Source organism: Nostoc sp. (genome assembly GCF_036917975.1).
Lineage (GTDB): Bacteria > Cyanobacteriota > Cyanobacteriia > Cyanobacteriales > Nostocaceae > Nostoc.
Map to the genome: position 1 here is coordinate 115,344 of NZ_JBALEJ010000073.1, position 54,370 is coordinate 169,713.

Here is a 54,370-nt window from a genome sequence, read left to right on the forward strand (position 1 = left end):
AATGAATTTGCTGCGGCTGGTGCGGATTTACTATCCTCAAGATTCTTGGCAAAAAGTCCTTAAACCTGAGCGCTTAGAAGTTGCTCAACGGCTATGGCGAGAGAGCCAAGAAAGAAACGAAGCCACCGATTTGTTAGATTATTTGCAATTTTGTGACAAGCGAGAATTGATTTTAAATCAACCAGAACTTCTCCAGCAACTAGGACTAAAATCAAAACGGTTTGGCGAACGCTTCCTCAAGTCTGCTGAACAGTTGCGAAACCGATTAGCTCACGCCCAAAATTTAGTTAGTGGCTCCTCTTGGACAGAGTTGATTTCTCTAGCAGAAGCGATGGAAACGCTGTTAATTCACTGTGAAGAAGTTGAGTAAATTCTTCAGCCTTACCGAAAAATTGGGTTTAGAGCTACGTGCTTCACGCAATACTTTAAAGTAATGAGTAATGAGTAGATGAAAAATGGGTATTTACTCATTACTTATTACTTATTACTCATTACTCCTTTTTCCTCGTGCGTTCACGGCGGTGAGGATGTCAAAAAACATTATTTAACTATTTTGTCAAGTCTGCTGCTGTGGAGAAATCTAACAGTGCTGCGCTATGATAAAATTCAGCTTTAATGCGGCTTGTTGAGTGAATCACTCACTTGAGTACCTGTATAATTGGGAACCCAAGCTTCGGCGATCGCAAAATAGCGTATCCCTTTGAAATTCAAAGATGCAGTTGGACTACACCAATGTTCAACGCCTGCGGGGATGTAGAGATAATCTTGTGCCTGAATTAAAAGCTGTACTTGGCTACCATCAGGTCGCACAAAGCCATAGATCATTTCTCCTGCCAACACGTAGAGAGGTTCAGCGGCAGGATGAGTATGGTAACGTCCGTAGGTTGCTATCAGGTGGTGAAGATTGAAAGAACCTGGATGCACATTTAGCAAGTCACACCAGATACCGCCATTTTCTTGCTGAATAAATTCAAAGACGCTGTTATGGAGTTCTACACAATAACGTTTCTCAGCCTCAGTTAAAACGTCCTGGTCTAGCAGATCGGGGAAGAGTAGCGATGTTCCTGGGTCGTAGTGTCTAAGTTCGATACCAAGAGACTCAAGCTCACGAGCTATTTCGCCTAAGTCGCTCTCAATCTTACCGTCGTCAAGTATTAGGTTAGCCATGACAAAAAGACTAATTAACTGTTAAAAAGAGTATACCCAATTTTTATTTAAAAAGCCACCATTTCCGACTGATAAACCGGGGATTGGGGATTGGGGACTAGGGACTGGGGGATAAGGGAGCAGGGGAGGCAGGGGAGGCAGGGGGAGAAATAAACAATGCCCAATCCCCAATACCCAATCCCCATTAAAAAATTTATCGACAGAATGATGCTCATTGGTACCACTAGCATCTAAGCTAGTACGGGTGAACTATATGCAGCATGGAATGTCTGACTTAATTCTGTTTTGGCATCGGCGCGATTTACGCATTTCTGACAATACGGGACTGGCTGCGGCAAAACGGCAGAGTCCGAAGGTGGTGGGCGTGTTTTGCCTCGATCCGAATATTCTGGAGCGGGATGATGTTGCTCCTGTGAGAGTAACTTATATGATTGGCTGTTTACAGAAACTCCAAGAGCGATATGCTCAAGCTGGTAGCCAGTTGTTAATACTCCACGGCGATCCTGTACAAGCGATACCAGCTTTAGCAGAGGCAATAAATGCCAAAGCTGTTTTTTGGAATTGGGATGTAGAACCTTATTCACAAGAACGCGATCGCACAATGATAAATGCCCTCAAAGAAAAAGGCATTGAGTTTCTTAACCAAAACTGGGATCAAATCCTCAACTCTCCAGATGAGATCCGCACGGGTGGTAACAGTCTTTACACAGTTTATACTCCCTTCTGGAAAAATTGGATTACTAAGCCAAAGGCTCAACCAGTAGAAACACTACAAAATGTTGAGGGATTAACGGAAGCTGAACAGAAAATTGCCAAACTTGCAGGAGCGATCGCATTACCTTCAGCGAAAGATTTAGGGTTTATTTGGGATGAACAATTGATTATTTCACCGGGAGAGGCGGCGGCGCAAGAACGATTAGAAGAATTTACTAATAAAGCGATTACTGAATACCAAGAACAGCGAAATTTCCCCGCAGTTGACGGTACATCACAATTAAGTGCAGCTTTGAAATTTGGGGTAATTGGCATTCGCACCATTTGGCAAGCCACCATAGAAGCACTAGAAAACAGCCGCAGTGAAGAAACAGCAGTTAATATCCGCACATGGCAACAAGAATTAGCTTGGCGGGAGTTTTTTCAACACGCAATGTATAACTTTCCCGAATTAGCTGATGGTGCTTTCCGCGACACCTTTAAAAATTTTCCCTGGGAAACTAACGAAGCACATTTCCAAGCTTGGTGCGAGGGGAGAACAGGCTACCCCATTGTGGATGCAGCAATGCGCCAGTTAAATGAAAGCGGCTGGATGCACAACCGTTGTCGGATGATTGTCGCCAGTTTTCTCACCAAAGACTTGCTCATTAATCCCCAATTGGGAGAAAAATATTTTATGCAGAAGTTGATTGATGGAGATTTATCTGCCAATAATGGCGGCTGGCAATGGAGTGCTTCTAGTGGTATGGATCCTAAACCTGTGCGAATTTTCAACCCAGCCAGTCAAACACAAAAATTTGATCCAGATGGCGAATATATTCGGCAATGGGTATCAGAATTGCGGTCTGTAGATACAGAATATTTAGTTACTGGTAAAATTCCACCTTTAGAACGTCATGCTGTTGGCTATCCCGATCCAATTGTGGATCATCAAATACAACAACAGCAGTTTAAACAGCGTTATCAACAGCAAAAAAACTTTCAATAGTGCTGAGTGAAACTGTTAGTTAATATTTAGTTAAGGTTGATAAGTATCCACCACAAGCTGCGATCATCGCGTTGCCATAGCAGTAGATGTACCAACAATTATGTTGTACGATTTATATCGTCTATGCAAATAGAGACGTATTAGGGAGAGCGATCGCCAACAACACCTTTTGCTAGTTTACTTAAGAGTAAGGATATGCAAATGGGAAGGGCGATGTCTCCGACGGGCTACGCCTACGCACCTAGATCGGAATTGTCTAGTTTTTTGTCTAATTTGCATTAACTGCGGATACATTACCGCAAATGCGCTGATATTTTAATTTCCCTTCTTCATAAATTCCGCAAAAACACCGTTACGCTATTCGTACTTATGATCAAAACTTAGAGCATCCAGTTTATTAGGGCGTGTTTATGACCAACCCTGTAAAGACGGTTATCCAAGTCAATCTGGAGATGGCTCTAGAAGTAGCTCAAGAATTGGAGCAAGCTCCATACACTCAACTCAGTACCTATTGTTTGGAGATTTTACGAGAGATCGGATGTCCTGGTACTGAACTCCCTGTTAACTTACAAACTCGCGATCAGCAACTAAACTTTATCACAGGCTTCGCATCTTATGCTTTTGGGGAGGTACAAAGTGTACAGAGCATTAATTGATGATATATTTTCTGATGCAGAAGGGGCAGAAGAAACTACTTTTCCAGCCACAGACGAAGATTTACTAATTTTAACAGAAAAATTTTTAGGGTTTGAAATTCCCTCGAAGGTTTTCTTACAAGCTATAGCCATTGCTGATTACGACTGTGCAGCCGCTTTTCGCTACGTTGATAATTATTTGACTACCCTCAAGCATAAAAATCAGCGCCAGAAGCGGAAGAAATTACTTGTGTTAAGGTGTTCGACTAGGTTTGACAATAATTGACGTGCTGATTCAAAAGCTAACTAAAAACCAATACGATTTAGATAAGATAATTTGCACTGTGGATTTAGAGACGTTGTAATGCAACGTCTCTACACATATTTTTCCCACACTGACAAGAAAGAACAATTAGAATTTATCTATTAGACATCTCCAGAAATTAAATATGCGTTATCCAAAACCCTTGTAGAGACGTAGCACTGCTACGTCTCTACATTCATTTTCGGAGATATCTATTGAGAAATAAGATCCCCGACTTCTCAAAGAAGTCGGGGATCTGTAGCTTTAAATTACGTTAGCGACGCGCAAAGCGAGTCCGCGTATCCTTACAGGGAAGTAAGCTACGCTTTTAGCGTCTCGTAGAGAGCGTCATTACGAATTACGATTACTTTTCCCAAGACAAACTTGTTCATAGCTTTTACCTGCAATATCCCAAGTGAATTCTGTTTCTACCAGTTGTCTGCCGTTGTGAGACAATTCTGAACGCAGATGTGGACGATCGAATAGTTGACTAATAGCGGTGACGTACTCTGCCGGTTTATTTGCTCGTAATGCCCTAAGTGGATGATTAGCACCATCTACAGCTAACCCTTCTAAGCCGCGATCGCTCGCTACTACAGGTATGCCAGCTGCCATTGCTTCTAAAGTTTTATTTTTAATACCAAACCCAGTCCGCATCGATACAACGCAGATAGTGGCTTGGTGTAAATATTCTGCCATCGAAGGTACACGCCCAAGTACATTAATTCCTGGTTTTTGAGCGAGTGCTAAAACTTCTGGAACTGGATGAGAACCAACAATATCGAAAGTTGTATTGGGATACAATTTTTGGATTTCTGGCAAAACTTCGTTGCTGAAAAAACAGACAGCATCAATATTTGCTAAATTATCCATTGCACCGATGAAAATTAAGCGATGTCCTCCGGGATCGGTGGTACGGTTGGGGAAAGAAACTAAATCTACGCCATTGGGAATAACTGTAATTTCACTATTGGGGTTAAATTCTTGTAGTTGAATTTTATCTTCTTCAGTTGTGGCCACAATTGCCGAAAATTTAGCGCAGTAGCTTTGCTCATAACGCCGCAAAAGTGGCAGATTAATTTTATCTCTCAAGGAATTTTCGGAAATGCCCGTTGCTAGCTGGTTCCGACAGGTAGCGTAAACAGAACTATGAACATTAACTATGGTTTTTAGCTGTTTCTGAAAATGCGATTGGATATAAATTTCATTGACGCTATGTTCGCAGGTAATTACATCACATTTTCCCGCTTCCACCCAGTTATCAACCCATGTTTGCATCTCAACTGAGTAGCGGTTAAGTACGCTTGGCGGTGTTCCCTGTTGCAAGAATCTTCCAAATCGCTGAATTTTCTTGAATATTCCGGTGCTTTGAGAATCTGGCGGGCGTTCAAAAATGGCTAAATGATCGACACAATCGCGTAATCCGGCGATTTCTGCCTCTGTAACATCACCCTCGCGTTGAGTTGCGAGGGTGACAGTATGGCGTTGACTGAGATACTTAAGTAAATTAAATGTCCTAACTTGGGTTCCCCCGCGTGTTGGTGGGTAGGGAAAGGTGGAAGATAGCATTAAAATGTTCATACAAATGAATCAAATTTGATACATACACCATGACCTGATTGGAGGCTGTATGTCATCATTTGATATTGAATAGACCTCTCTCCAAACCTCTCTCCTAAAAGGAGAGAGGCTTTGAGGCTACTCCCCTTCCCAATACTGTTCGGTTAAGACAAAAGACGCGATGAATCGCCGTCTCTACAATAATCAATATTTTGTAGAGACGGCGATTTATCGCGTCTTTATAATGATTTCTCGGATCTTTGCACTCTAAAATTTACATCAAAAAACCTTAACCGAACCGTATTGCTCCCCTTCCCTTGCAGGGAAGGGGCTGGGGGTTAGGTCTTTTTTTATAGTCTACTCAACTGAAAATCGCTGTATGCAATGAGGTATATTCCATCCAAGCGATAATCACAGCATAATCAAACCCAATCTGACACCTACAGCAACAGCCTCGGTGCGGCTGGAGACACTGAGCTTTTGAAAAATAGATGAGAGATGAAATTTGACGGTATATTCAGAAATATGTAGGCTTTTAGCGATCGCTTTATTTCCCAACCCAGACCCAAGCATCCCTAAAACCTCTATCTCTCGTGGTGTCAAGGTTTGTACGGGATTCGTTACCACTTTTTCTCGGATAGACAGTAATTCTACAGCATCCGGGTGCAACACTAGCAAACCAAAAGCGATCGCCTCTACAGCCGCGACAATTTCTGACTCTGTGCTGGTACTAGGCAATATTCCCCGGATACCAGAATGTAATGCCGTTTCTAAGTCGATGCTATCGAGTTCCTCAACAATGACGATCGTGCCTAATGGATATTGCTGTTCTTGAATAACCAGCAATTTTTCCCACACCGATTGTTGCAGATTACCACTCAAATCTACCAGTACCACATCTGGTTGTAATTGCTCAACTTCCCTTGTCAATACATCCAAATCGGATGCACTCCCCACAACCGTCAGCCGAGGATTGGTTGTCACCACAGCTGATAATCCTGCCCGGACTACAGGGGAAGTAGCAACAACCATCACCCGAATCATGTCGCCTCCACAGCAGTTTTCCCAGCTTGTACTGCAACATAAATCACGAATTGCTGGCTACCGCGTAGGAGTTGTAGCGGCACAGATCCTTTACTTTCATGGAGATATTTACTTAAATCATTCATGGTAGTAAATAATCGCCCCGAAACTCCAATTAGAACATCGCCGATTTGCACACCAGCAGTTTCCGCCGCACTATCAGGTAAAATTGACAACACCAATAAACCTAAGCTACGCCTACCTAAAAGCACAGGTTGCAGTGTGACTCCCAGGTGCGGACGACTATTTCCCTGTAAAAAACGCTCAACGGTGTTGCTAGGAACTGCCACAGCTAAACCATTAACAATCATGGTGTTAATTCCCACGACAAGGCCTTGACAATCGGCAAGTGGCCCCCCAGAATTACCAGGATACAGCTGCAAATCAGCCATAACAGCCCGTGGATTATTTGCATGGATAATTCCAGTTGTCACAGCACCACTTTCAGCAAAGGGATTACCCACCGCCAAAACTAATTCACCCACTCGTAGCGTCTCAGAATTACCAATGGTTGCAGCAGTTAAATTAGTGGCAACAATTTTTAGGGCTGCTAAATCCTGCTGTGGATCAAATTGGGTACGCACCGCATCAAATACCCTTCCATCTGCCAATTCCACAGTTGCGCGGCTGCTAGTTGCCACATGGGCATTAGTAATAATGAGTCCGTCGGGTTGCCAAATTACACCAGAACCGACTCCCAAAGAGCCACTTTTGACTTTGACAGTGCGATCGCGTAGTTTAGCAGCTACCTCTGTCAATTCAGCAGCGATGTTAGTTAATGCTGTGTTTGCCATGTTATACAATTTTTCCCCATGTCAAAGTAAAGTTAGTGAACTGACAATAGTTTTTAGTCGGGTTGGGATAATTGAGAATGCTGCAATATATTAGTCAACCCAACTTTGGAAAGTAAATTCTGAGAGTTTTAAGTTCAGAAGCGCAACGTTCAAGCAAAAAGGTGCAAGTTCCGAGTTCAGAGGCGCAACGTTCAAGCAAAAAGGTGCAAGTTCCGAGTTCAGAAGTGCAACGTTCGAGTAAAAAGGTGCAAGTTCCGAGTTCAGAAGTGCAACGTTTGAGCAAAAAGGTGCAAGTTCCGAGTTCAGAAGCTCAACGTTCGAGTAAAAAGGCGCAAGTTCCGAGTTCAGAAGCGCAACGTTCGAGTAAAAAGGTCGAATGAATCAAAAGATTTAGATAAATTTTGACAAAACTAGTAGTCTGTCAATAAATAATTGATGGATAAATTACCTGTAGAGACGGCGATTTATCGCGTCTCTCTAACTCATCCCCAATTGGCATTATTCCTCCTTAGTAGGTCGTTCGCCAACTGCGATCGCTAACTCAATTAACACTCCACCCCGGACAAGTTGCACGTTCACAGCTTTACCAATGCGATCGCTACTATTAAGCAACGCCAGGACATCACCTGTATCGCCGACAGTTACGCCATCGAATGTTACCAAAACATCGCCAAGCAGCACACCTGCATTATCAGCAGGCCCCGCAGCCTCAACATTGACAACAATTACCCCAGTTGCCGAACTTAAATTGAGAGCAGTTTTTAGATTCTTTGGTAAACGTACAGGCTGCATTCCCAGACCCAAGTAGCCCTTAGAAATGCGTCCTTTTGCCACTAATTGGTCAACCACGCGATCGATTGTAGCAGTGGGAATAGTCAGAGCAGTACCACGCCGCCCCGATGTATTCATGCCTACCACAAAACCCGCAGCATCTACCAGCGGCCCACCTGCAAAACCAGAGTAAAGGGTGATGTCTGGGCGGATGAATTGGTCAATATTCCCACCATTCATACTCCGCCAAGCACCGCTAACTACACTGACTGCACCCATCGCCGCCCTTAAATCACCTTCGCTACCTCTTGCCAGTCCTAGAATCAGATGACCAACTTTCAGCGTTTTGGCATCACCAACTTTTGCCACAGGTATTTCTGCATTTTCTAGTTTAAAAACAGCTATATCAGTGCTAGAGTCATGACCAACGAGTGTTACTGGTGCAGTGCTACCATTTGATAACGTAATGGTGATGTTGTCATAGCGCTGGAGAGATTCATCAGAGGTAACAATAATGCCATTACGCCAGTGAATACCACTTTGAGAAAGACGTGTACCCCCATTTACGGCAACTACAGCACTTCCAACTTCTTCTACGGTGTCAGCTAAACTGTTGGACAAAGCCAGTAATGAAGACATAAGATTTTTCCGCCAATGTTCTTAGATGTTCATATCGTGCCGTTTTCTCAACACAGATGGCATCGGAAAAATGGGGAGAATTCATCCTAGAAAAATGGCTAGGACAAGAAGCAATACCGTTCGGTTAAGGTTTTTTGATGAAAATTATAAATCTCAAAGACGCGATAAATCGGCGTCTCTACAAAAGACTGATTATTGTAGAGACGGCGATTCATCGCGTCTCTTGCCTTAACCGAACAGTATTGGGACAAGAAGGCAAAAGTAAAAAGGCAAAAGTAAAAAGAAAGAATGCTTATTTTAGACATCTCCGAAAAAGAACGTAGAGACGTAGCACTGCTACGTCTCTACAAGGGTTCTGGGTAACGCATATTTAATTTCTGGAGATGTCTTTTGTAAGCTTTCTGGCTAGGCTATTTTAAATGGGTGGTTTATTTACGCCGTGTTGTACTCCAGAATTCATGCTGAATTCTGAATCCTGACTCCTGAATTCTGTTTTGAGAAACAAATGGACACCCAATCAAGAGAAATCAACTTGTTGACTCCATCTAGCAAATTACCTCTAGATGGTAAGAGAATTTTAGTTACAGCACCAAGAAATTATGCTTATAGGTTATCTGAACAAATTATCAAACAAGGTGGTTTACCTATTTTCATGCCTACTATCGAAACCTGCTATTTATCAAACTACAATCAGTTAGATGCTGCTTTAAACCACATAGACGAATTTGATTGGATTGTCTTTACAAGTAGAAATGGCATCACTGCATTTTTTCACCGCATGAATGATTTGAATATTCCTATATCTGTAGTGCAAAAATGTCACTTATGTGCTTTAGGAAAAGATGCAGAAAGCTTATTAGCTTTTTGTGGCAAGGTAGATTTAATCCCAACAGAACCTAGTCCAGCCGGAATTGTGGCTGAACTCGCGAAACTTCCGCAAATTCAAAAGAAAAAAGTCCTAATACCTGCTCCAGAAGTTGTTGGTTTACCTGAGCCTGATGTCGTACCCAATTTAATTACAGATTTGCAGAAATTGGGTATAGAAATAACTCGCGTACCCACTTACATTACGCAGGGTTTAGACAAAAGTATCTATGGTGTGGAATTAAACCTGATACGTCAAGGAATTATCAATGTAATAGCCTTCAGTAGCACAGCAGAAGTAGAAAGCTTTTTGACAATGGTTAACTCGCAAAGCGATTATCAAAGCTGCATTATTGCATGTTTCGGCCCTTATACAACTGCTAATGCTCAAAAGTTGGGTATGAATGTTGCGATCGTGTCTAAAGACTATAGTTCATTTCAGGGATTTGCTGAAGCGATGTCTACGACGGGCTACGCCTACGCAGCATTTTTTACTCTTACTTTCAGTTCACACTAACTGCCTTAAGATATAGATTAATTAACGACATTTGACTCTAGACTAGCAGCACATAAACCCGTAGTATCGAAAATGGAGTTTATATTGAGTTAGGAATTTTTCATGGCAACTTATAAAGTTACACTACGTACCCCAGACGGCGAAAAAGTAATTGATGTCCCTGATGATGAGTACATCCTAGAGATCGCTAACGAAGAATATCATCTGGACTTGCCCTATTCCTGTAACGCTGGTTCTTGCTCTACCTGCACCGGGAAGCTGATTTCAGGTACAGTTAACCAAGACGATCAGAACTTCTTAGACAACGATCAAATTGACGAGGGATTTGTTCTTACCTGCGTTGCGTATGCCACTTCTGATTGCGTTATCGAAACCAATCAAGAAGAAGCGCTTAACGGTTAACTAAGAAATTGTGGATTTAAGATAACACGAAAGTCCCCACCCTCAACTCTTAGTAAGTAGGGTGGGGATGAAAAAGAATTCAGAAGTCAGAATGGGCTAAACGCCCCGCTACCACTAACAGGAGTCAGAATTCAAGAGCGGAGCTGATCGCATTTCTGCATTCCAATAGGAGTTGCCAAAATGACTACAAAATCCTATAGACATCTCCGAAAATGAATGTAGAGACGTAGCACTGCTACGTCTCTACAAGGGTTTTGGATAACGCATATTTAATTTCTGGAGATGTCTTATGTACGTATCGAGAATTATCAGCAGCTAGTAAGAATTGTCTGCTAAGACACATTTATTAATTGATATCTAGGCATTAAATCATCATTTATTTACATCATCCGGAGGATTACAACTTTATTTTGTAGTTATATATATTCCGATCGCATTAGGTCACGCTTACAAATGAATCGGGTTGTTCGCCGTTGTTTTTCTTACTTACTGTGTTTGGGATTAGTAGTTGCTTTAACAGTTTTCTTACCTTCTTCACTACCAGTTTATTCCCAAAAAACAAGTCCTTTAACTACAGAAATTCGCGGCGTTTGGCTCACTAATGTTGCTAGTGGTGTACTATTTGTCCCTTGGGGTATTAACCGTGCCATAAATCAATTATCGGCTCTCAACTTTAATACAATCTATCCTGTAGTTTGGAACCGAGGACATACTTTTTATAAAAGTGCTGTAGCCAAAATGACTACAGGCTCGGATACTCAACCTTTGCTAAATTTCTTACATGGTGGACAGGATGTTTTAGCAAAGATAGTAACACTTTCTAAAAATAAAGATATGAGAGTAATTCCCTGGTTTGAATATGGGTTTATGACTCCTCATTATTCGCAATTAGCAAGGCGTTATCCCGACTGGTTAACAATTGGTCAAAAAGGTATCAACTCTATTCAAGATGCCCCACCAGAAGAAATCGACAATGTTTTGGTGAGTAAACAGGCATGGTTGAATCCTTTACATCCACAAGTACAAGAGTTTATTCAATCACTAATATTAGAAGTAATCAGAGATTACAATGTGGATGGTATTCAGCTTGACGATCATTTTGGAATGCCTGTACAGTTTGGCTACGATCGCTTCACAATCAAACTCTACCAGCAAGAGCATCAAGGCAAAAATCCCCCTATCGACCCTTTCAACCCAGAATGGATGCGTTGGCGAGCCGATAAAATTACTGACTTCATGGCAGAAATCTATCAAGCTATCAAGGCAGTCAAACCCAAAGTCAAAATATCTTTGTCTCCTAATTATCAAGCTTTTGCCTACAAATACTATTTGCAAGATTGGGAAAATTGGGTAAAAAAAGGTTTAGTTAATGAGTTAGTTTTGCAGGTATATCGAAACGATAAAAACTCTTTTATCGCTCAACTAGAACAACCATCTGTGAAATTGGCTCAAAGTCTAATTCCCGTAGGTATTGGTATATCAACGGGAACTGTAGGTAATCCGGTGAAAATGGCACAAGTTAGAGAGCAAGTTCAAGCAGTGCGCGATCGCTATTTTGATGGTGTCTCTTTTTTCTACTGGGAGAGTCTTTGGGGTTACATTGTACCTGAATCACCCCAACAACGACGCAAAGCTTTTTTTGATATGTTTAATGCTAAAACTGTCAGACTATTGCAAACAAAGGCAGGAGGCAGAAGGCAGGAGAGAGGAGGTAGGAGGCAGGAGGCAGGAGGCAGGAGGCAGGAGGCAGAAGACAGGAGGCAGGAGGCAGGAGGCAGAAGACAGGAGGTAGGAGGAAAGAAATATTACGAGAAACTTTAGTTGTAGGTTATTGCCCAATAGTATCAAAAATATTAATAAGAATGGAATGTGCCGCGAAATACAAAGCGTCCATAGCCTAAGTACCACACTTTTAAGCGTGGGTTCCTCCTGCAAGAACTACCTTCCTCCTCCTGACAAACAAAGAAACTTTGATGCTATTTGCACCTGGAAATACCAAATTTGGCTTTACACTGCTGTGGATTTTAGCTACTTTTGGCGGTTTTTTATTGAGTTTACTCTTAATTGAAGTCGGTGAAAAACCCGATGTTGGGGTAGTAGAAGCAGCTATCGGGGGATTTGCGATCGCACTTTTTCAAGGCTGTCTTCTCAAACAACCTATATTTTGTATCAGGTGGATTTTGGCAAGTCTTTTGGGTTGGAGTATAATCACTGCGATCGGTATTGGTGCTGTGGGTTGGATTGTACCTAGCACTCAGATTCTTCCCCTGAGAATCTTGTCAGGTGCGGTTTATGGTGCCCTTGGCGGTTTGGGGATTGGATTAGCACAATGGTTAGCAATTTCCCAGCATCAGGCATGGCGATGGATATTTGTCTCTGCGGCAAGTTGGGCTGTTGCTATTCCTGTGGGTTCTGTTGTGGGGGCGATCTTGCGCCACTTAACGCAGTTATTCTTCGGCGAAGTCATAGGGTTAGCCATCACTTGGCTGCTGGTTGCTATCCTCACAGGGATCAATGCCCACAAATTGCGATTTTGACACTCCCCATTCTATTATTAAGAATAATAAATTTAATTGATATATACTTATGATTGCACTTAGATATGTGCAAAAATCTGGAAAAACTGTTAAAAACCAGTTTTCAGTAAGTTTGCCCTAACCTGCAAATGTATTTTCACCTTCAAAAAGCAGGATTTGTTAAGCTGACTCCTATTAGCTTTCCTAGATTTCTGGCAAGAAGTAGAGAAAGATCCAAATTTCAATGAGCAACGGCTGACAATACTTTGCTATAGGCGCTAAAGTGCATCTACTACTACAAGCTTAACGACAAGAGAGCGCCTAGAAGAGTCAGTAATACCAGACAGGGACTCTCGCATGAATATAAATCCAGCAGAATCAACTATGGAGTTGACAAAATTATCACCACCTCAAATTCTTTTCGGCACAGAAGTAGATGAAAAAAGCAGTAGCGAGCAGTTTTTATTGAGCATGTACGATTCTGTGCAGGCATCAATATTTGTAGTTGATGTTCTAGAGGATGGAGATTTTCGATATGTGGCCCTTAATCCCACTCATGAGCGGTGGATAGGCATTCGCTCAGACGATCTCCGGGGCAAAAAACCAGAGGATATTCTCTCCCCCGTTGATGCTGCTAGGGTGCGTCAACGTTATGCTGACTGTGTAAGTTTCGGCACAACTATATCTTACGAACAATGTTTGCAATTCCAGGGAATACCTACTTGGTGGAGTACGACTCTCACCCCACTCAAGGATGCTAACTCCAGAGTTTATCGACTGATTGGGACTAGCAGCAATATCACCCCTGTGAAGCAAGCAGAACAAGCCGTTGAACTCCAGGTTGAACGAGAGCAATTGCTAGAAGCGATCGCTGGACGGATTCATCAATCTGTAGACTTAGAGACAATTCTGCATCAGACAACAATTGAACTCCGGCAGTTTTTGAATTGCGATCGCGTGTTAATTTATCGCTTCGAGGCTGATGGTAGTGGAATCATCATTACCGAATCAACTGTAGCCGCCAGTAATCCTCTCTTGGGAAAAAACATCAGCGATCCCTGTTTGGCTAGCAAACATCCAGAACACTACGGACGAGGCTGCATTCAAGTTGTCGAAGATATTTATGCAGCTGGGCTGCATCCTTGCCATATAGATTTCCTGGCATCTTTGCAGATTAGAGCCAATCTAGTCGTGCCGATTTTCCAAGAGCAAGATATGTGGGGGCTATTAATTGCCCAGCATTGCCAAGAATCGCGTCAATGGCAGCAAACGGAAACTGACTTGCTCAAACAGTTGGCAACTCAAATCGGCATTGCCGTCCAACAGGCAGAACTTTATCAGCAATTCCAGGATCTCAAAGCCCAGATGGAGTTGCAAAAACAGAAACACCTCAATCAGTTGCAGCAGGTGCGAAACTTTGAAGCCTTGGTGCGACGGATGACAGAACAAATCCGTGACAGTATAGATGAAACTCAGGTGTTGCAGACAGTCACCCAAGAATTAGCACAATTACTGAACCTTGAGCGTTGCCAAATCGAACTCTATAGCACCTGCCAAACTCTAGTTACTATTACTTATGAATACACCATTAACTTACCCTCATGTCAAGGATTGAGTAGACAGATTGCAGACCGTCTGGAAGTTTATCAGCCGCTATTGCAAAAACAACCATTGCAATTTTTAGAAATTCTGCCGGGATGGCAACCAAAGTTGCTAGTTATGGCTCAGATGGCTTGTCCAATTTTCGATACTCAAGGTATTTTGGGAAATATTTGGTTGACAAGACCATCACAAGAGGCTTTTGATGAATTTGAAATTGAGTTAGTGCAGCAGGTAGCAAATAAATGTGCGATCGCCATTCGTCAAGCAAAGCTTTACAAACAAAACCAGGCACAGGTAAAAGAACTAGAAAAACGCGATCGGCTAAAAAACCAATTTCTCAGAACCCTCTCTCAAGAACTGCGGACACCAATAACAAGCATTAGCCTTGCAGTCCAGACTCTCGAAAGTGTCCTCACACCAGCAGAAATATCAGAGATAGAAATAGTTCCGCAATTATTGCAAATTCTGTATAACGAGTGTGGGCGAGAAAGCAAGTTAATTAATGACCTACTCACACTCACATATCTCGAAGCCGAACCCGATCCTCCAACTTTGATTGCCATTGACTTTCAAAGCTGGCTTCACCCAATTATCGAGTCCTTTCGAGACCTCACCAACTGCCAGCGACAACACTTAAACCTAACTGTTGATCGTGCCTTGCCGCCTTTGGAGACAGATATCACTGATTTGGAGCGCATTGTCACCGAACTGCTTAACCATGCCTGCAAATACACACCAGCCGGTGAATACATCACAGTCTTTGCTCACCTGACAGGGGATGCGATCGAGCTTAACATCACCAATTCGGGAATAGAGCTTACCAGCAATGAACTGTCACGGATTTTTGAGCCTTTCTATCACCTTTCCAAACACGATCCTTGGAAACATAGCGGCACTGGATTGGAATTGGCATTAGTGCAGAAAATGGTCAGACATTTAGGCGGCTCAATTTATGTAGAGAGTGCAGCCGGTCAAACCACCTTCATTGTTAAATTCCCCTTTTAATTTGTTTTTTGGGTGCGGCACTGGCTAAATTTCAGAAGTCGTGCTATGATTGCTAATCGTGTGGGTGACTAGCTCAACGGTAGAGCAGTAGACTCTTAATCTATTGGTTGCGGGTTCAAATCCCTCGTCACCCACTCTTTCCAGCCCCTGCCTTTTTATCCTTGACTAAATCTTGACTAAATCGAGCAAAGGCTATCCCCTGAAAGCCTTATCTATCAAGGATAATCAGCAGTGAATTTTTGACTAATTTGAATAAAAACGCCTACTGTCCAGTGGACTATCTAGTATGTCCACTGGACAGTTAAAATGTGACTATGAATTCAACCGCCGCTAGCGATTCTGTACGAAATCATCAGGCAATGTCCAATCGATTCTGTACAGAACATCCCCCAGGTATCTCCCGGTTTTTCATTGGCAGCAGCCCCAGCCTTGCTGCTAGTATTGTCAGCCATGATTACCCCGCAGCAGGGGTCATGATTAGCATAAATTCTCTTTGCGATCGCAAAAGCAATTTTGATGTGGGCGATTGGATTTTAGATAGTGGAGCATTCACTGAAGTCGCACGGCATGGTGGTTATCGGCATGGCGTTGAGCAGTATTTTCAGCAAATTAAACGATGGTCAGCTTGTGGCAACTTGCTAATTGCAGTCGCTCAAGATTGGATGTGCGAACCATCTGTTTTGAAACGAACCGGGTTAACCGTTATTGAGCATCAACGGTTAACCATTGAGCGTTACGATCAGCTAATGAGCCTGAACCCTCTAGTCGCAGTTATGCCGGTGTTGCAAGGGTATCGGGTGAGCGACTATCTCAAACATTTGACAGATTATGGTGCGAGGCTTTCTCCTGGCGCTTGGGTTGGAGTCGGGTCAGTCTGTCGGCGCAATGGAAACCCGGAAGAAATAGCAGATATTCTCAAAGCAATTAAGCTACTGCGATCTGATCTCCGTTTGCACGGTTTTGGCTTGAAAATCCTAGCTTTAGAGAGTGCTGAAGTCAGAGCGCTGCTCTACTCTACAGACTCAATGGCTTGGAGCTATCCGCGCCGATTTCAAGCCGTGCCACAAGAAGAAATACCAATGGCCCACAATTACCAGCAGAGAATAAATGCGGCGGTAAACGATTCTGTACAGAAACGAGTGCCTAAGACGGCAGGGGCGGGTAACGGACAAGGCCGCAAGCCAAAATGGAAATCATCGACTCAATCCGTTAGACTGCCTAAAAAATACATCCCACAAATTATTCAACTTGCTAAACAGTGGGAAGAAGAGGACAAGTGACGAAATGGAGATTATGTCTATTCGGTACTACAAATTAGAAGGACAAACACCCGTTGCTGTTGAGTCTTTCTTGGAGTGGAATTTCTGGATGGCTTTAGCCACCTTTGCTGAAACTACAGTTATGTACAACGACTTCAACGACTCTCTAGTTTCAACTAAATTTGTGGGCATAGATTTAAATCCTGGCAGTAGTAACGCTGACGCTCAACCAATGATTTTTGAAACGTCGGTCATGGGCGGCGTACTGGACGGGAAAAAACAAATTTACCCCACTTGGGACGAAGCGATACAAGGGCATCTTAAGATATGTAGTCAAATTTTGGCTCTAAGTTGACTGCAAGATAATGCCCGTGCCCCTAAATTACTAGAGCGAATCTCTAGATTACTAGAAGTCTAAGTTACACACGCTATATCAATACTTTCAAGGATTTACTGAGTATCACTACTCATTGAAACGCTGATAAGTGTCGTTGCCACATCGAAGATAAGCATTCCCGCTCCAAACCAGCAAACAAACATTAGTAGGAATGAGCCTAAAAGATTTAGCCTCCCCCAGGGGTAGCCATAGCTTTGATCATAGTATTTCAGAATCGTTGTAAGCATTGATAGCCAATCTTTTAAGAGGTTATTCATCGCCCTGCCCCTAAATTACTAGAGTGAATCCCCAGAGGATTATTCCCGGTTCTTGAAGTCGCTTGTTCGTACCAAGAAGCCTTGAAGATCCTTGATGCTTGCCTTAATCGCGTTGAATTCGCCTTCGGATCGCTGCCACTTATGGTTGATCCGCTCCTCTAGACCGTTATGGCTTAATAAATTTCCGTCTTTGTAATTAACGTAATCCTGCAAATGGATATCAAGGCGTTTATCTAAATCCTTGATTTTCTCGGCATTGCTAGCGTGCATCTTAAGATCTTCTTGGATTCCATCAACAGTAAACGAGATTTTATTTATCTTGCTAATAATATTAACTGCAACGCCAGAAAGCATTATTAGGCTAGCAATAATCCCTATAAACACTCCTGTGTCTTGCAGTGTGAATTCTGCTCTGGGACTAGTAGATGAAGTAACAGCTATTTCTGACTTTGTATTAATCATTTTAAATATAAAGTTAAGTGCGATTACATATCACGAGATGTAATCGCAGAAAGCAACTGAGTTGTGAAGATCCATTTGATTGTTCCATTGCAGAAATAAAATTGAAGTATTTCTGCAATTGTTCGTGTATTTATTGAACTGGAGTTTGGCTAGCGGTGGCTGGTGGCTCAGATGGTAAAGGCTGATTCGATTTACTAGCAGCTTGTTGAGCTTTAAGTGCTAAAACATCTTGAGCAATAGACGCTACAACTTGAACTGGTTGTTTTTTGGTAGCCTCAGCAATATCTTGCTGTTCTTTGAGCGCCTTCAATGCTACGTTGCTGGAATTGATGCCAGGGCTGATTTGTGGTACGCGTTGACGTGGAAACTGACTGTAACCGGGACTAATAGCCATTGTGTACTCCGTCTTCAATAAGTTGTGCTGGTGAGACTGCTGCTACATGTGGTACGGGTGAGGTGGGCTGAGGTTGATTGAGTGCTTGCAGTTCTTGCAAAATCAAGCCCGAAATACCACTTGCAATGTTGCTTGCTTGTGAACTGATTACACCGTTTTGGGCGAGTGCGGGTGCTGCTACTCCGATAAGTTCGAGCAGTAATGAGATCACAGTTTTGGTATTTTGACCGTTAGCCATTGTTAGCCTTTATGAGTTTGTTGATGGATGTCTGAAGTTTATTGACTGATGACTGAAGCTTGACAGTTTGTGCAACTTCTTGTTGACCCAATGCAGCAAGGCTATCCAAAGTTGCACCTTGGTTAGTGCCGATATATTGCCAAGCCTGAAAATGAATGTCTTTGATGTACCACCTTGGCGTGAATGACAGTAGGTACTTTGTTTCCCCAATGTCGGGGTACTTCGTGAACCTATATATCATGTACCGTCGTAGAATCACTCTGAACTCTTCACCCTCAGCAAAACCAGCGCTACCAAAAGGAACTGGGAAGCCTTGAAATATCGTGCCAGCAAGGAACCAATTGGGATCTGCGGTAACGCTTTCAACATATATACCGATGGTATTTTGGGTAAACTGTATATCGGGTTCTATGCTGCCGATTGCTTCGGTAATTTTACCGTTTGCATCAAGGGTAGCTTTTCTTGTGAGGTCGATAGTTTTCACCCAATCATTGCCACCGCTATACATATCAGCTACCTACTATACTTGTGCTGCTTCTGCTTGCGCGCCTGCTTGACCACTTTCAGCGATTAACGCTGTCAGGGCTGCTGATGCTGTTGCCACTGCCACTACTTCAGCCGCTTCAGCCGCCAACTTAGTTGCGATAGGATAACGCTTACCACCAGGACTGATAAAGTAGGGGTACAACTTGCCCTCAGCAATAGGATTGGCAATAGTACCGGGAGGCAACAGTAAGCCCAAAGCATTGCTGATAATCAGGTTTGTTGCCCAACCTGGGAACCTGAATGATACTTGGTGATATTTACCTTCCACTGTGGGATCGACTAGTCTTGTAGACTTTAATCTGACTGATTTACTGCCTTTCCCACCACTTGATTTAAGCACTTGAGACTGCTCATCCTCAATCTTTGCGGTGCTACCACCTGTGGTTTTGTCGGCTGTACTTGTGGTCAAGCTTCCACCATCGACAAGGCTTGTCGATCGCTTGCTAGCGGTGCGACGCAGGGAAATCACCGCGTTACCAGCACTTACCAATGCTGTCATCTCTAGATAACGTGTGACGGTTGATCGACAACTAAAATAACCGATATGCTTTACGCTAGCCTTGCCATTTACGATTTCCCCAGTCAATCGTAGTAATGCAAATGAGTCTCTTGATAAATCGACCGTAGCCATTATGTTTGTCTCCTGATTGGTAGAGGTTTTATCCCCTACCGATTAATGATTATACGTAGCTAGGAACAGAGGTATTTAAGGTTGTATCACTTACGATATTCAAGCCATAAGTAGAGGTATAGAACTGGATATTATTGGTTGTATCTGTCTGAACAGTTCCAGTTGTAGGCAATGGATACGCATTCAGCGCGTTTCCTGCGGTGGAAGCGTCAGAGTTAGCAGCATTCTTAGCGACCTGTGCAACAGCACAAGCTTGTAGGAAAACGGCCAAAAATTCAGATAAGCCGACACCAGTAGGCAGAGCGCTCATTGCTGAGATATATGTAGCAACAGAAGATACTGTGGTTTTAGCAGCGACTTCAGACAAAGTTAGATCGGCGGTAGCAGCCATGTTAATACCTTATATACGAGTGAAATGCTACTCTAGCTTCTCCTAAAATGCGCGTCAATGCCTCTAAAAAAGATTTTTACCTTAAATTGACAAAATAGTTTTAACTGCCTTAAGGTGTTTAAAACGGCGCTGTTCACGCAAACTAAAACTATGCTCCAAACATTCAGTACAGTACGTAAGGTTGCTGTACCACTTGATGCTAACTCTGGCACTAACATTACGCCGTTATTCGCTTACACACCTTTTACACTTTCGGGGTATCGCGTTATCAACGAAAACCTTTCACTGTCCAACTTACAAGCAATAGCCTATATCTACAGCTTGCCCGTGGTAGCATTCCCGGTGTTTGACCTTACTGAAAGTGATTCTCAGCAATTGCTGACGGCGATAAATCTTGAATGGCAGAATGCACGAATACAACTTGATACGCTTGTCAGAGTGGGATTAACGGGCACTTATCAACGGATTGCTAGTAACAGTCTCACAAATCCTAACCCTTACCCATACAAGCAATTCACGCTTGATAATCAGTTGTTGGGTAGTGGCGATATGTTGGCAGTTCAGGTACGCAACGTAGGATATGGACTACTTCAAAACAGTGCCGGAGGTAGTGATGTAGTAACAGTGAGTGCTGACCTCACCACTACGATCACAATAGAAGAAACTGTAGACAATGCTAGTGTAGTCGCCAACAATATCACTACCACTGCTGCTACTGTGGTGAATTCAAATGTTAATAGAAAGGGCATAACTTTCTTCAACAATAGTACTCAAACTGTCTACATCGATACCGTTTCAACTGTCAGCACAACATCGTACACTGTTGCCCTTGCGGTCGGTGATTATTATGAAGCACCAGCGCCAATTTACACGGGTGCATATTATGCGGTGGTAGCAAGTGGTAATACTGCAATAAATATTAGGGAGTATTCGTAATGGCGTATCTCTCAAATCCACCAAAAACATCATTAAACGATCAACTCAATAATCTTGCTTTAGATACGGCGGCGAGAATAACAAAAGCTATATTTCCCAAACAAGCACTTGACGCAATCAATCAACACATTATAAACAACCTAACGAACTTAAAGATAGTAAGACAATCAGTCGCCAATGTACCGCTATTGCTACAGCAAGGATTTGATATCAGTAGCGACCCGTGCAACTTTTTTATTACAACAGATTTTGGAGTAATTCACTATAGGAATCCTGCTTGCGGGACAGGTAAATCACCACAACCATCGGGCATCCCATACCCCGTGTCACCCGACAATACTTGCGCTCAAAATAACTGTAATGATGGGCGAGTAATAACAACTGTCCGGTTGAATGCGGCTTCAGTAGTACCAAATACTGACTTCCCAAATGGGTATGCAGATGCACAATTTTGCTGTAATTACGAATATCAAGCAGCCGCAAGTATGGCAAACGCTGCGTATAATACCGTGCCATCTTTTTGCAAAAACAAACAATTATCTGTTGCTAACCTCACACCACCTCAGCCGCAATTACAAAGCCTACCTCTGTTCAAGTTAGCAACAACAGTCAACGGCGTAACAACGGTTAGTGACGACACTTTCACAAATGACGGTAGTGGTCATTATCAAGGGAGTATTGGCTATATCCAAAAGTGCTTTTATTTAGAGTATGACTACCCCACTGGTTATGCTGAGGTCGGGAAACCCTACAACGGTACTTACTACCACGTAAAGCAGCAACAAGGTACATGGATAACAAGTTTCTTTGTGCATCCTGTATGTACAATTGCCAACGATCCACCACCTCCAAAAAAATATGAACCAAAAAAATGTGAATGTATGTGTAACGACAACCTTCTGAGACTCGTATTACAGCGTATTGGCAATCTACCCGCTACCGTGCCAACAAATATTGCTGACAGTACTAACAAGACTACCCAAACTTTGCAATCACTTGCTGAGATGATTTTCTGGCATGTGAAGCAGATGGATGCTATAAGCGGACAGTACCCCATTCCACTCACTATCAAGGCAGACCCTAGCGTAAGTGGTAGCAAGGATACTAATCTTGAACTACCAAATATTGCCGAAACATTAGCAGAAATACTTGGACTACTCATTGCAACAAAGCGTGATAGTCACGCTGGTTTAGTGGCTGGAATATCAGCACTTACCGAAGCAGGAATGATAAAGAATCTAGCTACTCAAACCTTTGATATTGCCCAAGCAAATGCTGAGTATTTGGGATACAAACTTGAACAACAAAAGCGCACTATTCCTAGTGCCTTTACCCCAAATGCGAAGTCGATCACTGAAACATTAAGACCAACAAGCGTTGACATTGTGAGCTACGTCAACAACGATAAAGTGGATTTGCAAGATGAGATAAAAAAACTCACCACTATGGCAGAACGCTGGAATGCACAGAACTGGCGATCGCTTGGGACGACAGCATTATCCGCGACAGCAGCACTGAAGAAGAATTTTATTGATTCTCCACAGGCTGTTACTAATGTCAATAATGCCGTAAAGGAAGAAACATTCCAGCAATTCTTGAATGAAGTGCAGCAAGGTTTTACCGCTACACCTGGTGTTACTGACAAAGTTGATCCTTGGGGTGGTAGTCCACTTGATGCACCAACTGTCAAGGAAGTGGGAATTATTGACCTTAACGCACCACCGCCATCGGGTGCAACAGAAGCCCAGGTGAAAGCAACTAATAATAATAAAACTGTTGCCAACATCGTTAATGTTCTCAGCAAGTTATAGGGGGATATTCACCACAAGTAACACTCTCACAAAGGGGGGTATATGGCAAATGGACTAGTTTTTATTGCTGAGGAATTATTCAGCAAGGTTGCACGATCAAAAGTGGCGGCAAGGGTGATTGAAGGTTATGAGATAACCACCTCTGGAACACAAAGCGGCGGGAATATAGTACAAGCAATCTTTAGTGGGTTTGGCTCTCTAGTAGGCTTTATATGCGGTGCGATAGGCGATTTTATTAGCTGGAGTCTTACCAGCATTTGGACTCTATGCGTTAGTGGCTCTCAATACATCTGGAATTTTAACTGGAACGCTACAGACAAAGAGCTTGACGAAGGGCTAAAAGGGCAGTTTCAAGCATTGATGGGTCAATTGGGTATTACCGTAGGACAAGCACTGGGATATGTAGCTGGAGGTTTTATTCCAGGTACAGTAATCTTTGCTTTTAATGAACCACTTGGGGCGCAAGTATTGACGAAAGTAACTGATAAGTTCGTAGAAGGGTTCTTGGGTAATCTCGGAGTTTTGATTCAGCAAGGTTTGCAGATTTGCACCCAAATATTGTTTATTGAAACGTATAAAACAGTGCGTAAAATCATCAAGGCAATCCCACAGCAATACTTAAAAACATTTTTTGGTAGTGGCGTTGCTAACGCTATCGCTGCATGGGGCAAGGAAGGTAGCAAGCCGTGGTCTTTTGCTTTAGCAACAGAACAATTCATTGATAATACATTTGGTAAAGATAGTGGTTTGTCGATGTTTATTCATCAAGCATTACAACAATTTGGACAGTCATTTATCGAGGCTGGCTATGTTGTCGCCAATTCAACCGATACCTATCTTGCACATCAAGCGTTAGCAAATCAACAAGTACCCGTGCTAGGGAGTGAGAAGTATGTAGAGATAACCTATGACAAAAGTGTACCAACTGAGAAGATTGTACTCGGTGGTCAAGAAGAAGTCTTAAAGGGAAATATTGTACAAACTATTGCAACACAGCGTCAATTCAATGGCAGGGATTTGGGAATAGTTTATGGTCAATTACAAGCTGAGATCCCAGAGCGTAGATACCGCCCTGAAGTAGTTTTGAAATTCTACAAAAAGCAAACAACTGACAAGACAACCAAGAAAGTATCGCCACCTTTATCGATGCAAATTAGCTTTAGGTTAATGGACAAGTCAGTAACGGATTTTGCTACAAACAAGTATGCTTTACAGCTTGCAGAACTGATATATGAAAAGTTTGCTGCAAGCCCTTTCAAAATCAATAAGGGAGTGAATACTTTCACTTATGGCGACTTTGTTAACGGTTTCCAATTTAAGCTTGACGTGGATAAAATTGGGACTGCTGAACGTGTTATAGAAGCAGTAATAAGCCTCACACCACATACTTTTAATCTCAAGTACCTTCGTAAAGGTAGTAGTTTTGTGGAACCCCAAGGTACGCAAGAAGTAGAGATATTGGGAGTAGAGGAAGTATTGCCAACAAATAACAAAGTGGGTACAGTGACATTTACACATGCTTACCTCAATGTTGGAACAAGTGTACCGCCGATTAACTTAGTAGATATTACAGGGAAAAAACGCAATGTTGTATACAAACCAGCTACAGCCGTCAAATGATGACAGTGAAGAAATACTTGTGAGAATAGGGCAAAAAGTGAAGTTTTGTGACTCACAAGGCAAGGTAAATTATGGCGTGATTATTGAGGCAGATCAAGTAGAAAATACCGTGAAAGTTGAGATTGGAAATATTTTCGTTTACGAAGAAACAGTACACGCTGATGACTTAATAGAAGGGTAAAATATGCCACTTTACAGAAAAGAAGATGCTTCAGGATTGGTGTTGCCAGTAGAGACTAGAACTACTGCAATTGATGATGATTATGTGTTTATGATTGACTCTACTACTAATATCCCTTACAGGATTACCAAGGCTGATTTATTGGCAGGATTAACAAGTGGCACCACAGGTGGCACAGGTGGCAGTGGTGGAACTGGCAACACTTGGAACGGTACAGTAGTATTCAAATCTTTATTCGATTCCACTCCACCCGTAGATATTGCTGCTAATAACACAATTTCCTTGATCGGAACTGCTGCAATCGATAGCAGCACAACGTTATTGTCAGGAAGCACACTTTTTACAGGTTCTAGTGGTTACGCTAGTATCCCTAATAAAAGCGAATATAACTTTGGAGGTAGCGATTTTACTATTGACTTTTTTGTTAAATTCAACTCTGTCAATGCAGGCACAATAGTCAACAAATATGGTGGCTCTCAAAGCAATAGCAGTTTTGTATTCCAGATAAACAGTGGAAACACTCTTGGGACTTATTTTTATTACAGTGGCTCTAACTATTTAGGGATTACAGATATTCCAGTTACTGTGAATACTTTGTACTATGTAGCAGTAAAACGAGTAGGCGACACTATTTCGCTATGGGTAAACGGTGTAATGAATGGCAGCGCAAATATTGGGACAAATACCATTAATGCCACTACTGCCAACATCTTGATAGGCAGTGAACCAGGAGGGAGCTATTACGGTAATTTCAGAATGGATAATTTTAGAATTACCATCGGCGGCGACAATGATTTATCAATAATTCCTACTGCATGATCACCAGAAATTAAGTGTATGTCTGCTGATGGTTAACTTCTGCTGAACCAACCACTGTTCTAAAAGCATATAAAATGAATTCTCTGACAGGAATTAACAATCCAAGGTCACAGCCAGCACTTGCCTTAACCCTCTAAGGCGAATACCTTGGGGTAGAAATATAAATTGCAACTGTGCGTAGGCGAAGCCCGTCGTAGACATCGCTTTCTGAGGTAGAAGGGCGATCGCGTTTTCATTGCTCAGTGAGTGCATTATTGGTATCAGCCATTGCAACTAGAGCTTGCTTAATTCCTTCAAAGTCTGTTCGCACTCGGAGTAGTCCATGTAAATGTTCCACTTTTATGTAAAACAAGCACATTCACCGAGGACACCAAAGCCTTACTGTGAATAGGATTGAGGCGAATATTTCTAATAGCCTTAATTAGGAATATTCCGGTTTAACCACTCTCAATGGTTAAACCGGAACAGGCAGAAGTTAAAAATAATATGAAAAATAATCGAAATGGACAAGCCGCAGTTTTGACCGATGCGGATTATTCCAAAATTCGCAAGCAGATCCGCAGTCAAAAATATAAACTACTTTTGGATCTAGCTTGGTACACCGGGGAAAGGTGGGGTGCCCTGGTGAAGCTGCAACTTCTTGATGTCTACAACCTTGACGGTACACCCAGTGAGTATATCAACTTTCGCGCCAGGACTCGCAAGGCTACCCCGAATGGAAAGCGACAAACTCGCCAGGTGCCGGTTCACGATACTTTAACTGAGTTGCTAGCAGCATATAAGCCACTCCCCGGTTCAGTTTGGTTGTTTCCATCTAGGGAGGCGGACAAGCCAATGGGGCTTAGGGCGGCTGACCAAATTTTACGCACATCTGTAGAGAGAGCCGGGTTAACAGCCAAAGGGATATCGACTCATTCTACCCGCCGGAGTTTTATCACGAGGCTGGCAAAGCGCGGGGTGAGTTTAGCAACCATTAAAAAAGCCACTGGACACACTGATTTAAAGGTGCTTTCACGTTATATCGAAGTTTCAGACGAAGACGTAAGAAGCGCGATCGCAACTTTATAACCCCTTAGTGACAAACGATACTGGAAGCAGGTAAGCTCAAACCAGCAATTAGTCACAGCGCGATCGCACTTCAACTACTGCGTTAGCGTAGCTGGCCGAAGGCATCGCATTTTTAAATTGGAGAGAATATGGATACTGCCATCAAAGAAATCACAGTTAGCGACCTAATCCAAGAATTACAAAATCTTCCTGGTGATGCACCAGTCACCCTCAAGGACAACTATGGCGAGACATTTTCGATCGTTGGCTTCGAGGCTGGGTCTGACGGCGTGAGTATTCATCATCGCTGATGAAACCGACCCAGACGATAGCGACGACGAACAAGTTTAGATTTGACAGATTTCACACCATGATTTATTTTTGCGAGCGCCAGTTCATAAGGCGATCGCATTTTTTATGCCTTCGAGCGCGATACTTGTCGATAGGACTGTGCCGGATTATAATGTCAAGCTTTTGCCAGTTGATGAGGGAAGTAGGCTCTTGCTAGCCGCTTTTTGCGATCGTCAGATTTTAGCCAAATACCATCGGCTCGAATGTCAGTAATTGTGGCGAAGGTTTCATTGAGCTTGCCCACGAGAATTACTACCCTGTCTCCCACACTGAAGTCGTGCCTGGGGGATTTGTCGCAACATTGTAAGTCGGTAAATTGCAAGCTCCACCTGCCCCGCCCTGGAACCTGGCAACTAGCCTCAGACATCTCATCAAAGATCAGGAACACTGTCACCTCTCGCTTAAACGATGAACTCCAGTAAATGCCTTTCTCTTCAATTAGAGGTAGTAGAGGTAATTCTGATTCTGTTGGTTGTAGTACGCAAACCTTGTCATCGAGGCGATCGCAGTCGTCTAGGATCACCTCGTGATCACCTTGCGATCGCCTTACCGGATCACCTTCTGGATTACTTGCTGAATCTACGTTTCCGGCAAAGGTGATCAGGTGATCTGTCTGAACATCGATTTTTTTTTCTGATTCGGGATTTGGTAAAACTGCGATTTCAGGCATACTTAGATGATCACCTTCGTTACAATTGGGTAAAACCTCTTGCTCTGTATCGCTTACAGAATTGTTAAGAAGGTGATCCGTCAAGGTGATCCTAAGGTGATCATCAGGTGATCCATCGTTTTTATACATCTCTGGTGACTCGCTGATTACCTCCGATTGACAAGCACTTGAGTCATTTTCAGAGGTGATCCGCTGAGGCAATGTTACTGTTGCGGTTTGTAAAGGATTTTTTGTGCTACAATCTTCGGATTCACGGGCTATGTAATACAGCTTTGCAGTACCGCTAAAGCTTCTCTCATCAAGGATTACTAGTCCGTCTCTTGCTAACTGCCCTAAACATCGCCTCGCGTTACCTGGTGTTGTCTTGATGTAATGGGCTACTTCTTCAGCTTGATATTTAACGTTGGCGTTTTCCTGGAGGAATTTAACTATCTGGCCTTTGGTGGACAGATCCGGGGAACCTAACTCTTGACCAACTTCCTCTAAGAGCGAGAAGCTAAAGTCTTCTTCGTTGAAAAACAGGCGATAGCTTGCGGGGAAGCGGCGCGATCGCGATTTCTCGATCGTGAGAATTTTCTCTTGGGGGTTGGCGCTGGGGTTGGAGTCTTTCTCCAATTTGATGACTTCTGAGACGGCGTTTCTAATGGCTGTTGTCCCCCTCGACCCTCCGTTTTTGTTGGTGTGGTGAATGATGACTACAGTTATCCCGGTTTCCGCCGCGAACTTGTTTAGCTCCAGGACGGGGCGGGAATATTCTGTTCTGTTTTCGTCGTAAACAGAGTAGCGGTTGGCGAAGGTTAGGGAGTCGATCATCACGATCGCGGGTTGAAATTCAGCAGCATCTTGGTACAAAATCGGCATTGCATCAGTGTTCCAGCCAAATCTAACCCCTGTCTTTTTACGAACTTCCGTACCTGGTTTAAACCCACGCTTATTTAGAGCCTGAAGCATATCGTGTTTTGATTCGTCACCCTGGTAGATCAGAACGCGGCGGCTATCGGCGGTGGCAGGAAAGCCATTCCAGTTTTTACCATCGGCTATGCAGTGCAGTAAGTCGTAAAGAAATTTGGTTTTACCAACACCACCATCGGCGATTACTAGCGCTGTGGTTGCCTGTGGAAGTATCCCGCCCAAAAGCCATTTTCTTCCTTGTGTGCCTACTTCCTCTTCAAGTTCATCTAAGCTCTTGCGTGGCTCAACTGTGGCGCACAGTGATTTCATGTAAAGGTCTTCGAGGTCTTTAACTCTTCTGCCAGGGCTGGCATTAGCTAATTCTTGAAGCTTGTATAGTTTCAGACCAGGATTAGACGTTTTGAGGTAGATGTTTTCCAGTTCACTGATTAGCTGGTTGTAGTGCCACAGTTGATTTTCTTCTTTTGTTGGCGCTACTGGTGCTGAGAAGATTGTCTTAATTTTATTTTCAAATGCTACAGAAACCTCTGCCCATTCTGTCTGGGTATCGTAAGCTAATTGCTCAAGTTCATTAGCTTTTCTGATTGCTTCTCTACGCCAAGCATTTTCAATAACTAAAAACGCTAAACTATCAATGTTAATTGCACTGACTGTTCTATCGAGAAGTGTGGCTAGTTTATTTCTGCCTCCAATCCTTATTAGGAATTCATTGTCTGATAACCAGCTAGTAACGTGTAGTAAGTCTGTTGGTTGTCCTTTCTTGCAAAGTCTTAGGCAGGCTTGGTAAATGTCCTTGTGTGCGCCAATGTAAAAGTGTTCTGGCTTTAATCTATCTTTGATTCGATAGATTGCACTTGGGTCAAGAAGTATTCCACCTAATATCCCTTCTTCTGCTTCAATGTTGCATGGTGGAAGCCTGTTATTATCAGGTTTAAAATTTGGTTCTTCAGTATATGTATAGGGGACTACTACCATTTTGCTGTCCCCCGATTAGCTAGTTTTGAATTATTTGATGTGGTAGAATACAGGAAAGTAACGGATATTTGACCGCTTAGTCTTATTAGGTATTTGTTCATTTTTTATTGATTCTTATTTGTTTTGATTCACCACTTCCTAAGTTGGTGAGTTTTTTTTTGCGTGTCACAAGTCACTTAGTTGCTGTTTAAAATCCTCCTTGATCTTGGGCTGGGGAATCGGTCAGTTGCAGGTAAAGGAGGAAGTTGTCTAGTTCATCTTCCGTCAACAGCAAGCGCGATCGCACCCCGTAATATTTCATCAAATGCTCTCGACCTTGAGATTTTGTCCAGCCCAATCGCTGCATTTCTGTATCTGTCTGGTTTATTAGGTTGTCGAAGTTTGGGTATGTTGGTTTTTCAGTCATTGGGCATTGGGCATTGGGTATTCGGCGAGGGAATCCTGGATGCATCATTTTTTGATCGCAATCACGCAGCAGTGAAGTCAACGTAATAGTCATTCCCAACTGAGAATTGAGCCGATGCCAGTGGGTTGCTGACTTGCAGTTCAATCCGCCCGGCTGGTGTCGCTTGCCAGAAAGTAAGGTTTTCTTCATTGAATGGGTTGATGGTTGCAGGCGTGAAGAGGATTGTTGCTGTCTGGTTTTTGTGATCAAGGGTGTTCTGTTGACAGGTGAATTTAGCTCTGATCATTGGTTTTATTCCTTGGTGGTCGGGGAAAGATTAGGGAAGGCGGATGAAGTTCGTAGCTTGATCCGCCATGTTCTATACCGAAAGAGAAAATCGAAATGAGTAGGAAATATAGACCGGGACTCAACGCCAACGCTGAGATTCAGAGAATCAGGGCTGAGGAGCAGAAGAAATATGAATTCGAGTTCAGAGGTGAAGACAGATTTAACTTGGATGATGAAGACGTTCTATCTAATTTTTCTTTCCCAGCTTTTGATATACCGCCCATGCTTAAGGTTCTCAACCTCGTAAAAGCTATTAGTTCCTGGACACATGGGAAGAATGATTATCCTACTCCTGAATCTCGATGGTTTTCGGAAGAGGGTTGTAAGTGTGAGGTTTTACTGGTTAAAGGCGGAGGATGGCAGAAGGGGCGATTCCGCTTTCGGCTAGAATTCATCCCTGACAACCCAGATGTCTTTTTGAAAGATTCCGCTCCTAAAGAGGAAAAACTACAGTCACCCTTGGACGATCTGCGATCGCAACTCAACCCCCAATAGTCACAGATGCGTCGCCTGCTACAGACAGTAGGCGACATATCCATGAATAAAGCGAATAAAGCCGTTCCACCAATTGGTAGGACGGCTTTATTGTGTATAAACTATATCTGCCAAGCTTTCAGGAATCTGCTTTAGGTTTTCAAGTCTACCCTGTATGTTCTTGATTTGTTGCTGGTGGTAGTAACACTGCTCTTGGTGGTAAGCCAGCTGCTTTTCATTTTCGTCAATTAGCTGGCCAAGGATTTTCCCAGAGATTCCACGATCTGTCCATTGTCCTCTGACATTGGCATCTGGTTCGTCGCTATCCTTTCGACTAGTTCCGATCTTGTAGTCCCCAAATTCTCCGCCAAAAGCCGGAATAATTCCCATGCCTCTGGGTTCACTTTTAAGGTGACTAATTTCGTTACTCCCCTTTTGTTGGGGCGACCTCTGCTTGCCATCGTTTATTTTTTCCATGCTCGACACCCTATTATTGCATATCCATAAATACGATATTGACTAGTATATACGAATATACTATTGTTGTAAGCATAATGTATATTCGTAAATACGTTATTCATCTATCCCAAACCAGGCAGAGATAGCAGCCTGCCAGCACTGAGCAAACGTCAAAGACCTGCTAGGGGAAACAGACAACCGATAACCCAGGAGATAACCAACATGGCAATTACAGTTCAAGAACTAGTTCAAAAGCTGAATGAATTCCCGGCAGATGCGGAAATTGCGATCGAGAACCTTGACGACGATCAGGAATTTTTCATCGTCAGCTTTAACCCTGGAGATAACAGGCTGACTATCGTCATCACCGATGAACTGGGGGAAGAAGAGGAAGAGACAGAGGAGGAATAAAGCTTGTTGCAACTGCCTTTACCCGTAAGTCGTAGCTCGCGCGGGGTTAAGTTCCAAGTAAAAAGGCGATCACCAGACCTTAAGAAAGAGCGATCGCCAAAGACTTATATCTAAATAAGGAGATTGTACTATGCCTAAGCCACTTGGTTATTATGCGAACTTCTCGCCCGGTGATGAGTCAGCATTAGACGAACTGCGCGATATGTTCGGCGAGTATCTGGAGAAACTGACCACCAAAGAGAAATTCTTCATGATTGCGGCTATCGCCGCCCAGCAGTCCCATGACTTAAAAGGAATGATTTCACCCACAGTTCATGCTGCCAGTGGTGGGATTCTCTGCGACAAGGACAAGACCGACTTAACGGGATTACTAGCAGCCTTAATTGACTATGCAAAACCTGTACACCACCCCTGAAGCCGCCAAAGCAACAGGTATCCCAGAAAGCACCATCCGTTCATGGATGCGCCGGCATCCCCAAGTATTCCAGTTCAATGTTCATGTTGTCGCCGACGAGCATGGGGTCAAACTGTGGACACAAGCGGGAATTGAACTATTAGAAAGCAGACGTGCAACGAAAGACGCAACTGAGTCCGATGCAGAAAATGATTCAGAATCCGACGCACCCGACTTACTTGAATCACTCCTGGAAGAGGATGCACAGCGACTAGCTACCGAATATTGGCGGTTGCTACCCGGTCGAACATTGCAACGCATCAAACAAATGCGGGACAATCCCACACCTGAACAGCGCCAAATAGTGCAAACATCAGTCCGCGCCGCAATCAACGCCGGGACAGAGCATCTACTCTTACCCACATATCAGCCGATGTTGCTAGAGGGAGGAGATGAAACAGACTAAACAGCAGCGCACCAGTAAAGTTGTCCCATTCACCGGGGAATTTTACCCAAATGTACCAGAACCCGCACCAGCAGGGAGTAACCTAGCTGCATTTTTAGTCATCATTGCAGCTGCACTGGTTGCCGGCTTAAGCATGGGTGCAATCTCAACTTATCAAAGTGCGGATCAGATACAGTTACGCGAGATGAAAGCTCAAAGCCAACAGCTTGAGAAAGTCAAAAACCAAGTTTGTAATAGATAGGAGTAAACAATGGGAATCCTTGCACGAATTACCAGCGCTGCAAAGTCCAGCAACAAAAGCAATGAATCCTCACTTTCGGGTGGGGGACACGGGATTGATAAAAATCAGGTGTTAGCCCCCACAGATCCGACTGTCATCAACCCGATGAACGCGGGAACTTGGCAGACAGTCAGAACTGCACCGATTAGTGAGACACCCAGGTATTTTAACAAAGCCGAGGCTGATGCACTCAAAGCTGTTGCAAGACAGAAGAGAGAAGAAGCGCGTCAGGCTAAACGAGCTTATAAGGCTCTCCAAAATCTGGAGCAATCTGATGCACAGGTTCACGCGGATCATCGCAAGTACATCAAGGGAGTTGCTGACAGCGAACTCACTAAAAAACGGTCTGACGCGAACACCGCAAGACATCTACACACGCTTAGACCCGAATATGCAAAGCTCGGTTTTGGTCTAGACCGCGCCGAAAACAAAGCACAGCAACGCATTGAAGAACTGAAAGCCAAAATCAAGGAAAAATACTAATGGCAAAGGCGGTACACCTGGGGGCTTGGTTCCTTCTAGGCTGTATCGCCTCTAGCTTTGTGGCTTGGCTAGGGGCGTTACATCCAGCTTTGTTTCGGGTGATGTGGGTGATCTACATTATGTCTTGTGCTGCGCTATGCCTTGCACTGCTTACAGACGATGCGGTGAGACAGTTTCTCAAACTATCTGAAGCAGATTACTATGCCTTGCTGATTGCGATCGCAGTTTCGATTGTCTTGGGAGGAATGCTGTCATGGCTAATAGGTGGCTAAAGAGCAATTGTTTGCTAGCTAGCACGGTGGCTTTTTGGCTGGCCGCACTTTCTCCATTACCCCAAATTGGCAAGGGAATCAGCTACAGCTTGGCACTTGTTGCATCAGTGCAACTAGTCAACGAGTCCCGCCAACTCATTGCACAGGATGCCCGACGTGCAGCGCTTTTTGCAATGAATCAAGAACTGGAACAGGTAGAAATTGGGCTGCACACCCAACAGCAAGAAGAAGCGCTCTATGAAATTTATGGCGCTGCACCAACTTACCCGCCGGAAGTCGATCGGGAATTAAAAACTAGCCTGGAACACTTATATAAAGAGCCGAGCGCGGATCGTAGCGGTGAAACTTCCGCTTCCACTTCCGTAGATAAAGCCTTTTATTTAGCAGTTAAAGGCCTGTTGGAAGTTAAAGGGGAGACTTATGTAATTGAGCAAGTTTTAAAAATGGGTGGTCGTCGCTGGGAAGAGGGTAAGCAGCGATTGCAGCAGATATTGCAGCAAGGTAGGCAGGAGGAGTGGGACTAATTCAAAAGCGATCGCGTTTCAAAAGTTCGCGATCGCGATTAATTGATCGATTCAAACACTTCAAGTGAACAAGTAAGAAATATCACAAATTTGATATGGCAGCTATTGACCGAGGAAAGGAAATTATCAAGGAGGCGATTCGAGCGACTCAATCAGGTTTCGTGGCTCGAATCCCGGTTGAAGATCAAGCCAACTTAGCTGTATTTCAACGAGCGTTAAGGTCGGCAGATATTCAGCGAATGCTTGTACAGAAAAATCTGTCAGTTGAGTTCTACATTCCAGAATCGCCAATTGAACAAGCTAAAAAATTGATGCTGAAATTTATTAATGAAGCTCCAGCAGATATCCGTGAAATTGTTTTACCGTACCGTTCGCGTGACTGTGCTGATGCACAAGCCGCCTTGGAATTGCCTGAAGTGCAAGCAGCCTTAATTCGTCGTGGCATAACAGCCTCAATACAGCGAATTGATGACCAGCCATCAATTATTGTCGCCAGTATCGACCAAGTGACAAGCGGTGAACTTGACAGATATTTGAGGGAACGGGAATGAGCGACTTGAAAGCACCCAATTGCATTAATTGTGGCTCCAACCAAGTTAGGTATGACTCTGCTTTTGGTTTTTATAAATGCGAGACTTGCTCAACTGTTTGGGCAAAAGATGAAGACGATCCAGATTATGACGAATCTGTAAGTTGCCCTGATTGTTGGGGCACAGGATTAATTTACGCTTACGTCAACGACAGTCAACCCAGCAAATGCACAACTTGTAAGGGTACTGGATATATGTAGCCCAATTGTCGTGATGGGTACTTGACGCGGTAGCCATCATTTCAATCAGCATTTTGAGTTCAACTAAGTAGTTTTATCCCAAGAAGAAGTAGATAAAAATCTGCTTCATTTTGGGATGAATTTTTAATGGAAATTTAAACATGAAAAATATTGAACACCGAATCAAGGAGGCGAACGGACGACTCCGTAATTACAGCATAAATATAGAGCAAATCGGTAGCCGGCTTTATTTACGGGCAACGCTTCCACCAAAGCCACAATCAACAAAAAATAACTGGCATCAGCAAAGAATAAATATTGCTGTAGCAGATTTAGACGGCGTAAAACTCGCTGAAAAATCAGCCAAAACTTTAATCCTTCAACTAGATACTAAAACATTCGATTGGTCTGATTACATGGAGTTGCAGTCTAAAACAATTGGACAAGTTGTTGACGACTTTGAAAAAGACTATTTTCATCGCCGTGCCAAAAACTTTAAGTCAAAATCAACATGGAGAGTTGAATATGCCACAGTCTTTAAAACCTTAAATCCCAATATTCCGCTAACTAGCGAAATTCTAAAAACTGCAATTTTAGCAACTCAACCAGATACAAGAACAAGAAAACGATTTTGTTCAACTTTAGGAGCATTGGCTAAATTTGCGGAGATAAACTTTAACCCCAGCAAGTACTCAGGTAACTACAGTCCAGCAAGGAGAAAGCCTAGAGATTTGCCTACGGATAATTTGATTGTTGAATGGTATAGCGAAATTCAAGATTGTAAATGGCAATGGGTCTATGGAATGTTAGCTACCTATGGTTTGAGAAATCATGAGGTGTTCTTCCTCGATCTTCAAGAGTTGAGGTCTGGCAACAAAATTATTTCTGTACTTCAGGGTAAGACTGGCTACAGAAGAATATGGCCTTATCACCCCGAATGGTTCGACCAATTCGGACTGCAAAATGTAAAAATACCCGATATCGATTGCGATCGCGATAATTCATCCATTGGCAGAACAGTTACCCAACGGTTTAGACGTAATGATGGGTTGCCATTTAAGGTTTATGATTTGCGCCATTGCTGGGCAATCAGAACACTTGAGTATGGGATTGATAATTCCTTAGCAGCGCAACAGATGGGGCATAGCCCACAAGTTCATTCCAACCTCTACCATACTTGGACATCTGAGCTACATCATCAGAGAGCTTTCGACTTGGCGATGAATAAAAGCGATCGCCCCATGCCACCAGAATGATGAATTTATAATTTTTAGTTCTGAATTTACCAGCAGCTAGCTTGCTGGATTTTTGCATTGCATTAGCTGAGTTGTGTAGACTCTTAATCTATTGGTTGCGGGTTCAAATCCCTCGTCACCCACTCTTTCCAGCCCTTCACAATTTACCCTTGCCTAAATCGAGCAAGTGCCACGCTCGTAAAGCCCCTATTTTCGGGGATTAATAGCTTTAGAGTTTTGAAGAATTTAAATAAAAATCCCCTCTTGCCTTTGTGATGATTTTTATTAAAAAGAATATCAATTAGTAACAAGAAAAAATCTTAAATTTTTTAATTTTTATAACTGTTAAATCTATGATTTTATGATACTAAATAATCCAGTATTCATTAGCGTAATAATAGGTTTTATTAGTGTTCTGATTAATGGCTGGGTTACTATATCTATTAATACTTTTCAAAGTAGTAGAGAAAAAATCAAAGAACTTCAAGACATATATGCTGGTTGCATTACGAGTCTTGCAACAGTATCAACTCTTTCAGGCGCTACAGAAAGTAACATGGATACTATAGAGCTATCTTTAGTTGAAGCTAAAAAATGGTTAGCTCTTTTATTAATACGTAGTAATAATAGCAATGAAATTAAACTAATTAAGGAAGAAGTCTATTTATTCCCTATAGGACAAGTATACAGAGCTATTGAAAAAAGCCAGCATACATCCTCTTAAACCTATAAACCAATCTTCGGGAAAATATGCATACCTGTACAACCAGCCTTTACAAGAACTTCTTAGTGCAGCAGATACGATGCTTCAACTAATTATTAAGGTTGGATCTAAAGATAAGAGATTATTGTTATAGTCCCTTTCATACTTGCGCTATAGCTCAATATAGTTTCCTGAGATTACTTGTAAGAATTTAAATTGTATTCCTGGCTGATGAAATCTAAATGCTATTCAAATGCTGCTAAAATTAAGCCACAGCTATTTGTTTTTTATCGATTTGGCTTGATATTAATTTTCAATTGCTGACTTGTAAAAATTTAGTTACAAGGGTTTGAGATAATTAGTGAGAGTTGAGAGGCATAAAAATAAACACATTACTTTTTTCTTAAGTTGTCACCAATAGCCTCTGCCTGGGAATCCCTAAAACGAAAGCTGCTGCCTCTTGAATTTGCGGCAGCAGTCCAATAAACAAAGTTTGCGGGGGGAATCTGGAAAAGAGATTAGAAATCAATGCTTATCTGTGGTTTTATTTTCCCTATCCGTGCATTTCGTCGTATTCGTGGGCTTCAACTCGTCTTGCTTCCATCCGAGAAGCAGGCAGAAACTCAGCACGACGGACTGGAACCAAGGGCGGTGTAGCTCCTTGATAGGGGTGAATCACTTGGACAGTACGGGCTGAACGCTGCCGTGGTGAGAATAAAGCCAATACTCCAGCGACGACAACACCACCACCAATAGTCAGAGCTGCGCCTCCCACAGCCCAAAGCATAGGTGAAGACCACCAAGTAGTTTGCGGCTGGAGTGCTGTTGTTTTTGGTTGATTATTCTGTTGGGCTAATTGCCACTGCTGCTGAGTATTGAAATTTTGGACTTGGCCCTGGAGTTGTTGATTTTGCAACTTCAGCTGTTCATTATCGTTTTTTAAACGCTCCAACTGCATCTGCGTGTTCAGCTTCTCCATCTCTAGGCGCTGGTCAGTGCTGGTAGCAGTTGGTGGCTGAACCTGATTAGGATACATTGGTTGCCCATAAGGCGCGTAAGGATACATTTGTGGCTGCATTCCTTGGGGCGCTACGACACCTGGCATTTGCGAAGCAACAGCGAAGTTAGGTTGTAGGGGGGTATTTGTTCCTTTGAGCAATACGAGAGCCGCCAGCCCAGCTACGGCGACCCCGCCGATAAACGCCATACTCTCACTCATCGCCTTTGCTCCTTGATTGCGACATAACTATAACCATTTCTGACTGACTCACTCTCACACTCATAAATTATGCCTACTTGATTTCACATAATACTCAAACTATAAGCTACTGTATCAGCTAGTTTTTTTACACCATAATATCTGATGTTAATATTCAAGACCATAATGGTCAAATTGTCTACTAAACAAGGATTAAAAAACTACACTGTTATACTTTTTTAATCTACTTTCCCCGTCTAATCAAGAGGAGTCTTTGTGCTGGTGTTGGTGGTTTTGATGGCTGCCTTGAGACTTTGGGAAAATTGGGCGATCGCATTTAGTCCCTGTTCTGGTGTCCCTTGGGCTAACCGTTTGACAAAAGCACTGCCCACAATTACTGCATCTGCGCCCCATTCCCTTACCTGAAGGGCTTGTGCAGCTTCGGAAATCCCAAAGCCGACACCGATAGGTTTATCAGTAACACCACGAATTTGTTTGAGTAAATTGGACACGCGGTTTTCTACTTGCGATCGCATTCCTGTTACCCCGGTGACAGTGATTAAATAAATAAATCCTTGAGAAGAACGAGCGATCGCTTCTATCCGTTCATCTGAACTCGTGGGAGCTACGAACAACGTCAGATCAATGCCGATGGCGCTAGCTGGTTGGAGCAAGCTTGCGGCTTCCTCTAAGGGTAAGTCTGGTACTACCAATCCCGCCACTCCCGCCGCCGCAATTTCTTGAAGAAATTTGTCAATTCCTCGGTGCAAAATTGGGTTGTAATAAGTAAACAGAACAATAGGCGATCGCAATTTTGGAGTAACCTCTTGCAACATTTCCAGCACTTGCTCTAATTTCGTACCCCTTTGCAAGGCGCGGGTAGAAGAAGCTTGAATTACTGGCCCATCCGCCAGAGGATCGGAATAGGGTATACCTAGTTCAATAATGTCGGCTCCATTTTGATCTAGAACCTGCAACGCTTTTGCCGTTGTTTCTAAATCTGGGTCGCCAGCAGTAATAAACGGAATCAGAGCGCACTCACCATTGTGCCCAAGGGTTTCAAAGCAATCAGAAATCGCAGTCATTTATAGTGTCAAGAGTCATTAGTCATTGGTCATTGGTCATTGGTCGTTGGTAATTCGTAACTAACAAAGGACAAACGACAACTGACTAATGATAACTTTACACCTGAGATTGCTCTTCTTGTTCTATTTCAGCTTGAATTCGTGCTAGTTCTTCGGGAGTAAGCTCATCTAGCCGCTTTTGCAGGAAGTCTTGCTCATACTGTTCCCTCTGTTGATGGTAGGTCATTTTTTGTCCCACCGCACGGAAAAAATAGGTGGCTAACCAGCCAACTAACCCACTGACTAGTAAGACTTGGCTCCATATACCAGCTTTCTGATTATCCAAACCGACTAGCTGTAATCCTACATAAGCCAAGCCGCCGGCAATAAAAACACCCAAGCCAATTCCAATAGCGTCAATCCGTCGCATGAGAGTTATGACCTACCAATCTCGTTAAACTTGAACTTGTCGCCGTTGGGGTCGGAAATTTACAAACGGCGATAGAACCAACAAACCTGGAAAGAAGAAAAACACCAAAAAGTACATTAAGACACGCTCGATGGAGCTAGCGACATACCAACGCTGCTTCAGGTACAGCAAAACAGCAATTGGGATTACCAGAAGGTAAGCTCCAGCCAAAATTAGATACAGCAGGGCGACAATCATAACTTTCAAGTCTTAAGCATCTGTTTTCCATCATAGGCTGAAGAGACAGACAAGAGAGAAGTATAGTCATAATGCTTTTAACAAGTCGCGCTGGGACTGGGGATTGGGAAATGGGGACTGGGGATTGGGGACTTAAAAATTCTTTGGCGGGCTGGAGTCCTTTTACTGTAGGCAATTTAACGGATATCATCACAAAAGCTAATATCATGCTATTATCGAAAACGCACTAGCAAATAAATGCTTTGGTTAGACAAGATCGAAAACTAATCCAGATTGATTACGAAAAACAAAAAACTTCCAAATTTGGGAAGCGATCGCACAATCTAGAAAAAATATTTTCAATCTAGTTGGACAAAAGACACAATTGATGGTGGAATAGATGAGGGGGTATTTGCTACCTCTACAAAATAACTAGTTACACTAGTTATAAAACACCTGCGGGGGTGTGGCGGAATGGTAGACGCTACGGACTTAAATAATTGAGCCTTGAAGGAGAAATCCCTCAAGTGGAAGCTCTCAAACTCAGGGAAACCTAAATCTGGTGACAGACATGGCAATCCTGAGCCAAGCCGAAAAAAGTCCTGAGTCATGAGTGCTGAGTGAATTTAAAACTCCTAACTCCTAACTCATAACTGTTCGGAAGGTGCAGAGACCCGACGGGAGCTACCCTAACGTTAAGTCGAGGGTAAAGGGAGAGTCCAATTCTCAAAATCTGAGCAAGCTATTGTCATCAGGTAGCAGTGAAAACTGCGGGAGAATGAAAATCCGTTGACCGTAAAAGGTCGTGTGGGTTCAAGTCCCTCCACCCCCACTAAAAACCTAAAATACCGAAAAGCTTCAAGTGAAGTCATGGGCGGGTTGTATTTAATCATAGATCAGTCCGCCCATATAGTTATGTATGTATAGTCTTGGATTGTTAGCAAGATAGTTAAGGAAGCAAAGAGAGCAAGGGTTTTAGCCCAAAACACTTGTAGAGACGGCGATTTATCAACCCAAAATTTTTGCCAGTAGCCCTTAACCCAAGCGTATTGGGTTTTAGCCAGCCTCCAAATCTCTAATTTGGTGTAGTGTAGTACTGTTCGCGCACATTTGTGTCAACTTAAGCTATAAATAGCTTATCTGTTGGCTTCCATGCCCGCCCGGAAATAAATAAATGAGTAATGAGTAATAACTAATAAGTAATAAGTAATACCCATTACTCATTAGACATCTCCGAAAAAGAATTGTTTTGACGTAGCATTGCTACGTCTCTACAAGGATTCTGGGTAACGCATCTTTAATTTCTGGAGATGTCTATTATTTATTACTTATTACTTATTACTTCAAAAATAAATTTCCGGACTTTTAGCTTAAGTCTACTTCAGTAGACTGGAGATTTTTGGCGATATTTAGTCATCTTCAGATGACTTTAGCTATTATACGGGAATTTTAATTCCCGGCGGACAAGCGGTTTCGCGTTAAGTTGACACCTATGCACAAAGCCTCCACCCAACAAAGCAATTTTTTTGTAACATTTTAGCCTTGATACGCGACTACGTATCTTTTCAAAATCAAATAATAGTCCTATAGAACTTCAGCTATTCGTGAAAGGTAATTTTTTAAATATAAAGGAATTTAAAGAAGAATTCAGAAGTCAGAATGGGCTAAACGCCCCGCTACCGCTAACAGGAGTCAGAATCAATAAGTGGGGGATTCAGACCCGCCACTCAATTGTTGCACCACTAGATATCCGATTTAGTGGGGGACTTAAACCCATTTATTCACCCGCCAATCATGCAGAATTCAATTCTGAATTCTGGCTCCTGACTTCTGAATTCTGTTTTGTTAAACACTAACATAATTTTATCTACTCAATAATTACAAATACCAATGAATAATTAATCATCAATTGGATGGTGACTAGACAAATTGAGTTATTGTCTAGGAAAATAGGCGCGATCGCAGTAAAATTACCAAAGGTATGGTGACATAAAAAATAATAAGCAGATTATTAGAAATAAGTTTCATTAAATCAACGTTTATGGAGATGTTATGGAACCTGCTCTTCCCCTTGCTGGCTTAAACATCCTCGTAGTTGATGATGATGATGATAGCCGTTTTTACATTACTACCGTGTTGGAAGCTGATGGAGCCGCAATTACGGCGGTTGCATCAGCTGCGGTAGCATTGAAAGTACTACCTGAGTTGCAACCAGATGTCTTGATTTGTGATATCGCGATGCCTGGTGAAGATGGCTACACCCTTATCCGCAAGATTCGGGCGCTGAAGCCTGATATTTATGAAAAACTACCTGCGATCGCCTTAACTGCTTATGGTGATAGCGAGTATCGTAGCCGCGCTTTGGAAGCAGGCTTTCAAACTCATGTGCCTAAACCGGTTGATCCAGGAGAACTAGTTGCGATCGTTGCTAATTTGGTTGCATCTTATAAAACTTGATACAAAGATACAGGAATAGGGCATTGGGCATTAAAAAGAGGCAGAGGGGCAGGGTGCTGCTCTTGCTGAGGGGAAAACTTTTCTCCCTTGCGTCTTCCCCAATCCCCAATCCCCAGTCCCCAATCCCTCACTCCTCATCCCTTCGTTTCAAAACTAATTTGCTCAGATTTATATGCTGGTGGCTCGACGTGAATTAAAATCCTTACTGGACGGAACCGTTCTTCTAATCGGCTTTCTACTTCTTCGGTGATGTGGTGGGCGGTTTCTACGTCTGGTGCATTTACTATTAAATGCATTTCAATGAACACTTGACGACCAAGAACACCGCGAGAAGCAATATCATGACAGTTAATTACACCTGGGACAGAAGTAGCGATCGCGTGTATTGCCTCTGGTGCGATCGCCATTTGATCTACAAGCCCAGGCAAATTCTCTTTTAAAACTGACCAGCCACTCCAAAATACCAACAAGGCCACAGGAAAAGCTAACACCAAATCCATCCATTGATAACCTAGCCAAACTCCTATCAAGCCCGCAATTACAGAGATTGTCACCCAAATATCGCTCATGGTATGTGTAGCATCAGCGATGAGAATTGAGCTACCTACCCGTTTACCTACAGCACGTTCATAAAACGCTACAAAAATATTCACACCCAGCACAATTAGTAATAACCACAACTCAGGTGGCGAGATTCTCACAGGTTCACCACCGCCTTTGAGAATGCGCTCGATTGCTCCTTGCAGAATTTCAAAACAGGCTATTCCTAAAAATGAGGCAATTCCTAGAGCGCCTACTGCTTCAAATTTGTGGTGTCCGTAGGGATGCTCGCGATCGGGTTGTGGAGAAGAAAATTTACTGGCAACTAATCCTAAAACATTGTTAGCGCTATCTGTCACACTATGCAAGGCATCAGCTAGCAAACTTAAAGAACCTGTCCAGTAGCCCACAAGTGCTTTTAATCCCAGTACAAACAGGTTGAGCAGTAGGGTAATAATTAAAACTTTTCGTACTTCGGCGCGGTTATCGTAAGTCATAGATAATTTATCACATCAAGTTCTATGACTTCTAATCTAGACCTCAAAATACAAATAAACACAAATAAAGTGTATCAAAGTCTTACGCAGTAAGAATTAAGTATTTCTATAGGCTCTATTTTTTAGAGCAATTTATTGAGATTATTTTTAATTAACAGCAGCTACAAACTGGATAGTCATTAGTAATAGCTTTGACAGATAAGCGCGTATTTTTAGCATTAATTTCAAGAATATTTTAATTAATTTTGTTATTCATACATCCACTGAAATTGCATCGAATTGTATTCAAAGATATGATGACAACCATCAGTGGTCTGTATTTACTCCGAATAACTGATAATCTGAATAAGTTTTATTTACTACCTTATAAGGATAAGAAAGCTGACGGTTTATTCAGAAATTGGTCAATAATTTGTCATTGTGAGGGGAATGTAGTGAAGCAAAGCGATCGCAACATCTGTAGTTTGCGATCGCTTCATCCTGTTTCTAGCTTTCCTCTCCTTTATCTGACTTTTCACGTCATGTGGAAAAGCTAACGATTCACCTAACCCCCTAGCCCCTTCCCGAAACGGGAAGGGGGAAAATTCAAAGCCTCTCTCCTTCTAGGAGTCAGAATATTAAGTTGCACATTGCGTTACCTGACAAATTCGCCAAAAACATAAAAATAGGAAAGACAAATAGCATTGCTATATCTCTTCCCTATTTTTAAAATGTATTCAACTGTTCTCTCAGTTGCAGAAAATTTTGTAAGTACTTAAGAGACAAAAATTCAATCTATTCTAAACCGCCTAAACCATTAGCACCAGCACCAGCCCGAATGATAGCTGCTTGTGCGCCAATATCACTATTTGAAACAGCTGCATCTAATGCTGCTGCTGCTGAAGCTACAAAAGGATTGCTGCTAGTAGAGAGGTTTGTAACGTTAGGTGTGCCTGGGTCTATTAGTAGAGAAGTTACAACTTCATCGTCTGCGGCTGGTGTACCAGTAATGGTAGGTGTAATGGTTAGAGTCTGATCGTAGTATGCGTTATTGGGCAAAGTTAATTCACCACTAACACTGATAGAAGCGCCTGAAGCTCTAACAATAGTTACAGCACCACGGGCTGCTGCTTGCCCTGCACTTGCTGGTGCAGCCAGGATATTACCAACACCAACCAAACCTAATAGACAAATGCTTCCTTTGAGAATTGCAGAAATTTTCATGATTAACAAACTCCTCGTGTTGTTTTTCTTTGCGTTTTCAATATAACCATCGCTTTCCAGAAAACTTCTCAGTAACAATACTGGAATTTTTCAAAATCTCAGTGGTTATAAATTAAAAAAACTAATAGATGAAATTGTTGGCGAAAATCTCAGAAACATCAGCACAATAACAATAAAACCAATATCTAGTAAGGCTTTGATTTACTTAATGTATGTATAGGAATTGTGGTAATACTTACAAAAATCATTATGTTAGAAAGCCAAATTCCAAAAGCATTCTAGGTAAGGATTTAGACCGCTTTAAACACGATAACTCTCTGTAAACTATGCTTAATGATGAGTCATACATATTCAGAAATGCCCATGTCATATCTTGACTAAATCTTAAGTGCATCTTCATGGGTAATATGCTATGGACAACGATTTGACTCCCTAGACTTATTACAGTTCTTATTTGAATGCAATATTTTGTCAGGGCACACAACTGTATGCAAGTACCATATTCCACACAGTTGAAAACACCTATAAAATATAGTTATAGGTTGGGTAGAGTGATTCTCTGAAAAAAACGCTACACGATAGTGCAAAGTAAGCCTCAGAGGCGATATCGACGACTTACTTATGCCTACGCAAAACTACAAAAATTTTAGACCCCTTGTTCCAAAGAAAGTCACTGTGTTGCGGCGGAAAATTAGCATTGCCAAAAATGGCCTTAGCGTTATGCTCAAGCACCATTTAACTTACTATGTTTATTGTCCCCCAGTTCAATGGGCTACATTTGCTGCCTTTAGGTCATTATGGCAAAATCTAAGAAAAGCGCTACCCCCATCAATCTCAGCGATCCACAATATTATCTTAACCGAGAGTTAAGCTGGCTAGAATTTAATGGCAGGGTGTTACATGAAGCCTGTGACGATCGCACGCCTCTTTTGGAACGCCTCAAGTTTTTGGGAATATTTAACTCTAATTTGGATGAGTTTTTCATGGTGCGGGTTGCTGGTTTAAAGCAACAAGTAGAGGCGAAAGTTAGTCTGTTAACCCCCGATGGTCGGACACCACAACAACAGTTAGACGATATTAGGTCTACCCTCACTCCCCACGTCAAGAAACAGCACCAACATTTTGAGCAAGTACTTCGACCCTTATTAGCAAATCATGGCATCCATATTCTGGATTACATAGATTTAAATCAAAAACAGCGGACTCATATCAACAGTTATTTTGAGGAACAAGTCTTTCCCGTTTTAACTCCTTTGGCTGTTGATCCTAGTCATCCCTTTCCTTTTATTTCTAATCTCAGTCTGAATTTGGCTGTTGTGGTCAAAAATCCAGACACCGAAGAAGAATTATTTGCCAGAGTTAAAGTTCCTAGCGTTTTACCACGATTTTTACCCATACCGCCAGAATTGGGAGATCAGAACGGCGACAAACCCACCAACTGGACTGGAGTACCTTTAGAACAGGTGATCGCTCATAACTTGGAATCTCTATTTCCAGGGATGAACATCCAAGAATATCATCCATTCCGCATTACCCGTGACGCTGATTTGGTCTTAGAAGAAGATGAAGCAGACGATTTGCTGTTAGCCATCGAACAGGAATTGCGAAAACGGCGGTTGGGTGGGAGTCCAGTCCGGCTAGAAATTCAATCCCAGACTCCTGAAATAGTGCGATCGCGATTATTGCAAGATTTAGAATTAACAGAAAGCGATCTCTATGAAGTAGACGGTCTTTTGGGACTGCGGGATTTGATGTATTTCATGGCCTTGCCATTACCAGAACTCAAAGATCCACCACGCCAATCTGTTGTCCCATCACGCCTGCAAAGGCTGAGAGAACCGAGTTTAGATCCAGATGTCTTGGAGACGGACGAAGGAAAAGACTTTTTTGCTGTGATTCGAGAAAAGGATTTACTAGTACACCATCCTTATCAATCCTTTTCGGAAACAGTGGTGCGCTTTATTACCAATGCCGCTTATGACCCGAATGTGTTAGCCATCAAGATGACCCTTTACCGGACTTCTGGTGACTCGCCCATCGTCAATGCTTTAATTGCTGCTGCCGAAAATGACAAGCAGGTATCCGTACTGGTGGAATTAAAGGCGCGATTTGATGAGGAGAATAATATTTACTGGGCAAAACGACTAGAAAGAGTTGGAGTTCATGTTGTCTATGGTTTAGTAGGGCTGAAAACCCATAGTAAAACCGTTATGGTGGTACGGCGCGAAAAAGACCGGATACGTCGCTACGTACATATTGGCACTGGTAACTATAACCCCAAAACTGCACGTCTGTATACAGATTTAGGATTATTCAGTTGCCGTGAAGAATTGGGTGCTGACATCACAGATTTATTTAATTTCTTGACAGGCTACTCCCTGCAAAAGTCTTATCGAGAGTTGCTGGTTGCACCTGTGAATATGCGCGATCGCTTTTTGGCACTAATTCACCGCGAAATCGAAAATGTTCAAAATGGATTTTCTGGACGCATTGTTGCCAAAATGAATTCCCTAGTCGATCCAGAAATTATCGCCACTCTATATGAAGCTTCCCGCGCCGGAGTGCAAATCGACTTAATTATCAGGGGCGTTTGTTGTTTGCGTCCAGGAATCAAAGACATTAGTGAAAACATTCGCATTATCAGCATTATCGGTCGCTTTTTAGAACACTCTCGGATTTATTATTTTCATAACAATACCCAAGAGGAAATCTATATTGGCAGTGCCGACTGGATGCGCCGCAACCTAGATCGCCGAGTCGAAGTAATTACCCCAGTCAAAGACCCAGATATTGCTAAAGATTTGCAAGAAATTATGGGAATTATGCTCGCAGACAATCGCCAAGCTTGGGAATTACAAGCCGATGGCAGTTATATTCAACGTCGTCCTTATGATGATTCTCCAGAAGCTAATTCACAAAAAATTATTATGAACATGGCATTACGTTCAACTGGTGTAGCCTCAAACCTGATTGAGTGAAGCAATCCCACCTGCTTCGCAGAGGTTGCAGACTTCCGCGAAGCGTTAAAAAATAAGTTACTTATACCTTGACAACTAGCTCAACTTAGTTATTTTTGGAACACCTGAATTTTTTGAGCAGTTGTCTAGGTTTTTTGTCATGGGTTCACACAAGTTATTCAACCATAGGATAGAGTCAGTGCTGGTACTTGTTCCCATAAACTGGAGGGGTTACTCTGAATAAATTTGTCTTTCCCCTCAATGTTAATGTTATCCTGTGAGCTTTCTACCTTGCGTGTTCTAGTAGTTGATGACCACGAACTGACTCGTTTAACCTTACAATTGGTTTTTTCTTGCCAGGAAAATATTCAAGTAGTGGGTTTAGCCAGTAATGGTGAAGAAGCTATAGAAATGGTTAAACGTTGCCATCCTGACGTAATTGTTCTAGATTTACAAATGCCTGTCATGGATGGCTGGAGTGCGTCTAGTCACATTAAAGCTATATCTCCCAATACCCAAATCCTTGCTTACTCCTCAGTAGAAGACGTAAATTTCCAGGGTACAAAAGAAATGTCTAGCTTTGATGACGTTTGTAAGAAAGATGTACCTACAAGTGAACTTATTGCCTTAGTTAGACAATTAGGTAAGCGTGCAGGAAATGATTCAGCAGCAGGATAAACCGATTCAGCTATGTTGCTTCGCCAACTCAGGTTTAGTTTAATTCTGGGGATTTGAGGACATAATAGTAATGAAAAGCGTCGGTATAGCCTGAAGTTGAGGGTTAAACCGACGCAATTTTTGATATTTTCTACTCTACAGGAATGGTGCGTCTAAATTCATCAATTAATTCATCTAGTTCTTCTAAAGCTTGATTTACGTCAACTCTCAAAGTTCCCAGGTTTGGTTGTTCCAGTAGGCTTAACAGGTACTCCCGTTTACTTTGAACTGCGACAATTCGTTCTTTTATAGTCTGTAAATCCATTATTTTTTCCTATCTTTAACTACCTTTAAATTTAAAGTTAACTCAAAATCTAATATTTTGGCCACTGTACGCCCTTAGTAACCCAAGTTGCTAGTTACGCGGGAGTGCGATCGCACGTGACCAGTTAAGCAATAAAATGCCCTCCAGTCAGAAAATTCGGAGGGGCATATGTTAAATGAAACAATTGCGATCTATGCTATCATCGACGACAAAAGAGAAAGCTATTGGACACCGTGAAGATATTCGTCGAGAGATGAGTGATGCAGAAATAATCACTACGGCACTGGTTGCGGCGATGTTTTTCAATGGTAATCACAGTAAGGCTTGTGACCATATGAGAGATCATAAACTGACGCGAAGAATGTTAGAAAAGTCACGATTGTAAATTAAAGCCCCGCTAGAAGTACGGGGTCTAAGACCCAATTTTCTGATAAAACTAAGGTATTCTGACTTTATACTAATTTAAGCTCATGCTAGGCCAAATCTCTTTGGGAACACTCGGTTTAACTATCGGCGGTATATTAACCGTCATTGGCTTCATCGCCTATGCTGATAATAATGCCACACTCAATCTTGTCGGATTTTTTTACGGGATTCCTCTATTGTTGGGAGGGCTGGCGCTGAAAGCTAATGAACTTAAGCCAGTACCTTTTAGCCAAACGACATCACCATCAGCATTGATACTACGCCAGCAGCAAGCAACTGAAACTCAAAATAAAATTCGCAAAGACATCACCCGATATTGCTATGGTCAAGACGCTCATCTAGATACAACACTTTCTTTTCTAGGTTTGAGTCCCACAGACCAGGAACGACCAACGGTAACAGGGTTGCGAGAAACAGAAATGAATGGTAGCTATGCCCTAATTCTAGAATTTGATTCACCGCTAATACCATTTGATGTGTGGCAAAAAAAGCAGGAAAAAATGACCAATTATTTTGGTCCTGGATTGGAGATTCAAATAACACAGCCCTCTGAAAATACAATTGAGCTAGCGCTGATTAATACTCAAAAAGAGTCCTTAGTCAGTAGTCAATAACGAAAAATATTGTTACTCTAACTCCATGCCTTTACCTACGATTTAGATAGCCGACTTCTTGAAAAAGTAGGGGCAATTCATAAACATTGGTGTCAACTTAACGCGAAACCGCTTGTCCGCCGGGAATTTATTTTTGAAGTAATAAGTAATAAATAATGAGTAATGAGTAATGAGTAATGAGTATTACTCATTACTCATTTATTTATTCCCTGGCGGGCATGGAAGCCAACAGATAAGCTATTTCCAGCTTAAGTTGATACTAATGGGCTTTGCCAAAGCCAACATCCTGATATATGTTGGGTTCCACCCAACCTACGTTTAATGCACAATTTTTTTGCTTGCCACACCAGTACGACACGGCGTGAAAATCTAAAGAATCAGATCCCCGACTTCTCAAAGAAGTCGGGGATCTAATTGTTCACGAAAGATTCATATCAAAACTTGATTACTCCCATTCAATGGTTCCAGGCGGCTTAGATGTGATGTCATAAACCACCCGATTCACCCCTTTCACTTCATTCACAATCCGCGTGGAAATCACTTCTAGGACATCATAAGGTACTCTCGCCCAATCAGCAGTCATACCATCTTCACTGGTAACAATCCGCAAAACAATGGGGTAAGCGTAAGTACGTTGATCTCCCATAACGCCAACACTACGAATTGGCAACAATACAGCAAATGCTTGCCAAAAATCATGATACATGCCGCGTTGGTTAATTTCTTGCCGGACAATCAAATCTGCATCGCGCAAAATGTTTAATCGCTCAGATGTGACTTCCCCCAAGATGCGAATTGCCAAACCAGGCCCAGGAAAAGGTTGTCGTTGGACAATTTCTTCTGGTAAACCAATGGAACGCCCAACTTTGCGGACTTCATCTTTAAATAGTTTCCGCAGTGGTTCCACCAATTTAAATCTGAGGTCTTTGGGCAAACCACCAACATTGTGATGACTCTTAATTTTCACGGCTACCCGTTCACCACTTTGGGGATCAACATTGGTGTCCGCAGATTCGATCACATCTGGATAAAGAGTCCCTTGAGCCAGATAGTCAAACTGACCGAGGCGCTTGGATGTTTCTTCAAATACACTGATAAATTCGTGTCCGATGCGGCGGCGTTTTTCTTCTGGATCTGTGACATCAGCGATCGCAGCTAAAAAGCGATCGCGAGCATTAACATACTCTACAGGAATGTGAAATTGCTCTTGAAACAGCTTTACCAATCGCTCCGGCTCATACTTTCGCATAAAGCCTTGATCGATAAACACGCAAGTCAGTTGCTCACCAATAGCTTTGTACAGCAAAAAGGCCAAGGTAGAAGAATCCACTCCACCAGACAGCGCCAACAACACCCGCTTTTCGCCAACCCTGGCGCGAATTTCTCGAACTGCATCTTCGACAAAAGCCGCAGTTGTCCAAGTGGGTTCGCAATCGCAGATATGGTAGACAAAATTACGGATTAATGCTATGCCGCCAATAGAATGCACCACCTCTGGATGGAACTGAACGCCGTAAAGTTTCCTTTCGTGGTCGGCGATCGCAGCACAGGGAGTATTTTCGGTATGTGCCAGCAATTCAAACCCTGATGGCATTTGGGTAACTGAGTCTCCATGACTCATCCACATGGTAGTACCATCTTCGACATTAGTGAGCAAATCTGTAGGATCGTCAATATATAATGAGGCTTTGCCGTATTCACCTCGCTCGGCCTTTGCCACTTCCCCACCGAGTTGGTTTACCATCAGCTGCATCCCATAGCAAACACCCAAAACGGGTATTCCCAAATTCCAGATTTCTGGATCGCAATGGGGAGCCTTTTCACCATAAACCGAACTTGGCCCACCAGAGAGGATGATTCCCTTAGGATTGAGTTGGCGCAGATGTTCAGAAGTAGTGCGATAAGACAAAACTTCGGAGTATACTTGAGTTTCGCGGATGCGACGGGCAATTAGCTCAGAATATTGAGAGCCAAAATCCAGAATTACAATCAATTGACGATCAAGCCGCCCAAAATTTTCCAATGTTTGGGGCGCTTCTTGAGTTGGTAGAGTCACCGCTGTATTCATGACGGGAGAGTTATATCTGTTAAGGATAAGTAGATGCTTTGTGGTCTATGGAGATGCTATTATTCAGCCTGGACAGGCTGATAATGGTATAGAAAGCCTTGACAAACGCAAGTTTATGTGCGTTTGTCAAGTACCGGAGTCGGAGATGGTATTAGAACGATAAATCTACCCTAGAGTGGTTACTTAAAGGATTATTTATTTGGATTGTTTACGATTATTCATAATAAATTAACATAATTTTCCCCTCAACAGACCAGCAGTTTTACTCTTCACGATAATTTTGCGATCGCGATCAAACAGAAGAGAGCCGCAGATAGTTACTTTTGTGCCGCTTTCGCTATGACTTTGGATGTATTCTTGGGCACGAACATCGATAGTTTCTGCGATCGCACTGTAAACTTGATTTACCCAATTACTACCAGTTGCAGCATCTAGGGATTTTAGATGTGTTAGTGCGGCTTCAGCAGTTGCACTATTAAACACAGCTTGGATATCTGGTAATTTTAAACCTGCGATCGCACAGTGCGCTGCTAAAATTTCTCGCCGTCCATCAGCTAAGTAGTGATGAGTATGAAAAATCCCGCCGGCTAGTTTCATCAGCTTACCGTGATAGCCAAATAATAAGATTTCTTTCACACCCAGCACATCAGCTTCTACTAACATTGGGCCCAGCCAGTTAGCAGTTTTAACCAATTGTTCAGGATTAATCCCTAGTTTACGCGCCAAATCTAGGCCATTCTCCCCGATACAAAATACTAAAGTTTCAAAACGACTGGCTTTATTTTGTAATTCCGCCCGAAAAACAGCAAGCTGATCTGGTGTACTTAAGGGTTGAGAAATACCGGTTGTGCCTAAAAGCGAAAGTCCTTCAACCACACCAAAAGCAGAGTTTGAAGTTCTAACAGCTAGCGATCGCCCTTCAGGTAAAATAATCGTCACCGTGATTTTTTCCCCAGGTGCTAGCATTCGTTGCAAATTCTCTTGCAACAGCCTTTGAGCGTAAGCATAAATAGCTGGCTTGTCATCAGCGTTTAATTGCCTACCAATCCCTTCGCCACCTTTAATAATTACTGCTTCATCACCCTGTTCTCGCCATTCCACCAATGCCCAAATCGGTGTATCTTTAGTCAGGTCAAGATTATCACCGGGATCGCTGCGAGCGATCGCTAAAGCCATATTCTCAGATAATCCTGCTACCTGTTCAATGGGGATTTCGGCAATTTGAGCGGGTTCAATCAAATCTATAGATGCTAAAGTTAGGGGTTTGCGATCGCGTAACCAGTGTAAAGCGGCAACAGCAGCAGCGCACGCAAATACCGGGAGTGTGTATCCAGAACGGGACATTTTTTAAATTCAAAAGTCAAAATAATTCTTTAAAAATAATCTACTTATGTTTAATCGCCCAACCTAAGAATAACTATAACTGCCCAATTCGGCATGATATCCAGAATAATAATGCTCCTGGTGCGATCGCTTATTCAAAATTGAAGACAGTTTCAGATAGCTTGCTTTCTTCAGGATAACGGCTAAGATGATCGGCAGTAGATATTCTTTGCATCTACGCCAACGGCTTGTGGCTACCCCCTTCATCGCTTTGTTAGACCGCTTTACCAGGGTAGATACTGAACTTGACCTTCTAGTTCTCCCTCCTGGCTACACTCTACAAGTACAAGAATATCTTCAATGACCCGCCCGACCGATGTATCTAGGCTGACTTCGATAACTCCTGGCATGGTCTGATCTTGCCTAACTCGATCGTATGCATAGCGAGTAATTGTAGAAACGTCATGGGTAAGCAGGATACGTCCTTCTTGGGCTGCCCAATCCAGGATAGTTGGATCATCTTTGCCTGATAACCCAACATCTTGTACACGAACGATGTCAATTTCCGGGCTACGGCGGAACAATCCTCTAATAACCGTATTATCAAAGTTTTCATCAGCAGGGAATTTTAACATGCTTCCTGTGTTGCTTTGCGGGCAAGCAAGCGATCGCGTAAGCCTTGTGGGTCAAAATTCGCTTGATTTATTGCCCGAATCTCTTGTGATTGCTGCCGTCGCTGTTGCAAGTAGGCTTCTACTTCCGGTTGATGATTGAGGTAGAAGGCGATCGTAGCGTAAACGTCAGCCAAATTGAGCGACGTGCATTGGCATAAGCTTGGCGGAATGCCTGTTTTGCCTCGCTGCTCAGGTTGCTACGTTGTAGTAAGGTTCGTACAATTTCCCAACGTTGTTCTCGATTCAATTGTTTTGGCGTGTTCGCATCCTGTGACTGTTGCATCTGGGCCCATCCAATAATGCTAACAGTGTAACCAGTCTGTCTTAACTGCGATCGCCTAACCAACACCAAATAACTTCACTGAGAATTTCTATTCCGTCTGCTGCACCGCAGTATTGAGTTGCTGATGCTGGGCAACCTGGATTAACATCCTTAGCGCTTCATTCACGGCTGCATCATTGGGAAAAGCTTGAGCAACATCGGGATCTAAAAGCACTAAGTTCGTCCCTGCACGATATCTCTCAACATATTGGCCCTTAACTCCGCCTTCCATTTGAGCGAAGTCGTACTCAGAAAGTAATTCGTCTTCCATTTCATTTTCAACTTCCCTCTTCATAGAATCTCCTCTGGTGTCGTACCATTAGAACGACGTTCATTCCTTTGGAAATATAGTTATCAAATCGTTCACGCAAGAGGTCTGGAACTTCGACGGGTGCAACTTCTTGAAACCCTACTTCTTGATAGAAGGATCGCAGATGCTGCCACGGAATACAGTAACAGACTTGATCAACAAGTTGCTCAGTACATGCCTGAAGTAGCTGTCTACCAATCCCTTGCTGCTGAAACTGAGCTAGAACCTGCATCCCTCGAAGCACAAAGAACCCAGCATCTGGACACAAACGTACTGCACCAACAATTTTTTCCTCTAATTGAGCAATCAGTATCAAATCTTCCTTGCTCAGACCACCTCCATAACCACAAAGACTATAAAAAACTTTAATGTCTTCAGTATCATCCAGTTTTGCTTGACTAATTATCGTCATACTGATGTATGTTACA

The 54,370-nt window shown here is 42.7% G+C and carries 66 protein-coding genes, 1 tRNA gene and 1 pseudogene (1 of these 68 running past the window's edge); 39 read left to right on the plus strand and 29 right to left on the minus strand.

The window, feature by feature from the left end; translation table 11 throughout:
* Positions 1-370: the end of a hypothetical protein gene (locus V7K76_RS26365; RefSeq protein WP_334774664.1), read on the plus strand. The gene continues 428 nt to the left of window position 1, outside the view; 370 of the gene's 798 nt are visible here — the last part of the coding sequence; the start codon falls outside the window, past its left edge; the stop codon is at positions 368-370.
* A gap of 242 nt (positions 371-612) precedes the next feature.
* On the opposite strand, the gene V7K76_RS26370 is transcribed toward V7K76_RS26365, so the two are convergent.
* Positions 613-1,167, minus strand: a complete 555-nt coding sequence (locus V7K76_RS26370; RefSeq protein WP_334774665.1) for a cupin domain-containing protein — start codon at positions 1,165-1,167, stop codon at positions 613-615.
* A gap of 265 nt (positions 1,168-1,432) precedes the next feature.
* On the opposite strand from V7K76_RS26370, the gene V7K76_RS26375 reads away from it, so the two are divergent.
* The 3 genes from V7K76_RS26375 (at position 1,433) to V7K76_RS26385 (ending at position 3,790) form a co-directional block, all read left to right on the plus strand.
* Entirely contained in the window at positions 1,433-2,869 is a 1,437-nt protein-coding gene (locus tag V7K76_RS26375) for a deoxyribodipyrimidine photo-lyase, 8-HDF type (RefSeq protein WP_334774666.1), read from the plus strand.
* Between the two features lie 410 nt (positions 2,870-3,279).
* Positions 3,280-3,525: a hypothetical protein gene (locus tag V7K76_RS26380; RefSeq protein ID WP_334698744.1), complete on the plus strand. Its 246-nt coding sequence runs from the start codon at positions 3,280-3,282 to the stop codon at positions 3,523-3,525.
* Complete coding sequence (locus V7K76_RS26385) at positions 3,506-3,790, plus strand: hypothetical protein (RefSeq protein ID WP_334774667.1); 285 nt, start codon at positions 3,506-3,508, stop codon at positions 3,788-3,790. Before V7K76_RS26380 ends, V7K76_RS26385 begins: the two co-directional genes overlap by 20 nt.
* A 369-nt stretch (positions 3,791-4,159) precedes the next feature.
* Here the strand turns inward: V7K76_RS26385 and V7K76_RS26390 are convergent, their stop codons facing one another.
* The 3 genes from V7K76_RS26390 to V7K76_RS26400 all read right to left on the minus strand — a co-directional run bounded on the left by V7K76_RS26390 (position 4,160) and on the right by V7K76_RS26400 (position 7,245).
* Positions 4,160-5,389: a glycosyltransferase family 4 protein gene (locus V7K76_RS26390; protein ID WP_334774668.1), complete on the minus strand. Its 1,230-nt coding sequence runs from the start codon at positions 5,387-5,389 to the stop codon at positions 4,160-4,162.
* A 390-nt stretch (positions 5,390-5,779) separates the two neighbouring features.
* On the minus strand, positions 5,780-6,412 hold the full coding sequence (locus tag V7K76_RS26395; RefSeq protein ID WP_334951048.1) for a response regulator transcription factor: 633 nt from the start codon (positions 6,410-6,412) through the stop codon (positions 5,780-5,782).
* A complete protein-coding gene (locus V7K76_RS26400; protein WP_334774670.1) occupies positions 6,409-7,245 on the minus strand; it encodes a S1C family serine protease in 837 nt (278 codons plus the stop codon). The genes V7K76_RS26395 and V7K76_RS26400 overlap by 4 nt, the downstream gene beginning before the upstream one ends.
* A gap of 161 nt (positions 7,246-7,406) precedes the next feature.
* Here V7K76_RS26400 and V7K76_RS26405 point away from each other — a divergent pair, with 161 nt between their 5' ends.
* A complete protein-coding gene (locus V7K76_RS26405) occupies positions 7,407-7,625 on the plus strand; it encodes a hypothetical protein (RefSeq protein ID WP_334774671.1) in 219 nt (72 codons plus the stop codon).
* Positions 7,626-7,743: 118 nt separating this feature from the next.
* On the opposite strand, the gene V7K76_RS26410 is transcribed toward V7K76_RS26405, so the two are convergent.
* Positions 7,744-8,655 (minus strand): S1C family serine protease, encoded by a 912-nt coding sequence (locus V7K76_RS26410; protein ID WP_334774672.1) that lies wholly within the window; start codon positions 8,653-8,655, stop codon positions 7,744-7,746.
* A 505-nt stretch (positions 8,656-9,160) separates the two neighbouring features.
* On the opposite strand from V7K76_RS26410, the gene V7K76_RS26415 reads away from it, so the two are divergent.
* The 8 genes from V7K76_RS26415 (at position 9,161) to V7K76_RS26450 (ending at position 17,175) form a co-directional block, all read left to right on the plus strand.
* Positions 9,161-10,036, plus strand: coding sequence for a uroporphyrinogen-III synthase (locus V7K76_RS26415; protein ID WP_334774674.1), 876 nt, complete (start codon positions 9,161-9,163; stop codon positions 10,034-10,036).
* Between the two features lie 102 nt (positions 10,037-10,138).
* Entirely contained in the window at positions 10,139-10,438 is a 300-nt protein-coding gene (locus V7K76_RS26420) for a 2Fe-2S iron-sulfur cluster-binding protein (RefSeq protein ID WP_334774675.1), read from the plus strand.
* 453 nt (positions 10,439-10,891) lie between these two features.
* Positions 10,892-12,259 carry a glycoside hydrolase family 10 protein gene (locus V7K76_RS26425; protein WP_334774676.1) on the plus strand — a complete coding sequence of 456 codons (1,368 nt, stop codon included), beginning with the start codon at positions 10,892-10,894 and terminating at the stop codon, positions 12,257-12,259.
* Between the two features lie 152 nt (positions 12,260-12,411).
* Entirely contained in the window at positions 12,412-12,975 is a 564-nt protein-coding gene (locus tag V7K76_RS26430; RefSeq protein WP_334774677.1) for a hypothetical protein, read from the plus strand.
* 336 nt (positions 12,976-13,311) lie between these two features.
* Entirely contained in the window at positions 13,312-15,561 is a 2,250-nt protein-coding gene (locus tag V7K76_RS26435; protein ID WP_334774678.1) for a sensor histidine kinase, read from the plus strand.
* A 62-nt stretch (positions 15,562-15,623) separates the two neighbouring features.
* A tRNA-Lys gene (locus tag V7K76_RS26440) sits at positions 15,624-15,695 on the plus strand.
* A gap of 180 nt (positions 15,696-15,875) precedes the next feature.
* The gene (locus V7K76_RS26445) at positions 15,876-16,841 is read left to right on the plus strand and encodes a deazapurine DNA modification protein DpdA family protein (protein ID WP_442936182.1); all 966 of its coding nucleotides are present in this window, start codon (positions 15,876-15,878) and stop codon (positions 16,839-16,841) included.
* A 13-nt stretch (positions 16,842-16,854) separates the two neighbouring features.
* Entirely contained in the window at positions 16,855-17,175 is a 321-nt protein-coding gene (locus V7K76_RS26450; RefSeq protein ID WP_334951043.1) for a hypothetical protein, read from the plus strand.
* A gap of 338 nt (positions 17,176-17,513) precedes the next feature.
* Here the strand turns inward: V7K76_RS26450 and V7K76_RS26455 are convergent, their stop codons facing one another.
* From V7K76_RS26455 to V7K76_RS26480, 6 genes are all read right to left on the minus strand, one after another.
* On the minus strand, positions 17,514-17,936 hold the full coding sequence (locus V7K76_RS26455) for a hypothetical protein (protein WP_334951041.1): 423 nt from the start codon (positions 17,934-17,936) through the stop codon (positions 17,514-17,516).
* A gap of 130 nt (positions 17,937-18,066) precedes the next feature.
* The gene (locus V7K76_RS26460; protein ID WP_334951039.1) at positions 18,067-18,330 is read right to left on the minus strand and encodes a hypothetical protein; all 264 of its coding nucleotides are present in this window, start codon (positions 18,328-18,330) and stop codon (positions 18,067-18,069) included.
* Positions 18,320-18,568 carry a hypothetical protein gene (locus tag V7K76_RS26465; RefSeq protein ID WP_334951037.1) on the minus strand — a complete coding sequence of 83 codons (249 nt, stop codon included), beginning with the start codon at positions 18,566-18,568 and terminating at the stop codon, positions 18,320-18,322. The genes V7K76_RS26460 and V7K76_RS26465 overlap by 11 nt, the downstream gene beginning before the upstream one ends.
* Positions 18,561-19,076 (minus strand): hypothetical protein, encoded by a 516-nt coding sequence (locus tag V7K76_RS26470; RefSeq protein WP_334951035.1) that lies wholly within the window; start codon positions 19,074-19,076, stop codon positions 18,561-18,563. Before V7K76_RS26470 ends, V7K76_RS26465 begins: the two co-directional genes overlap by 8 nt.
* Positions 19,077-19,088: 12 nt before the next feature.
* Complete coding sequence (locus V7K76_RS26475; RefSeq protein ID WP_334951033.1) at positions 19,089-19,745, minus strand: hypothetical protein; 657 nt, start codon at positions 19,743-19,745, stop codon at positions 19,089-19,091.
* A 49-nt stretch (positions 19,746-19,794) separates the two neighbouring features.
* The gene (locus V7K76_RS26480) at positions 19,795-20,136 is read right to left on the minus strand and encodes a hypothetical protein (RefSeq protein ID WP_334951031.1); all 342 of its coding nucleotides are present in this window, start codon (positions 20,134-20,136) and stop codon (positions 19,795-19,797) included.
* Positions 20,137-20,286: 150 nt separating this feature from the next.
* On the opposite strand from V7K76_RS26480, the gene V7K76_RS26485 reads away from it, so the two are divergent.
* The 7 genes from V7K76_RS26485 to V7K76_RS26515 all read left to right on the plus strand — a co-directional run bounded on the left by V7K76_RS26485 (position 20,287) and on the right by V7K76_RS26515 (position 26,861).
* Positions 20,287-21,072, plus strand: a complete 786-nt coding sequence (locus V7K76_RS26485; RefSeq protein WP_334951029.1) for a hypothetical protein — start codon at positions 20,287-20,289, stop codon at positions 21,070-21,072.
* Complete coding sequence (locus V7K76_RS26490; protein WP_334951027.1) at positions 21,072-22,883, plus strand: hypothetical protein; 1,812 nt, start codon at positions 21,072-21,074, stop codon at positions 22,881-22,883. Before V7K76_RS26485 ends, V7K76_RS26490 begins: the two co-directional genes overlap by 1 nt.
* Before the next feature lie 42 nt (positions 22,884-22,925).
* The gene (locus V7K76_RS26495) at positions 22,926-24,503 is read left to right on the plus strand and encodes a hypothetical protein (RefSeq protein ID WP_334951025.1); all 1,578 of its coding nucleotides are present in this window, start codon (positions 22,926-22,928) and stop codon (positions 24,501-24,503) included.
* Positions 24,469-24,684 (plus strand): hypothetical protein, encoded by a 216-nt coding sequence (locus tag V7K76_RS26500; RefSeq protein WP_334951023.1) that lies wholly within the window; start codon positions 24,469-24,471, stop codon positions 24,682-24,684. The genes V7K76_RS26495 and V7K76_RS26500 overlap by 35 nt, the downstream gene beginning before the upstream one ends.
* Positions 24,685-24,687: 3 nt before the next feature.
* Positions 24,688-25,503 carry a LamG domain-containing protein gene (locus tag V7K76_RS26505; protein ID WP_334951021.1) on the plus strand — a complete coding sequence of 272 codons (816 nt, stop codon included), beginning with the start codon at positions 24,688-24,690 and terminating at the stop codon, positions 25,501-25,503.
* A gap of 486 nt (positions 25,504-25,989) precedes the next feature.
* Entirely contained in the window at positions 25,990-26,571 is a 582-nt protein-coding gene (locus V7K76_RS26510) for a tyrosine-type recombinase/integrase (protein WP_334951059.1), read from the plus strand.
* A 128-nt stretch (positions 26,572-26,699) separates the two neighbouring features.
* Complete coding sequence (locus V7K76_RS26515; RefSeq protein ID WP_334951017.1) at positions 26,700-26,861, plus strand: hypothetical protein; 162 nt, start codon at positions 26,700-26,702, stop codon at positions 26,859-26,861.
* Between the two features lie 155 nt (positions 26,862-27,016).
* On the opposite strand, the gene V7K76_RS26520 is transcribed toward V7K76_RS26515, so the two are convergent.
* The 3 genes from V7K76_RS26520 to V7K76_RS26530 all read right to left on the minus strand — a co-directional run bounded on the left by V7K76_RS26520 (position 27,017) and on the right by V7K76_RS26530 (position 30,150).
* Positions 27,017-29,458 (minus strand): AAA family ATPase, encoded by a 2,442-nt coding sequence (locus V7K76_RS26520; RefSeq protein ID WP_335030210.1) that lies wholly within the window; start codon positions 29,456-29,458, stop codon positions 27,017-27,019.
* Between the two features lie 187 nt (positions 29,459-29,645).
* Positions 29,646-29,864 carry a hypothetical protein gene (locus V7K76_RS26525; protein WP_334951013.1) on the minus strand — a complete coding sequence of 73 codons (219 nt, stop codon included), beginning with the start codon at positions 29,862-29,864 and terminating at the stop codon, positions 29,646-29,648.
* 61 nt (positions 29,865-29,925) lie between these two features.
* A complete protein-coding gene (locus V7K76_RS26530; RefSeq protein WP_334951011.1) occupies positions 29,926-30,150 on the minus strand; it encodes a hypothetical protein in 225 nt (74 codons plus the stop codon).
* Positions 30,151-30,245: 95 nt separating this feature from the next.
* Between V7K76_RS26530 and V7K76_RS26535 the strand changes: the two genes are divergently transcribed.
* Positions 30,246-30,686, plus strand: a complete 441-nt coding sequence (locus V7K76_RS26535; protein ID WP_334951009.1) for a KGK domain-containing protein — start codon at positions 30,246-30,248, stop codon at positions 30,684-30,686.
* 87 nt (positions 30,687-30,773) lie between these two features.
* Here V7K76_RS26535 and V7K76_RS26540 read toward each other — a convergent pair whose 3' ends face one another.
* A complete protein-coding gene (locus V7K76_RS26540) occupies positions 30,774-31,142 on the minus strand; it encodes a hypothetical protein (protein WP_334775815.1) in 369 nt (122 codons plus the stop codon).
* 204 nt (positions 31,143-31,346) lie between these two features.
* On the opposite strand from V7K76_RS26540, the gene V7K76_RS26545 reads away from it, so the two are divergent.
* The 11 genes from V7K76_RS26545 to V7K76_RS26595 all read left to right on the plus strand — a co-directional run bounded on the left by V7K76_RS26545 (position 31,347) and on the right by V7K76_RS26595 (position 36,682).
* On the plus strand, positions 31,347-31,535 hold the full coding sequence (locus V7K76_RS26545; protein ID WP_334775814.1) for a hypothetical protein: 189 nt from the start codon (positions 31,347-31,349) through the stop codon (positions 31,533-31,535).
* 130 nt (positions 31,536-31,665) lie between these two features.
* Complete coding sequence (locus tag V7K76_RS26550) at positions 31,666-31,950, plus strand: hypothetical protein (RefSeq protein WP_334775813.1); 285 nt, start codon at positions 31,666-31,668, stop codon at positions 31,948-31,950.
* A complete protein-coding gene (locus V7K76_RS26555) occupies positions 31,925-32,395 on the plus strand; it encodes a hypothetical protein (protein WP_334775812.1) in 471 nt (156 codons plus the stop codon). The genes V7K76_RS26550 and V7K76_RS26555 overlap by 26 nt, the downstream gene beginning before the upstream one ends.
* Positions 32,382-32,636 carry a hypothetical protein gene (locus tag V7K76_RS26560; RefSeq protein ID WP_334775811.1) on the plus strand — a complete coding sequence of 85 codons (255 nt, stop codon included), beginning with the start codon at positions 32,382-32,384 and terminating at the stop codon, positions 32,634-32,636. Before V7K76_RS26555 ends, V7K76_RS26560 begins: the two co-directional genes overlap by 14 nt.
* 9 nt (positions 32,637-32,645) lie before the next feature.
* Positions 32,646-33,158 (plus strand): hypothetical protein, encoded by a 513-nt coding sequence (locus tag V7K76_RS26565; protein ID WP_334775810.1) that lies wholly within the window; start codon positions 32,646-32,648, stop codon positions 33,156-33,158.
* Positions 33,158-33,430 carry a hypothetical protein gene (locus V7K76_RS26570; RefSeq protein WP_334775809.1) on the plus strand — a complete coding sequence of 91 codons (273 nt, stop codon included), beginning with the start codon at positions 33,158-33,160 and terminating at the stop codon, positions 33,428-33,430. The genes V7K76_RS26565 and V7K76_RS26570 overlap by 1 nt, the downstream gene beginning before the upstream one ends.
* Positions 33,412-33,954, plus strand: a complete 543-nt coding sequence (locus V7K76_RS26575) for a hypothetical protein (protein ID WP_334775808.1) — start codon at positions 33,412-33,414, stop codon at positions 33,952-33,954. The genes V7K76_RS26570 and V7K76_RS26575 overlap by 19 nt, the downstream gene beginning before the upstream one ends.
* A 95-nt stretch (positions 33,955-34,049) precedes the next feature.
* Positions 34,050-34,505 carry a hypothetical protein gene (locus tag V7K76_RS26580; RefSeq protein WP_334775807.1) on the plus strand — a complete coding sequence of 152 codons (456 nt, stop codon included), beginning with the start codon at positions 34,050-34,052 and terminating at the stop codon, positions 34,503-34,505.
* Positions 34,502-34,744, plus strand: coding sequence for a hypothetical protein (locus V7K76_RS26585; protein WP_334775806.1), 243 nt, complete (start codon positions 34,502-34,504; stop codon positions 34,742-34,744). The genes V7K76_RS26580 and V7K76_RS26585 overlap by 4 nt, the downstream gene beginning before the upstream one ends.
* A gap of 140 nt (positions 34,745-34,884) precedes the next feature.
* Positions 34,885-35,979 carry a site-specific integrase gene (locus V7K76_RS26590; protein WP_334775805.1) on the plus strand — a complete coding sequence of 365 codons (1,095 nt, stop codon included), beginning with the start codon at positions 34,885-34,887 and terminating at the stop codon, positions 35,977-35,979.
* 340 nt (positions 35,980-36,319) lie between these two features.
* Entirely contained in the window at positions 36,320-36,682 is a 363-nt protein-coding gene (locus V7K76_RS26595) for a hypothetical protein (RefSeq protein WP_334775804.1), read from the plus strand.
* A 532-nt stretch (positions 36,683-37,214) separates the two neighbouring features.
* Here the strand turns inward: V7K76_RS26595 and V7K76_RS26600 are convergent.
* The 4 genes from V7K76_RS26600 to ndhL form a co-directional block, all read right to left on the minus strand.
* The gene (locus V7K76_RS26600) at positions 37,215-37,880 is read right to left on the minus strand and encodes a heterocyst differentiation related protein (RefSeq protein WP_334775803.1); all 666 of its coding nucleotides are present in this window, start codon (positions 37,878-37,880) and stop codon (positions 37,215-37,217) included.
* A 236-nt stretch (positions 37,881-38,116) separates the two neighbouring features.
* Positions 38,117-38,944, minus strand: coding sequence for a tryptophan synthase subunit alpha (trpA, locus tag V7K76_RS26605; RefSeq protein WP_334775802.1), 828 nt, complete (start codon positions 38,942-38,944; stop codon positions 38,117-38,119).
* Between the two features lie 97 nt (positions 38,945-39,041).
* On the minus strand, positions 39,042-39,353 hold the full coding sequence (locus tag V7K76_RS26610; RefSeq protein WP_179068469.1) for a DUF3007 family protein: 312 nt from the start codon (positions 39,351-39,353) through the stop codon (positions 39,042-39,044).
* A 24-nt stretch (positions 39,354-39,377) separates the two neighbouring features.
* A complete protein-coding gene (gene ndhL, locus V7K76_RS26615; protein WP_179068468.1) occupies positions 39,378-39,590 on the minus strand; it encodes an NAD(P)H-quinone oxidoreductase subunit L in 213 nt (70 codons plus the stop codon).
* Positions 39,591-41,621: 2,031 nt separating this feature from the next.
* Between ndhL and V7K76_RS26620 the strand changes: the two genes are divergently transcribed.
* Positions 41,622-42,026 (plus strand): response regulator, encoded by a 405-nt coding sequence (locus tag V7K76_RS26620; protein WP_334775801.1) that lies wholly within the window; start codon positions 41,622-41,624, stop codon positions 42,024-42,026.
* Between the two features lie 134 nt (positions 42,027-42,160).
* Here the strand turns inward: V7K76_RS26620 and V7K76_RS26625 are convergent, their stop codons facing one another.
* Positions 42,161-43,063 (minus strand): cation diffusion facilitator family transporter, encoded by a 903-nt coding sequence (locus V7K76_RS26625; protein ID WP_334775800.1) that lies wholly within the window; start codon positions 43,061-43,063, stop codon positions 42,161-42,163.
* Between the two features lie 293 nt (positions 43,064-43,356).
* Here V7K76_RS26625 and V7K76_RS26630 point away from each other — a divergent pair, with 293 nt between their 5' ends.
* Positions 43,357-43,599 (plus strand): hypothetical protein, encoded by a 243-nt coding sequence (locus tag V7K76_RS26630; RefSeq protein ID WP_334775799.1) that lies wholly within the window; start codon positions 43,357-43,359, stop codon positions 43,597-43,599.
* Between the two features lie 238 nt (positions 43,600-43,837).
* Here V7K76_RS26630 and V7K76_RS26635 read toward each other — a convergent pair whose 3' ends face one another.
* The gene (locus V7K76_RS26635; protein WP_334775798.1) at positions 43,838-44,266 is read right to left on the minus strand and encodes a hypothetical protein; all 429 of its coding nucleotides are present in this window, start codon (positions 44,264-44,266) and stop codon (positions 43,838-43,840) included.
* 797 nt (positions 44,267-45,063) lie between these two features.
* Here V7K76_RS26635 and ppk1 point away from each other — a divergent pair.
* Positions 45,064-47,244: a polyphosphate kinase 1 gene (gene ppk1 / locus V7K76_RS26640; RefSeq protein ID WP_334775797.1), complete on the plus strand. Its 2,181-nt coding sequence runs from the start codon at positions 45,064-45,066 to the stop codon at positions 47,242-47,244.
* A gap of 240 nt (positions 47,245-47,484) precedes the next feature.
* Positions 47,485-47,901, plus strand: a complete 417-nt coding sequence (locus V7K76_RS26645; protein ID WP_334775796.1) for a response regulator — start codon at positions 47,485-47,487, stop codon at positions 47,899-47,901.
* A gap of 130 nt (positions 47,902-48,031) precedes the next feature.
* Here the strand turns inward: V7K76_RS26645 and V7K76_RS26650 are convergent, their stop codons facing one another.
* The gene (locus V7K76_RS26650) at positions 48,032-48,205 is read right to left on the minus strand and encodes a hypothetical protein (protein ID WP_179066585.1); all 174 of its coding nucleotides are present in this window, start codon (positions 48,203-48,205) and stop codon (positions 48,032-48,034) included.
* A gap of 168 nt (positions 48,206-48,373) precedes the next feature.
* Here V7K76_RS26650 and V7K76_RS34680 point away from each other — a divergent pair.
* Together V7K76_RS34680 and V7K76_RS26655 are read left to right on the plus strand one after the other, a co-directional pair.
* Positions 48,374-48,584 (plus strand): annotated as a pseudogene (locus V7K76_RS34680) (IS982 family transposase); the annotation flags it as partial.
* A gap of 91 nt (positions 48,585-48,675) precedes the next feature.
* The gene (locus V7K76_RS26655; protein ID WP_334775795.1) at positions 48,676-49,245 is read left to right on the plus strand and encodes a DUF2854 domain-containing protein; all 570 of its coding nucleotides are present in this window, start codon (positions 48,676-48,678) and stop codon (positions 49,243-49,245) included.
* Positions 49,246-49,690: 445 nt separating this feature from the next.
* Here V7K76_RS26655 and guaA read toward each other — a convergent pair whose 3' ends face one another.
* Positions 49,691-51,313, minus strand: coding sequence for a glutamine-hydrolyzing GMP synthase (gene guaA, locus V7K76_RS26660; protein WP_334775794.1), 1,623 nt, complete (start codon positions 51,311-51,313; stop codon positions 49,691-49,693).
* Between the two features lie 40 nt (positions 51,314-51,353).
* On the opposite strand from guaA, the gene V7K76_RS26665 reads away from it, so the two are divergent.
* Positions 51,354-51,476, plus strand: coding sequence for a hypothetical protein (locus tag V7K76_RS26665; RefSeq protein WP_334775793.1), 123 nt, complete (start codon positions 51,354-51,356; stop codon positions 51,474-51,476).
* 65 nt (positions 51,477-51,541) lie between these two features.
* On the opposite strand, the gene cbiD is transcribed toward V7K76_RS26665, so the two are convergent.
* The 6 genes from cbiD to V7K76_RS26695 all read right to left on the minus strand — a co-directional run bounded on the left by cbiD (position 51,542) and on the right by V7K76_RS26695 (position 54,354).
* Positions 51,542-52,657, minus strand: a complete 1,116-nt coding sequence (gene cbiD / locus V7K76_RS26670; RefSeq protein ID WP_334775792.1) for a cobalt-precorrin-5B (C(1))-methyltransferase CbiD — start codon at positions 52,655-52,657, stop codon at positions 51,542-51,544.
* 263 nt (positions 52,658-52,920) lie between these two features.
* Positions 52,921-53,271 carry a DUF5615 family PIN-like protein gene (locus V7K76_RS26675; RefSeq protein ID WP_334775790.1) on the minus strand — a complete coding sequence of 117 codons (351 nt, stop codon included), beginning with the start codon at positions 53,269-53,271 and terminating at the stop codon, positions 52,921-52,923.
* Positions 53,265-53,444, minus strand: coding sequence for a hypothetical protein (locus tag V7K76_RS26680; protein WP_334950998.1), 180 nt, complete (start codon positions 53,442-53,444; stop codon positions 53,265-53,267). The genes V7K76_RS26675 and V7K76_RS26680 overlap by 7 nt, the downstream gene beginning before the upstream one ends.
* Positions 53,390-53,557 carry a hypothetical protein gene (locus V7K76_RS26685; RefSeq protein ID WP_335030211.1) on the minus strand — a complete coding sequence of 56 codons (168 nt, stop codon included), beginning with the start codon at positions 53,555-53,557 and terminating at the stop codon, positions 53,390-53,392. Before V7K76_RS26685 ends, V7K76_RS26680 begins: the two co-directional genes overlap by 55 nt.
* Before the next feature lie 124 nt (positions 53,558-53,681).
* The gene (locus tag V7K76_RS26690) at positions 53,682-53,927 is read right to left on the minus strand and encodes a hypothetical protein (protein ID WP_334775788.1); all 246 of its coding nucleotides are present in this window, start codon (positions 53,925-53,927) and stop codon (positions 53,682-53,684) included.
* A complete protein-coding gene (locus V7K76_RS26695; RefSeq protein ID WP_334775787.1) occupies positions 53,911-54,354 on the minus strand; it encodes a GNAT family N-acetyltransferase in 444 nt (147 codons plus the stop codon). The genes V7K76_RS26690 and V7K76_RS26695 overlap by 17 nt, the downstream gene beginning before the upstream one ends.
* Between the last annotated feature and the right edge of the window lie 16 nt (positions 54,355-54,370).

What these genes read in the sequence shown, in the direction of transcription:
- V7K76_RS26370 (WP_334774665.1), bottom strand. Translation starts at nt 1,167, where the DNA reads ATGGCTAACCTAATACTTGACGACGGTAAGATTGAGAGCGACTTAGGC.
- V7K76_RS26375 (WP_334774666.1), top strand. Translation starts at nt 1,433, where the DNA reads ATGTCTGACTTAATTCTGTTTTGGCATCGGCGCGATTTACGCATTTCT.
- V7K76_RS26380 (WP_334698744.1), top strand. Translation starts at nt 3,280, where the DNA reads ATGACCAACCCTGTAAAGACGGTTATCCAAGTCAATCTGGAGATGGCT.
- V7K76_RS26390 (WP_334774668.1), bottom strand. Translation starts at nt 5,389, where the DNA reads ATGAACATTTTAATGCTATCTTCCACCTTTCCCTACCCACCAACACGC.
- V7K76_RS26395 (WP_334951048.1), bottom strand. Translation starts at nt 6,412, where the DNA reads ATGATTCGGGTGATGGTTGTTGCTACTTCCCCTGTAGTCCGGGCAGGA.
- V7K76_RS26400 (WP_334774670.1), bottom strand. Translation starts at nt 7,245, where the DNA reads ATGGCAAACACAGCATTAACTAACATCGCTGCTGAATTGACAGAGGTA.
- V7K76_RS26410 (WP_334774672.1), bottom strand. Translation starts at nt 8,655, where the DNA reads ATGTCTTCATTACTGGCTTTGTCCAACAGTTTAGCTGACACCGTAGAA.
- V7K76_RS26415 (WP_334774674.1), top strand. Translation starts at nt 9,161, where the DNA reads ATGGACACCCAATCAAGAGAAATCAACTTGTTGACTCCATCTAGCAAA.
- V7K76_RS26420 (WP_334774675.1), top strand. Translation starts at nt 10,139, where the DNA reads ATGGCAACTTATAAAGTTACACTACGTACCCCAGACGGCGAAAAAGTA.
- V7K76_RS26425 (WP_334774676.1), top strand. Translation starts at nt 10,892, where the DNA reads ATGAATCGGGTTGTTCGCCGTTGTTTTTCTTACTTACTGTGTTTGGGA.
- V7K76_RS26430 (WP_334774677.1), top strand. Translation starts at nt 12,412, where the DNA reads ATGCTATTTGCACCTGGAAATACCAAATTTGGCTTTACACTGCTGTGG.
- V7K76_RS26435 (WP_334774678.1), top strand. Translation starts at nt 13,312, where the DNA reads ATGAATATAAATCCAGCAGAATCAACTATGGAGTTGACAAAATTATCA.
- V7K76_RS26445 (WP_442936182.1), top strand. Translation starts at nt 15,876, where the DNA reads ATGAATTCAACCGCCGCTAGCGATTCTGTACGAAATCATCAGGCAATG.
- V7K76_RS26450 (WP_334951043.1), top strand. Translation starts at nt 16,855, where the DNA reads ATGTCTATTCGGTACTACAAATTAGAAGGACAAACACCCGTTGCTGTT.
- V7K76_RS26455 (WP_334951041.1), bottom strand. Translation starts at nt 17,936, where the DNA reads ATGATTAATACAAAGTCAGAAATAGCTGTTACTTCATCTACTAGTCCC.
- V7K76_RS26460 (WP_334951039.1), bottom strand. Translation starts at nt 18,330, where the DNA reads ATGGCTATTAGTCCCGGTTACAGTCAGTTTCCACGTCAACGCGTACCA.
- V7K76_RS26465 (WP_334951037.1), bottom strand. Translation starts at nt 18,568, where the DNA reads ATGGCTAACGGTCAAAATACCAAAACTGTGATCTCATTACTGCTCGAA.
- V7K76_RS26470 (WP_334951035.1), bottom strand. Translation starts at nt 19,076, where the DNA reads ATGTATAGCGGTGGCAATGATTGGGTGAAAACTATCGACCTCACAAGA.
- V7K76_RS26475 (WP_334951033.1), bottom strand. Translation starts at nt 19,745, where the DNA reads ATGGCTACGGTCGATTTATCAAGAGACTCATTTGCATTACTACGATTG.
- V7K76_RS26480 (WP_334951031.1), bottom strand. Translation starts at nt 20,136, where the DNA reads ATGGCTGCTACCGCCGATCTAACTTTGTCTGAAGTCGCTGCTAAAACC.
- V7K76_RS26485 (WP_334951029.1), top strand. Translation starts at nt 20,287, where the DNA reads ATGCTCCAAACATTCAGTACAGTACGTAAGGTTGCTGTACCACTTGAT.
- V7K76_RS26490 (WP_334951027.1), top strand. Translation starts at nt 21,072, where the DNA reads ATGGCGTATCTCTCAAATCCACCAAAAACATCATTAAACGATCAACTC.
- V7K76_RS26495 (WP_334951025.1), top strand. Translation starts at nt 22,926, where the DNA reads ATGGCAAATGGACTAGTTTTTATTGCTGAGGAATTATTCAGCAAGGTT.
- V7K76_RS26500 (WP_334951023.1), top strand. Translation starts at nt 24,469, where the DNA reads ATGTTGTATACAAACCAGCTACAGCCGTCAAATGATGACAGTGAAGAA.
- V7K76_RS26505 (WP_334951021.1), top strand. Translation starts at nt 24,688, where the DNA reads ATGCCACTTTACAGAAAAGAAGATGCTTCAGGATTGGTGTTGCCAGTA.
- V7K76_RS26510 (WP_334951059.1), top strand. Translation starts at nt 25,990, where the DNA reads ATGAAAAATAATCGAAATGGACAAGCCGCAGTTTTGACCGATGCGGAT.
- V7K76_RS26515 (WP_334951017.1), top strand. Translation starts at nt 26,700, where the DNA reads ATGGATACTGCCATCAAAGAAATCACAGTTAGCGACCTAATCCAAGAA.
- V7K76_RS26520 (WP_335030210.1), bottom strand. Translation starts at nt 29,458, where the DNA reads ATGGTAGTAGTCCCCTATACATATACTGAAGAACCAAATTTTAAACCT.
- V7K76_RS26525 (WP_334951013.1), bottom strand. Translation starts at nt 29,864, where the DNA reads ATGACTGAAAAACCAACATACCCAAACTTCGACAACCTAATAAACCAG.
- V7K76_RS26530 (WP_334951011.1), bottom strand. Translation starts at nt 30,150, where the DNA reads ATGATCAGAGCTAAATTCACCTGTCAACAGAACACCCTTGATCACAAA.
- V7K76_RS26535 (WP_334951009.1), top strand. Translation starts at nt 30,246, where the DNA reads ATGAGTAGGAAATATAGACCGGGACTCAACGCCAACGCTGAGATTCAG.
- V7K76_RS26540 (WP_334775815.1), bottom strand. Translation starts at nt 31,142, where the DNA reads ATGGAAAAAATAAACGATGGCAAGCAGAGGTCGCCCCAACAAAAGGGG.
- V7K76_RS26545 (WP_334775814.1), top strand. Translation starts at nt 31,347, where the DNA reads ATGGCAATTACAGTTCAAGAACTAGTTCAAAAGCTGAATGAATTCCCG.
- V7K76_RS26550 (WP_334775813.1), top strand. Translation starts at nt 31,666, where the DNA reads ATGCCTAAGCCACTTGGTTATTATGCGAACTTCTCGCCCGGTGATGAG.
- V7K76_RS26555 (WP_334775812.1), top strand. Translation starts at nt 31,925, where the DNA reads ATGCAAAACCTGTACACCACCCCTGAAGCCGCCAAAGCAACAGGTATC.
- V7K76_RS26560 (WP_334775811.1), top strand. Translation starts at nt 32,382, where the DNA reads ATGAAACAGACTAAACAGCAGCGCACCAGTAAAGTTGTCCCATTCACC.
- V7K76_RS26565 (WP_334775810.1), top strand. Translation starts at nt 32,646, where the DNA reads ATGGGAATCCTTGCACGAATTACCAGCGCTGCAAAGTCCAGCAACAAA.
- V7K76_RS26570 (WP_334775809.1), top strand. Translation starts at nt 33,158, where the DNA reads ATGGCAAAGGCGGTACACCTGGGGGCTTGGTTCCTTCTAGGCTGTATC.
- V7K76_RS26575 (WP_334775808.1), top strand. Translation starts at nt 33,412, where the DNA reads ATGGCTAATAGGTGGCTAAAGAGCAATTGTTTGCTAGCTAGCACGGTG.
- V7K76_RS26580 (WP_334775807.1), top strand. Translation starts at nt 34,050, where the DNA reads ATGGCAGCTATTGACCGAGGAAAGGAAATTATCAAGGAGGCGATTCGA.
- V7K76_RS26585 (WP_334775806.1), top strand. Translation starts at nt 34,502, where the DNA reads ATGAGCGACTTGAAAGCACCCAATTGCATTAATTGTGGCTCCAACCAA.
- V7K76_RS26590 (WP_334775805.1), top strand. Translation starts at nt 34,885, where the DNA reads ATGAAAAATATTGAACACCGAATCAAGGAGGCGAACGGACGACTCCGT.
- V7K76_RS26595 (WP_334775804.1), top strand. Translation starts at nt 36,320, where the DNA reads ATGATACTAAATAATCCAGTATTCATTAGCGTAATAATAGGTTTTATT.
- V7K76_RS26600 (WP_334775803.1), bottom strand. Translation starts at nt 37,880, where the DNA reads ATGAGTGAGAGTATGGCGTTTATCGGCGGGGTCGCCGTAGCTGGGCTG.
- trpA (WP_334775802.1), bottom strand. Translation starts at nt 38,944, where the DNA reads ATGACTGCGATTTCTGATTGCTTTGAAACCCTTGGGCACAATGGTGAG.
- V7K76_RS26610 (WP_179068469.1), bottom strand. Translation starts at nt 39,353, where the DNA reads ATGCGACGGATTGACGCTATTGGAATTGGCTTGGGTGTTTTTATTGCC.
- ndhL (WP_179068468.1), bottom strand. Translation starts at nt 39,590, where the DNA reads ATGATTGTCGCCCTGCTGTATCTAATTTTGGCTGGAGCTTACCTTCTG.
- V7K76_RS26620 (WP_334775801.1), top strand. Translation starts at nt 41,622, where the DNA reads ATGGAACCTGCTCTTCCCCTTGCTGGCTTAAACATCCTCGTAGTTGAT.
- V7K76_RS26625 (WP_334775800.1), bottom strand. Translation starts at nt 43,063, where the DNA reads ATGACTTACGATAACCGCGCCGAAGTACGAAAAGTTTTAATTATTACC.
- V7K76_RS26630 (WP_334775799.1), top strand. Translation starts at nt 43,357, where the DNA reads ATGATGACAACCATCAGTGGTCTGTATTTACTCCGAATAACTGATAAT.
- V7K76_RS26635 (WP_334775798.1), bottom strand. Translation starts at nt 44,266, where the DNA reads ATGAAAATTTCTGCAATTCTCAAAGGAAGCATTTGTCTATTAGGTTTG.
- ppk1 (WP_334775797.1), top strand. Translation starts at nt 45,064, where the DNA reads ATGGCAAAATCTAAGAAAAGCGCTACCCCCATCAATCTCAGCGATCCA.
- V7K76_RS26645 (WP_334775796.1), top strand. Translation starts at nt 47,485, where the DNA reads ATGTTAATGTTATCCTGTGAGCTTTCTACCTTGCGTGTTCTAGTAGTT.
- V7K76_RS26650 (WP_179066585.1), bottom strand. Translation starts at nt 48,205, where the DNA reads ATGGATTTACAGACTATAAAAGAACGAATTGTCGCAGTTCAAAGTAAA.
- V7K76_RS26655 (WP_334775795.1), top strand. Translation starts at nt 48,676, where the DNA reads ATGCTAGGCCAAATCTCTTTGGGAACACTCGGTTTAACTATCGGCGGT.
- guaA (WP_334775794.1), bottom strand. Translation starts at nt 51,313, where the DNA reads ATGAATACAGCGGTGACTCTACCAACTCAAGAAGCGCCCCAAACATTG.
- cbiD (WP_334775792.1), bottom strand. Translation starts at nt 52,657, where the DNA reads ATGTCCCGTTCTGGATACACACTCCCGGTATTTGCGTGCGCTGCTGCT.
- V7K76_RS26675 (WP_334775790.1), bottom strand. Translation starts at nt 53,271, where the DNA reads ATGTTAAAATTCCCTGCTGATGAAAACTTTGATAATACGGTTATTAGA.
- V7K76_RS26690 (WP_334775788.1), bottom strand. Translation starts at nt 53,927, where the DNA reads ATGAAGAGGGAAGTTGAAAATGAAATGGAAGACGAATTACTTTCTGAG.
- V7K76_RS26695 (WP_334775787.1), bottom strand. Translation starts at nt 54,354, where the DNA reads ATGACGATAATTAGTCAAGCAAAACTGGATGATACTGAAGACATTAAA.